The following is a 54853-nucleotide window of genomic DNA, read 5'->3' on the forward strand; positions in this document are numbered from 1 at the left end:
GCGAACTGGGCAACCTGCTCGCGCGCATCACCACCATCGACTGGTTCAACACGCTGGGCGAGTCGGTGACCATGGTCACGGGCCTGATCTTCGTGGTCTGCGTGCTGGCCTTCCGCAAGGGGATCATGGGCGAGGTCATCGCCTTCATCGATCGGCGCAAGGCGCGGTAGAAATCGGGATCGGACAGCCGTACGCAGAGGGCGCGAAGGTTTCGCAGAAATCGCAGAAAAGAACAGCCAAGGAGATGTGTGGGCCGTGCCTCGATGGGCGTTGTGCCCCATGCGAAGCCTTCCGGGCGCGGCGGTGGTGCGAGCGCAGCCCACCTTCAGGTTTTCCTTTTGCGACTTCTGCGAAACCTTCGCGATTTCTGCGTTCGGCAGCCCGCATTCCGCGCAACTCGCGGGGCTTCACTATCATCGCCCCCATGCCCACCTCCCACCTCTACCTCATCACCGGCGCATCGCGCGGCCTCGGCCGCGCCATGGCCGAACAGCTGCTGCAACCCGGTCACGTCCTGCTGTGCATCTCGCGCCGCCAGAGCCCCGAGCTCGCCGAACAGGCGAAGGCGGCCGGCGTCGAACTCGTGCAATGGGAACAGGACCTGTCCGACCCCGTCGCCTCGGCCGCGCGCCTGCGCGAATGGCTGGCCACGCAGGACGCGCAGCGCTTCGACGCCGTCACGCTGATCAACAACGCGGGCACGGTCGGCAATCCGGCGCCGCTCGCGACCGCGGTCGATGCCGAGCTGTCGCAGGCGCTGCGCATCGGGCTCGAAGCGCCGCTGCTGCTGACCGCGGCCTTCCTCGGCGGCACGCGCGGCTGGCGCGGCGCGCGCAAGGTGCTCAACATCTCCTCGGGCCTGGGCCGCAACGCCATGGGCAGCCAGGCACCGTACTGCGCGGCCAAGGCCGGCATGGACCACTACTCGCGCGCGGTCGCGCTCGAGGAAGCGAACCTGCCGAACGGCGCGCGCATCGTGTCGCTGGCGCCCGGCGTGATCGACACCGACATGCAGGTGCAACTGCGTGGCGCCTCGGCCGAGAACTTCCCCGACCGCACGCGCTTCGAGAAGCTCAAGAGCGAGGGCCTGCTCGACAGCCCCGCGAGCGCGGCCGCGAAGGTGCTCAAGTACCTCGCGCGCGCGGACTTCGGCGCCAAGCCGGTGGCCGACGTGCGCGATCCGGACTGAGCACCCGCGCCATGGCCACCGCCCAGGGCATCGACACCGGCGAGTACAAGCTCTTTCCCTCGCCGCGCAACCAGCACCGCATCGTCTTCACGCACCAGGTCTTCGTGCCGTACCCGTACGCGCTGATCGTGATGGACGAGTTCGGCTTCCAGGGCCGCCACAGCCTGTTCGCGGCCTGCCGCCTGAGCGACGGCAAGATGGGCCAGCTCGCGGCCTTCGAGCTCGAGTCGGACGTGGCGGTGTTCAACCGCAAGTTCGAGCCGGACTGAGCCGGGCCTCGGATGACGAGAACGTAACCGGGCGGATAAGTCCGCGTCCGTTTGCGTTTCTAGTGTGTGGGCGTGGAGAGATCGACGCCCCGCGCATGGCAAGCCAGAACGCATCGCCGTATCTCCACCCCCGCGCCTGACATCCAGTCGCGGGGAACACCCCAAGGAGATATGCATGTCGAACAGAACAATCGCCGCGCTCGCGGCCGCCTCCGCCATCGCCGGCTTCATGCCGCTCATGGCCTCCGCCCAGCAGAGCTCGCAGCACGTCGATGCACCCTCGCATTTCGCGGCCAACGAAACGGGCATCAAGACCCATGCGGAACTGGCCGGCGCGGGCAAGTCGACGGGCCAGGTCGACCAGGAGCTGGCGACCGCGCAGAACGATCCGAAATGGAAGGGCTTTCTGGCCTATGGCGCGCCGGTTCCGGTGACCAATGCCAAGCCGAAGACCCGCGCCGAAGTGACGGCCGAGCTGGAGCGCGCACAGCAGCATCCGGGCTGGGAACGGGCCTCGCGCTCGGGCGCATCGCTGGTACTGCCGCCCGCGCCGATGCCCGTGTCCGCGCGTTGAGGCACCGTCCTCCAACGAAAAGAGGGCGCAGCGCGCCCTCCTTCTTCGTCCGCGGTCGCGTGCTTACTCGATGGTCGCGCCCGAGGCCTGCACGATGCCCTTCCACTTCTCGTAGTCGGTCTTCAGCAGCGCGCCGAACTGCTCGGGCGTCATGCTCTGCGGCTCGGCGCCCTGCGCGATGATCGCGGCCTGCATCTCGGGCGTGGCCAGCAGCTTGTTGACCTCGGCGTTCAAGGTGGCGATCACCTCCTTGGGCGTCTTGGCCGGCACGAACAGGCCATACCAGGTGCTCACGTCGAAGCCCTTGTAGCCGAGCTCGGCCACCGTGGGCGTGTCGGGCAGCGAGCTGCTGCGCTTGGCCGAGGTGACGGCCAGCGGGCGCAGCTTGCCGGCCTTGATCTGGGCCATGGCCGAGGGCACCGACGACACCATCAGGTCGACGTTGCCCGCGAGCACGTCCATCATGGCCGCGTTCGAACCCTTGTAGGGCACGTGGCGCATCTTGATCTTGGCCGCGCCGTTGAAGATCTCGCCGGCCAGGTGGATGGTGGTGCCGTTGCCGGGCGAGCCGTAGGTGATGGTGTCGGGCGCGGCGCGCGCGGCCTTCACCACGTCGTCGAGCGTCTTGTACTTGGAGTTGGCCTGCGTGACGATCACCACGGGCGTGAAGGCCACGTGGGCCACCGCGGCCAGGTCCTTGGTCGGCTCGTAGCTGAGGTTCTTGTAGAGCCAGGGCGCGACGACCATGTTGTCCTTCTGGCCCATCACGATGTCGTAGCCCGTGGGCGCGGCGCGCGCGGCCTCGGCGATGCCGATGGTGCCGCCGGCGCCTGCGCGGTTGTCGGGCACCACGGTCCAGTGGTTGGTCTCGGTGAGCTTCTGGGCCACCAGGCGCGCCAGGATGTCGGTGCCGCCGCCGGGCGGGAAGGGCACGATCATGCGCACGGGCTTGGCGGGCCAGGCCTGGGCCTGGGCGGTGGAGGCGGCGCCGAAGGCCAGCGGAAGCGCCAGCGCGAGGGCCAGCGGGCGGATGAGTTGTCGGATCATGGGTTTGTCTCTGTATCTGGACGGATCGGGTTGCAGCCTGGAAGCCATCGCATCGCTGCACCAGGGTGCAGTGTGCCGGAACGACCCCGTGCGGGATTTCGCGGTTCGCGATGGCCGTCTTCTCCAGGCGTGGCGGCTTGCACCGATTTTGCACCCCCTTAGTGCGCCTCGCGCCGTCTCCTGTTCCTTTTTGCGCCGCTGTCGGCACCACGGCCGTGCCGCCGGACCGATTCGGGCTGGCATGGAACTTGTGTGTTCTAAGCAAGTGACTTGCATGAATGCAAGTTGCTTGCTGAATCTGTCCACACCTGCTTCAATCCACACCCGAGGGCCCTGCTCATGCTGTTCCATCGCGCAATCGCCGGCGTTCTTTCCCTGTTCCTGCTCGGTGCCGCGCACGGCGCCGACATGCTGGAGACGGTGAAGAGCAAGAAAGAAATCGTCATCGGTACCGAGGCGCAGTTCGCGCCGTTCGAGTACCTGCAGGACGGCAAGATCGTGGGCTACGGCCCCGACCTGATGCGCCTGATCCTGGCCGACCTGCCCGAGGTCAAGGTCAAGCAGTTCGACGTGCCGTTCCAGGGCATCCTGCCGGGCTTGGCGACCAAGCGCTTCGACTTCGTCGTGACCTCGGTCACGCTCACCAAGGAGCGCACCGACAAGTTCGCGTTCACCGTGCCGATCGCCGACGCCACGACGGCGCTGGTCAAGCGCAAGGACGACGCCGCGCTCACCGACCCCGCGGGCATCGCCGGCAAGACGGTGGGCTCGCAGGCCGGCTCGGCCCAGCTGCGCGCGCTGCAGGACTATGCGAAGAAGCTGCAGGCCGACGGCAAGCCGGCGGTCACGATCCGCGAGTACGTGAGCTTCGACGAAGCCTATGCCGACCTGGCCGCCGGCCGGCTGGTGGCGGTGGCGCAGTCGCTCTCCAACCTGGCGACGCTGGTGAAGACGCGCGGCGACATCTACGCGGTGATGCCCGTGCCCATCGGCCCCAAGACCTACTTCGGCTGGGTCGGCCGCAAGGACGCCGACAGCGCGCCGCTGGTCAAGTTCTTCAGCGACGGCATCGCGCGTGCGCAGAAGAGCGGCCAGCTCAAGGAACTGCAGATGAAGTGGTTCGGCTTCCCGATGGAGGTGCCCACCGACGCGGTGCCGGCGCCGCAGATGTGAGCGGGCCTGCTCCGCACGACGTCTCCTGACCCCGCACCACCGCGCTCCCGATGAACGCAACCACCCTTCTCGAGCGGCTGGCCGCCTACCTGCCCGTGCTGCTGCAGGGTGCCGTCACCACGCTGAGCGTGGCGATCGCGGCCATCGCGCTGGGCTTCGCCTGGGGCGCGGTGCTGCTGGGCCTGTCGCTGCGGCGCGGCGGCCGGGGCGTGCTGCCGGCCGCGGTGCGCACCTACCTGAGCTTCTTTCGCGGCACGCCGCTGCTGGTGCAGCTGCTCATGCTCTTCTACCTGCCCAGCGCCTACGGCCTCGACCTGCCGCCGCTGCTGGTGGCCATCGTCGCGCTGGGCCTGAACTCCGCCGCGTTCCAGTGCGAGATCCTGCGCGCCGGGCTGGTGGCGGTGCCGGCCGGGCAGATCGAGGCCGCGGCCTCCTTCGGCATGCCGCCCGCGCGCATCTTCCGCCACGTGCAGCTGCCGCAGCTCGCGCGGGCCGTGTGGCCGGCCGTGGTGTCGGAGGGCGTCGACGTGGTGAAGAGCTCGGCCATCGTCTCGGTGATCTCGGTGGCCGACCTGGCACGCGGCGGGCGGCAGATCGTGGCCGCCAACTTCAGGCCGCTCGAGGTCTACGTCTCGGTGGGCCTGTGCTACCTGCTGATGACCGGCGCGGTGCTGTGGCTCGGCCATTGGCTGCGCGGCCGGATGGAGCGGCCATGATCGACACGGCGCTGCTGGGCCAGCTGCTGCCCGCGTTCGGCGCGGCCGCGCTGCGCACCGTGCTGCTCACGCTGACGGGACTGGCGGGCGGCCTGGTCGTGGGCTTCGCCTTCCACGCGCTGCGCGAAACCGGCTGGCGCGCGGCGCGCTGGCTCTACACCGCCTACACCGCGGTGTGGCGCGGCGTGCCGTTCCTGATCCACCTGTTCATCGTCTACTTCGGCCTGCCGAGCGCGGGCCTGTCGCTCGATCCCTTCGCCGCCGCGGGCCTCACGCTCGCGGTCTACGGCGGCGCCTACTTCGCCGAGATCTTCCGCGCCTGCTGGCAGAGCATTCCGCGCGGCCAGATCGAGGCGGCCCGCTGCATGGGCCTGTCCTCGCGCCAGATCTTCGCCACCATCGAATGCCCGCAGGCCCTGCGCGCCAGCCTGCCGCTGATCGCGAGCCAGACCATCCTGCTGATGAAGGAGTCCGCCCTGGCCTCGGTCATCACCTATCCCGAACTGACGATGACCGCCGGCAAGGTGGTGTCGGAGCAGTTCGTCTACGTCGAGCCCTACCTGCTGCTGGCGCTGAGCTACTGGGGCCTGTCGCTGCTCGTCAACCGCGCGGCCGGCACGCTGCGCGCCTGGGCCGCCCTTCGAGAAAGCTCCCGTCCATGAATGCTCCCGTGACCGTTCCCATCGTCTCCCTGCGCGGCGTCGGCAAGTCCTTCGGCCCGCAGCGCGTGCTGTCGGATATCGACCTGGACATCCGCAAGGGCGAGGTCCTGTCGCTGATCGGCCCCTCGGGCTCGGGCAAGACCACGCTGCTGCGCTGCATGAACTTTCTCGAGGCCTACGACGAGGGCGAGGTCCGCATCCGCGGCGCGCTGCTCGGCTACCGCCGCAACGCGGCCGGCGCGCTGGCCCGCGAGAGCGAGCGCGTCGTGGCCGAGGTGCGCGCGCCTGTGGCCATGGTGTTCCAGCAGTTCAACCTGTGGCCGCACATGACGGTGCTGGCCAACGTGATGGCGCCGCTCACGCTGGCCAAGGGGCTGCGCGCGGACCAGGCCCGGGCCGTGGCCGGCGAGGCGCTGGCGCGCGTGGGCATGTCGGCCAAGGCCGATGCGCGGCCGCCCCAGCTCAGCGGCGGCCAGCAGCAGCGCGTGGGCATCGCGCGCGCGCTCGCGGTCGGGCCCGAGGTGATGCTGCTCGACGAGCCGACCTCCGCGCTCGATCCCGAACTGGTCGACGAGGTGCTCGAGGTGATCAAGTCGCTGTCGCGCGGCGGCATGACCATGATCATGGTCACGCACGAGATGAGCTTCGCGGCCGAGGTGTCGGACCGGATCGTGTTCATGGAGAAGGGCCGCATCGTGACGATCGGCACGCCGCGCGAAGTGATCCACGCGCCGGCCCATCCGCGCATCCAGGCCTTCCTGCAACCGTGGATCCGCCGCAGCCTCGGCCATCCCGCGGCGGGAGCGGTCGCATGAACGCGCTCGACGCGATGCGGGACGCGGCCCTCGCGGGCGACGTGGCGCGCGCGGTCGGCACCGCGAGCCTCGAGGCCCGGCTGCGCGGCCTGGCGGCGCATGGTGCCGTCGGCGCGGGCACCGGCGGCGGCGTGGCGCGGCAGGCGCTGTGCGCGCACGAGCTGGCCGCGCGGCGCTGGCTGGTGCAGCCGTTCGCGCGCCGGCCCGGCTACCGCGTCGGCATCGACGCCGCCGCCAACGTGTTCGTCCGGCGCGACGGACAGGGATCGATGCTGTCGCCAGCCATGACCGGCAGCCACATCGACACCCAGCCCCTGGGCGGCTGGCTCGACGGCGCCTTCGGCGTCGCGGCGGGCCTGGAGGTGTTCGATGCGCTCGACCGCCTCGGCCTGCGCACCCGCCGGCCGATCGACGTCGCCATGTGGACCAACGAGGAAGGCTCGCGCTTCGCGCCCGGGTTGATGGGCTCGGTCGCCTTCACCGCGCCGCAGCGGCTCGAGGCCTTCCTCGGCGTGCGCGACGGCGACGGCCTGCGCTTCGAGGCCGCGCGCGATGCCGCCGTGGACGACCTGCGCGCGGAAGCACTGCGCCAGGGCTGGGCCTGGATGGACACGCCGCTCGCGCGCCCGGTGCATGGCTACATCGAGGCGCACATCGAGCAGGGCCCGGTGCTGGAGGCCGAGGGCCTGCAGGTCGGCTGCGTGAGCGCGATCCAGGGCGTGCGCTGGTTCCGCATCACCGTGCCGGGGCGCAGCGCGCACGCGGGCACCACGCCGCTGGCCGCGCGCGACGACGCGCAGGCCAAGGCCGTGCGCATGGCCCATGCGCTGCTCGAACATGCGGCGCGGTGCGGCGACGACCGGCTGCGCCTCACCATCGGCCGCTGGGAGTGCAGCCCCGGGTCGATCAACACCATTGCCGACCGCGTCGTCTTCACCGTCGATGCGCGCCATCCCGAGGCCGCCGCGCTCGATGCGGTGCGCGCGCTCGTCGACGCGGCGCTGCCGGCCGGCGGCCAGCTCGAGGTGCTGCAGGACAAGCCCACCGTGCGCTTCGACGCCGCGCTCGCGGGCCTGGCGCGCGAGGCCTGCGCCGCGCTGCGGCTGAGCCACCGCGAGATGCTCTCGGGCGCCTTCCACGACGCCATGCCGCTGGCCGGCTTCTGCCCCAGCGCGATGCTGTTCGCGCCCAGCCGTGGCGGCGTGAGCCACCACCCCGACGAAGACACCCCCATCGACGACCTCGCGGCCTGCACGCGCGCCCTGGCCTGGTGCCTCGCGCGGATGGCCGGGCCGCTCGTTTCCTCCACCCCTCCCGAAGCTTCAAAGGACTAGCCAGACCATGGACGACCAAGCCACTTCCTCTTTCCACACGGACACCCACGCGCACGCCCATGTGGCCGACAACGGCGAACCCGTCGGCGCCAACCGCACGCTGCGCGAGCCCGTGTCGGCCGACGGCACGCCCGAGCTCGGCAGGCGTTACGAAGTGCCCGCGCGCAACGGCCGCGCCGTGCGGCTCGCCAAGGGCCAGGTGATCCGCGTCATCAACACGCACGGCAGCCAGGTGTGCGACTTCTGGGCCTTCAAGGCCGACGACCTCAGCGAGTTCATGTCGATGGAGCATGCGCGCGCCGTGATCGACCGCATCATGCCCAGGGCCGGCGATCCGCTCGCCACCAATCGCCGCCGTCCCATCATGACGCTCGTGGCCGACACCTCGCCCGGCGTGCACGACACGCTCATGGCCGCCTGCGACGCCTACCGCTACCAGAACCTCGGCGTGACCGAGTACCACGACAACTGCGCCGACAACATGCGCATGGCGCTCAAGGCCATCGGCCTGCGCGCGCGCGAGGTGCCGCAGCCGCTCAACCTGTGGATGAACATCCCGGTGGGCCCGGGCGGCGGCGTAGACTGGCTGCCGCCCGTCTCCAAGGCCGGCGACCATGTGGATCTGCGCGCCGAGATGGACTGCGTGGTCGTCATGTCGGCCTGCCCGCAGGACATCGTTCCCATCAACGACAACCGCCCGGTCGAAGTGCACTTCACCGTGCTGGCGGATGCCTGAGCTTCCCGGCGCGCCGCCGGCCCACTGACGACTCGACGCCATGCGCACTGCCAAGAAGACCACCGCCATTCCCGCCGCTGCCGCCGCCTCGCCGGCACCGGTGGACGCAGACCCGGACCTCGCGCTGTCGGCGCTGGGCCCGCGGCTCAAGCATGCGCGCATGGTGCGAAGTCTCACGCTGAAGGCGCTCGCCGATGCCGCCGGCTGTTCCGAAAGCCTGCTGTCGCGCGTGGAGCGCGGCCAGGTCATGCCCTCGCTGGCCAACCTGCACCGCCTCGCGCGTGCGCTCGACACCAACGTCGCCGAGCTCACGGCCTCGTTCGCGCCGCCCATGTCGCCGGTGACGCGCGCGTCCGAACGCCCCGTGATCGAGTTCACCGGCCTGCGCGGCAAGAAGCGCGGCGTGAAGCTCGAGCGCGTGATCGTGCCGATCCGCGGCCAGCTGCTGCAGGCCGACATCCACGTGCTCGAGCCCAAGGCCGAGAGCCTGGAGCAGATCGCGCACGTCGGCGAGGAAATGGGCTACGTGATCGAGGGCGAGTTCGAGCTGCGCCTGGGCGACGAGGTCTACCGGCTGTCGGCCGGCGACTCCTTCTATTTCTCCAGCGACGTGCCGCACAGCTACCGCAATCCCGGCAAGACCCAGACCCGGGTGCTGTGGACCAACACCCCGGCCACGTTCTGAATCCGTTCCCGCCATGCAAACAGACACCGCCATGCAGACGCTGCCGCGCTACAGCGGCATCCCGACCTTCATGCGCGTGCCCTTCGCGCAGCGCCTCGAGGACTTCGACATCGCCCTGGCCGGCGTGCCCTTCGACGGCGGCGTGACGGCGCGTCCCGGCGCGCGCTACGGCCCGCGCGAGATCCGCAACATGTCGTCGATGACGCGCGCCATCCACCACGTCACCGGCTTCAATCCCTTCGAGGCCTGCCGCGTGGCCGACGTGGGCGACGTGCCGTTCACCGACGTGTTCCACCTCGAGCGCTCGCACGAGGACATCCGCCGCTTCTTCGAGCCCTTGTTCGCGGCCGGCAAGACGGTGCTGGCCGCGGGCGGCGACCACTCGATCACCTTCCCGGTGTTCCAGGCGATGAAGCCGCGCCGGCCGCTGGGCATGGTGCACATCGATGCGCACACCGACACCTGGGACGACTTCCTCGGTTCCAAGTTCAGCCATGGCTCGCCGTTCCGCCGCGCGGTCGAGGCCGGGCTGCTCGACCCGAAGCGCACCATCCAGATCGGCATCCGCGGCGCGCAGAACTCCGACCAGGGCTGGCGCTACTCGCTCGACAGCGGCATGCGCGTGGTCTTCATCGAGGAGTTCGAGGCCAGGGGCGTCGAGGCGATCGTGCAGGAGGCGCGGCGCATCGTCGGCGACGGGCCGACCTACCTGTCGCTCGATGTCGATGGCCTGGACCCGGTGTTCGCGCCGGGCACCGGCACGCCCGAGATCGGCGGCATGACCACGCGCGAGACGCTGGGCCTGCTGCGCGGCCTCGACGGGCTGGACTTCGTGGGCGGGGACGTGGTCGAGGTGTCGCCGCCCTACGACCCCTCGGGCAGCACCGCGCTGCTGGGCGCCACGCTGATGTACGAGATCCTGTGCCTGCTGGCGCGCAGCGTGGCATCGAGGCGCTGAGGCAGGGGTTCGGGTGCCCTCGCGGGCAGGCCCCGAACCCGATCGACCACGGGTCGATCAGCCGAAGTTCTTTTCAGCGAAGTCCCAGTTGACCAGCTTGGCCAGGAAGGTCTCGACGAACTTGGGACGCAGGTTGCGGTAGTCGATGTAGTAGGCGTGTTCCCAGACGTCGACCGTCAAGAGCGCCGTGTCGGCGGTCGTCAGCGGCGTGCCGGCGGCGCCGGTGTTCACGATGTCCACGCTGCCGTCGGCCTTCTTCACCAGCCAGGTCCAGCCCGAGCCGAAGTTGCCCACGGCCGACTTCACGAAGGCCTCCTTGAAGGCATCGAAGCTGCCCCACTTGGCGTCGATGGCCTTGGCCAGCGCGCCGCTGGGAGCGCCGCCGCCTTGGGGCTTCATGCAGTTCCAGAAGAAGGTGTGGTTCCAGATCTGGGCCGAGTTGTTGTAGATGCCGCCGCTGGACTTCTTGACGATCTCTTCGAGCGTGAGCGACTCGAACTCGGTGCCCTTCTGCAGGTTGTTGAGGTTCACCACATAGGCGTTGTGGTGCTTGCCGTAGTGGTACTCGAGGGTCTCCTTCGAGTACTCGGGTGCCAGTGCGTCGAGGGCGTAGGGCAGGGGAGGCAGGGTGTGTTCCATCGTGGGGTCCTTCTGGTTGATAAAAAGAAAAAGAGGCGGGGGGCGCTCAGTCGGCACCCTTGCCTGGCTTGATGCGGGTCTTGTCGCCTGGCTTGTCGCCGGCCTTGGGAACGACGCGGTAGGCGCAGCGCCGCGCGCCCGCGAGCACGTGCTCGACGCGGCTCACGCTCACGTCGGGCCCGAGCACCTCGTCGAAGAGCTGCAGCTCGCTGCGGCAGAAGCCCGTGCAGGCGCGCGCCGCGGTGCAGATCGGACAATGGTTCTCGATGAAGAGGAAGCCCTCGCCCTCGTCGTCGGCGCGGTACTCGGCCATGTAGCCCTCGCGGCTGCGCACCTCGGCCAGCCGCTCGAGTCGCGCGCCGATGCCGCGCGCGCCGCGCAGCGCTTCGCGGTAGTTGCTGCGCATGGTCTCCTCGCGCGCGCCGATCAGCTGGTCCATGCCCTTCTCGCCGAACACCTGGATCACGGCGCTGATCATCTGCACCGTCATCTCGGCATGCGTGTCGGGAAAGCGTGCGTGGCCCGAGGCCGTGAGCCGCCAGATCTGCGTCGGCCGGCCGCGCCCGGCGCTGCGGCTCTCGGCGTCGACCAGGCCCTCGGCCTGCAGCTTGGCCATCTGCTGGCGCACCGCCTCCACCGTGACCTGCAGCACCTTGGCGATGTCGGGAATGCCGAGCGCGCCGCGGGTCTTGAGCGTCGAGAGGATGCGGTCGGCCGGCTGGTGCGGGGTCCAGGCGGGCTTGGCGTCGGCGGTGTCGTTGGCGGACATGGCGCGGTCTTCGTGGGGAGCGGAGCGGAAAGGCGGCAACCCTTGCATTGTCAGGTGCTTGGGGCGTCCTTCGCGGAAACGCCCGAAAGCCCCTTGGCATCGGGTGCCTGCCATCCGCCGCCCACGGCCTTGTAGAGCGCGACCAGGCTGGTGTACGAGGCGGTCTCGGCCTCGGCCACCGCATCCTGCGCGCGCAGCAGCGTGCGCTGCGCGTCGAGCACCGACAGGTAGGGCGCGGCGCCTTCGCGGTAGCGCACCTCGGCCAGCTCGGCCGCGCGCGCGCTCTGTTCCGAGGCCACCACCAGGCTGCGCAGCCGCTGCTGGTTCTGGCCGTAGCCGGTGAGGGCGTTCTCCACGTCCTCGATGGCGCGCAGCACGGTCTGCTCGTAGGCCGCGCGCTCGCCCTGCGCGCGCGCCTGCGCGCCGCGCAGTTGCGCGCGCACCGAGCCCAGCCGCAGCGCGGGCCAGCTCAGGCCCGGCGTGAGGCTGAAGGCGCGGCTCGAGCCGCTGCCCAGGTCCGAGCCGCGCAGCGCGACGAAGCCGAGGAAGCCGCCGATGTCGAGCCGCGGATACAGCGCGGCCGTGGCCGCGCCCACGTCGGCCGTGCTCGCGGCCAGGCCGCGCTCGGCGCGCAGCACGTCGGGCCGGCGGCGCAGCAGGTCGCCGAGGTCGCCCACCGGCAGCCGCTTGGCCAGCACCTGCAGCGGCCGCGGCGCGAGCATCGGCTCGAGCTCGGCCGGCTGCAGTGCCGCGAGCACCGCCACGCGGTGCGCGGCCTGGCGGCGCGCGGTCTCGAACAGCGGCAGCTGGGCTTCGGTGCTCGCGAGGTTGGCGCGCGCGCTCGCGAGGTCGCCCGCGAGGCCGCGGCCAATGCCGACCTGGGCCTCGGTCACGCGCAGGCTGTCGCGCAGGCTCTGCAGCGTGCGCTGCGTCACCGCGAGCCGCTGCTCGGCGCCGCGCATCTCGTAGTAGTTGCGCGCGAGCTCGGCCACCACCACGATGCGCGCCTGCTCGAGGTCGGCGGCCTGCGCCTCGGCGCGCGCACTGGCTGCTTCGTCGAGCCGGCGCAGGCGGCCGAACAGGTCGATCTCCCAGCCGGCGTCGAAGCCCAGGCGGCTGCTCTCGGCGAGCGTGCGGGCCTCGGCCGGCACGCCGTTGCCCTGCGCGATGCTCCGGGTCTTGCTCGCGCCCATCGTCACGGTGGGCCAGCGGTCGAGCTCGGCCTCGTCCTGCGCGGCGCGGGCTTCGAGCAGTCGCGCCTGTGCGATGCGGATGTCGTGGTTGGCGGCCAGCGCGCGCTCGATCAGCGCGTCGAGCTGCGCGTCCTCGAGCTGGCGCCACCAGTCGCGCTGCACCGCATCGGGCGCGAACAGGTGGCGTTCGGGCGCGGCGATCGTCACCGGCGAGGTCTCGGGCGCCGCGTAGCGCGGACCGACCGCGCAGCCGGCCAGCAGCAGTGCCATGGCCAGTGTCGACAGGGAAAGGATCAGGGTCTTCATGGTCGTTCTCCCGTGCTTCATGCGTGGCCGCCCGCCGTGGCCGGTGCCGTCGGGCCGTCCTCCAGCGCCGCGAGCTCGGCCGCGCGCTTCGACTGCCCCGCGGCGCGGTGGTCGCGCGCCAGCAGCGTGTACATCGTGGGCAGCACGAACAGCGTGAACAGCGTGCCCACCAGCATGCCGACCACGATCACCAGCCCGATGCTGAAGCGGCTGTTGGCGCCCGCGCCGCTCGCGAACAGCAGCGGCACCAGGCCCACCACCATCGCGGCCGTGGTCATCAGGATCGGTCGCAGGCGGATGCGCGCGGCCTCCTCGATCGAGGCGCGGCGGTCGAAGCCCTTGCGCATCTGGATCTCGTTGGCGAACTCCACCATCAGGATGCCGTGCTTGCTGATCAGCCCGATCAGCGTCACCAGCCCGATCTGGGTGTAGATGTTGATGGTCGCGAAGCCCAGCGCCAGCGGCACCAGCGCGCCGCAGATCGACATCGGCACGCTGACCAGGATGATCAGCGGGTCGCGCAGGCTCTCGTACTGCGCGGCCAGCACCAGGTAGATCACGACGATCGCGAACACGAAGGCCAGCACCAGCGCCGAGCCCTCCTGTGTGAACTGGCGCGCGTCGGACTGCCAGTCGTAGCTGAAGCCGGCCGGCAGCTTCTTCGCCTCGGCGCTCAGAAAGGCCACCGCGTCGCCCATGGTCACGCCGGGCATCGGAATGGCCTGGAAGGTGGCGGCATTGAGCTGGTTGAACTGCGTGAGCTTGTTCGGGCCCACGCTGGTCGACAGCTGCACCAGGTTGGCCAGCGGCACCGGCTGGCCGCTCGCGCTCTTCACGAAGTAGCGCGACAGCGCCTCGGCCGTCAGCCGCTGCTCGCGCGGCGTCTGCGGGATCACGTCGTAGGAGCGGCCGTCCATGCCGAAGCGGTTGACGTAGTTCTCGCCCACCAGCACGGCCAGCGTGTCGCCGATGGACTTCATGGTCACGCCCAGGCTGTTGGCCTTGGCGCGGTCCACGCGCACCTCGACCACCGGGTTGTTGAACTCGAGGTCGCTGTCGACCACGGCGAACTTGCCGCTCTCGCGCGCCGCCTTCTTGAGCGCCTCCATGGCCTCGAACACGCTGCGGTGGTCGCCCGGGCTGCGGATCACCATCTGCACCGGCAGCCCGCCGGTGGAGCCCGGCAGCGAGGGCAGCTGGAAGGCGAAGATGTTGCTGCCTTCCACCGCACCCATGCTGCCCTGCACCTCGTGCTGGATCTGGTCGGCCTTGCGCTGGCGGTCCTTCCAGTCGGACAGCTGCACGCCGCCGATCGAGTTCGACACGCCGTCGGAGCCGTTGATCAGCCAGCGGCCGGTGTTCTCGGGCAGCGCGGCAAACACGTCGTCCCACTTCTTGCCGAACTTCTCGACGTAGTCGATGTTGGCGTGCTGCGGCGACTTGATCGCGGTCAGCACCATGGCCTGGTCCTCGCCGGGCGCGAGCTCGCGCTGCGCGGCGTTGTAGAGGAAGGGCAGGCTCACCAGCACCACCGCGGCCAGCGCGCCCGTCACCCAGCGGTGGCGCAGCGACACGTCGAGCACGCGGCCGTAGCCGGTGGCCAGGCGGTGGAAGAAGCCCTCGGCCAGCCGCGCCATGCGCGTGCCGGTGGCGTCCTGCGGCAGGAGGAAGGAGCTCATCACCGGCGACAGCGTGAGCGCGATCACGCCCGACACCACCACCGCGCCCGCGAGCGTGAAGGCGAACTCCTTGAACAGCGAGCCGGTGAGCCCGCCCATCAGGCCGATCGGCGCGTAGACCGCGGCCAGCGTGAGCGTCATCGCGATCACCGGGCCGGCCACCTCGCGCGCGCCGATCAGCGCCGCCTGCACGCGCGACTTGCCTTCCTCGATGTGGCGGTGCACGTTCTCCACCACCACGATCGCGTCGTCCACCACCAGCCCGATCGCCAGCACCATCGCCAGCAGCGTGAGCAGGTTGATCGAGAAGCCGAACACCAGCATCAGCGCCGCGGCACCCAGCATCGACAGCGGAATGGTCACCACCGGGATCAGCACCGCGCGCACCGAGCCCAGGCACAGGAAGATCACCAGCACCACGATCACCACGGCTTCGAGCAGTGTCTGGCGCACCTCGTCGATCGAGGCCTCGATGAAGCGCGCGAGCTCGAACGGCAGCTGCACCTCCACGCCCGCGGGCAGGTTCTGCTTGATGCCGGGCAGCAGTTCGCGGACGCGCTTGACGATCACCAGCGGGTTGCCGTTGGGCGCCGCCTGCAGGCCGAGGTAGATGGCCTTGTCGCCGTCCATCATCGCGCTGACGTCGGCGCTCGCCGCGCCCAGCTCGACCGTGGCCACGTCGCCCAGGCGCACCAGCGCATCGCCGTCGCGCTTGATCACCATGTCGCGGAACTCGGCCACGTTCACCAGGTCGGTGTTGACGCGGATGTTCGACACCACGTACAGGCCCTTGACCTGCCCGGGCGCCGCCTGCACGTTGTTCTGGCGCAGCGCGTCGGCCAGCTCGCCGGCCGAGATGCCGCGCGCGGCCATGCGGTTGGCGTCGAGCCACACGCGCATCGCCAGCGTCTGGCCGCCCGAGACCTCCACGCCCGACACGCCCTCGATCGACGCGAACTGCGGCTGCACCACGCGCGAGAGGTAGTCGGTGAGCGCGGGCACGCCCATGGTCTTGCTCGAGAAGCCCACGTAGGCCACCGCCGTGGCCTCGCCCGAGGACTTGAGGATCACCGGGTCGAAGGCCTCCTGCGGCAGCCGGTACTTGACCTGGCTCACCTGCGCCATCGCCTGCGTGAGCGCCTGGTTGGCGTCGGCGTTGAGCTTCATGCGCACGGTGATCACGCTGCGGCCCAGCGTGGACGAGGACGACAGGTAGTCGACGTTCTCGATCGTGGCCACCGCCTGCGCGATCGGTTGCGTGACGAAGCCCTGCATCAGCTCGGGCGAGGCGCCCGGGTACTGGGTGGTGATGGTCAGCGTGGTGCTCTCGGTCAGCGGGTACTGGCGCACCGGCAGCGAGCCGAGGGCGCGCGCACCCAGCAGCAAGATCAGCGTGCTCACCACCAGCGCCAGCACCGGCCGGCGCACGAACAGGTCGGTGAATCTCATGACTTGCGCTCCTGCACGGCCAGCGTGTCCTTGTCCATCGGCTGCACCGCGGCGCCGCCGTACAGGCGCAGCTGGCCCGAGGTCACGACGCGCTCGCCGGCCTGGAGGCCCTTCTCGATCACCACCTGGCCGTCCTGCCGGTCGCCGGCCGTCACGAACAGCTGCTGCACCACGAAGCCCTCGCCCTTGTCGGCCGGGCGCACCACGTAGACCGAGTCGCCGTGCGTGCTGTAGGTGATGGCGGTCTCGGGCACGGTGATGGCGTCGGCGCGCGGCGGCAGCGCCACGCGCGCGCTCACGTACATGCCGGGCGCGAGTGCGCCGTCGGCGTTGTCGATCGCGGCCTGCAGCCGCACGGTGCGCGTGTCGCTGCCGATCTGCGGCTCGATCGCGCTGAGCCGGGCCTGGAAGGCGCGGCCGGGCCAGGCGTCAACGTTGAGCAGCACCTGCTGGTTGCGCTGGAGCGCGGGCAGGGCGGCCTCGGGCAGGGTGATGGTCGCGAGCAAGGTGCGGGCGTCGGTCAGCGAGACCAGCGCATCGCCCGAGCGCACGAACTGCCCGAGGTTCACCTTGCGCAGGCCCAGCCGGCCGTCGAAGGGCGCCACGATGCGCTTCTGGGCGATCTGCGCCTGTACGCGCCGCAGCTCGCCGCTGGCCTGGTCGTAGCCGGCCTGCGCCTGGTCGAGCTGCTCCTGCGTGGCGGCCTGCTGCGGCAGCAGCCGGCGCGTGCGCTCGAGCAGCGCCTTGGCATTGGCGCGCTGCGCCTGCAGCCGTTCGAGGTCGCCCTGCTCGGGCGCGTCGTTGAGCTGCACCAGCAGCTGGCCCGCGCGCACCTCGGCACCCGCGGTGAAGAGGATCTTCGCGATCCGCCCCTCCACCTCGGCCGGCACCTCGACCTGTCGGTTCGCCTCCAGCGTGCCGATGCCGCTGAGGAAGCGCGGCAGCTCGGTCTGCCGCGCCGCGGCCACCGCCACCTGCGCCGGCGGCATGCCGCCACCGCCGCCGTCGGCCGCCTTCGATTTCGCCACGAGACCGTAGCCGGCCCCTCCCACCACCACTGCCGCGAGGCCGGCTCCGAGCCAGGCCCTTGATCGTGCGTTCATGATCTTACCGTTATTAATCAAAGAAAGTGCTTGGATTATTGGCGGACTCGCGGGGGCCTGTCGAATAAAGGAAAGCAATGCCCCCGATGAAGGCGGGCTATCCGGGTCGGGTCGTGCATGAGGGAATCTCCGAAAGTCGAGCGGGAAATGCCGCTGCTTCGAAGACGGGCCATGGGGCCGGTTTGTGACGCGCGATTCACCGGCGCGGCGGCCGTGCATTGCGCACGGGGCCGGGGGCCGATGTACATTGCGGCCTGCTCAAGAATCTTTCAGCATGGCCACCAAGTCCCGAAAAAAGCCCGCGGCCGTCACCGAGGACGAGGTCTTCGACATCGCTGCCGAGCTGTTCCGGGCCATGGCCGCGCCCATGCGGCTGAAGATCGTCAGCCTGCTGTGCAACGGCGAGAAGAACGTGAGCGAGCTGCTGGCCGAGATCGACACCACGCAGCCCAACATGTCGCAGCACCTCAACACCCTCTACCAGGCGGGCGTGCTCGCGCGGCGCCGCGAGGGCGTGAGCATCTACTACAGCATCGCGAACGAGACCGTGGTGGCGCTGTGCCGCAGCATCTGCGTGCAGATCGCCATCGAGCAGGCCTGAGGCCCGTGCCGGGCCGCCGCCCTCAGGGCTTCAGGTAGACGTAGCCTTCCTGCGCCTGCAGCCGCGCCACCTCGGCCACGCCCGAGGGCACCACCTTCGCTTCCATCAGCAGCCGGCCCGCGTCGATGTTGCGCGTGCTCAGCGTGTTGTTGCAGACGTCGAACACCACGCCGCGCGCGGCCAGCGCGCTCACCGGGCCGCTGAACTCGCGGCCCTTGCTGTCCTTCGCGTCGCTCAGCAGGAAGTCGATGCCGGGGCCGTGCGTGACCACCACGATCTTCGCCTTCGGGTCGGCGTTGAGGTGGTTCGTGATGTTGGCGAGGATGGCCGCGCTGGTCTCCACGCCGGTGTTGACGTGATAGACCGCCTTGACCACCTGCTGCGCGCCGGCGAACGAAGCCGCGATGGCGAGAAGGAACGCGATGAATGCCTGTCTCATGGGGAAACCCTCGGTTGTTGTTGTGGCCCTCAAAATATCATCTTCTACTTATATTTACAGCCGGGCAAGTCCGGGGTCGCGCGGCGATGCATCGCGCGACGATGGAAAAAGAGAGACGCCACGATGTTCCCGCTCCTTCTTCGCGCGCTTCTTCGCGCGCTGCTGCCGCTGGCCTTCGGCCTCTTCATGGCGAACGCGCTCGCCGCGCCCGACATCGCGCCGCGCGCCGTCGCACCCGATGTCTACTACGTGCAGGGCGTGCCGGCCCTGGGCTCGGCCGAGAACCAGAACTTCATCTCGAACGCGGGCTTCGTCGTCACGCGCGACAGCGTGGTGCTGATCGATGCGCTCGGTTCGCCGGCCGCGGCCGAGCGGCTGGTGCGGGAGATCCGCCGCATCACGCCCAAGCCGATCAGCCACGTGATCCTCACGCACTACCACGCCGACCACATCTACGGCCTGCAGGTGTTCAAGGCGCTGGGCGCGCAGGTGATCGCGCATGCGCTGGCCAAGACCTACCTGTACTCCGACGCGGCGCGGCTGCGCCTCGAGGCCTCGCGCAAGGACCTCGCGCCGTGGATCGACGACAGCACGCGGCTGGTGCCGGCCGATGTCTGGCTCGAGGGCCGCACCGAGATGACGATCGGCGGCACGCGCTTCGTGATCCAGCCCGCGGGCCCGGCCCACACGCCCGAGGACCTCGCGATCTACCTGCCGCAACAGCAGGTGCTGTTCTCGGGCGACGTGGTGTTCCGCAACCGCATTCCCTACGTGGGCACGGCCGACAGCCGCCACTGGATCGCGGCGCTCGATGCGCTGCTCGCGCTCGATGCGCGCACCATCGTGCCGGGCCACGGGCCGGCCTCCTCCGATCCGCGGCAGGACCTGCAGCTCACGCGCGACTACCTCGTGTTCCTGCGCGGCGCGATGCGCAAGGCCGCGGCCGACATGACGCCCTTCGACGAGGCCTATGCGGCCACCGATTGGTCGCGCTACGAGGCCATGCCGCTGTTCAAGGCCGCGAACCGCATGAATGCCTACAACACCTACCTGCTGATGGAGCAGGAGGCGCGATGAATACGCACAGGTCGACGCGGCGCCAGGTCCTCGCGGGCATCGCGCTGTCGTGCGCCTGGCCCCTGGCGTATGCCGCCGAATCGGCGCTGCCCGCGCCGGACTCGCTGGCCGATGCACTCGCCAGTGCGCTCGCGCGTTCGCAGCCGCTGGTCGTGATGGCCAGCCTGCGCGGCTGTCCCTTCTGCCGCATCGTGCGCGAGCACTACCTGATGCCCGAGCTGGCGACGGGTCTGCCCGTGGTGCAGATCGACCTGCGCGACCGTCGCATGGTGCGCGACTTCGACAGCGCGCCGCGCACGCACGAGGCCATGCTCGCGGCCTGGGGCATCGCGGTCGCGCCCACGCTGCTGTTCTTCGGCCGCGGCGCGCGCGAGGTCGCCGAGCGGCTCGCGGGCGGGGCCTCGGATTTCTACGGCGCCTACCTCGAGCAGCGGCTGCACCAGGCCCGCGCGGCCGTGCGCGCGTGATCGCGAGCTAGCGTTATGCATGAGCGTGCCGAGCGGGTTTCCCCCAGGCACGAAGCCCTTCCCATCGACGCACGGACTCCTAAAATCAATACATAACGATTTACTTATTTAACGATGAAACTGGCAGCTTCGATGCGAGTTTCGAGGAGACGAAATTGAAGTTGTTGCCGTCGCTCGCGGTCGCCGCCGCATTGCTGATCTGCGTCCAGGCGCATGCGAGCAAGGAGCTGGCCCAGAAGAACGCCTGCCTCGCCTGCCACGCGACCGACAAGAAGCTCGTGGGCCCGGCCTACCAGGACGTCGCGAAGAAGTACGCGGGCCAGTCCGATGCGCTGGCCGTGCTCACCGCGAGCATCCAGAAGGGCAGCAGCGGCAAGTGGGGCCCGGTGCCGATGCCGGGCCAGCCCGCGCTGAGCGAGGCCGACGCCAAGTCGCTGGCCGCCTGGGTGCTGGGCGGCGCCAAGTAGGCGGTTGCGAAGGCCTGCGATGAGCAACATCCAGCAGCCCGGCCAGGTGCGCAAGGCGCCCGAGAACTTCGTCGACGCGCAGGGCGTGCGCACCGTGTTCTCGGAAGCGCGCAAGGGCCGGCGCGATTTCATCCGCGGTGCCTTCGCGGTCGCCGTCGCGGGTGGTGCGGCAACGTCGGCGCTCGCGCAGTCCGATGGCGATCCCGCGATCCTCCAGCTGCCCGCGCACAGCACCGGCCTCGGCCAGCCCGTGGTCACCGACGGCTACGGCAAGCCCTCGAAGTACGAGGCCAACGTGCAGCGCCGCCAGAGCCCCGGCCTCACGCCGACCGCGCAGGCCTCGGTCTCGTTCGCGCCGCTGCAGTCGCTGTTCGGCATCGTCACGCCCAGCGGCCTGCACTTCGAGCGCCATCACCAGGGCTGGTGGGACATCGATCCTTCGAAGCACCGCCTGATGATCAACGGCCTCGTGAAGGCCGCCAAGGTCTTCACGCTCGACGAGCTGATGCGGCTGCCCTCGGTGTCGCGCTTCCACTTCATCGAATGCGGCGCCAACACCGGCATGGAGTGGGGCAATGTCGCGGTGCCCACCGCGCAGTACACGCACGGCATGCTGTCGTGCAGCGAGTTCACGGGCGTGCCGCTGATCACGCTGCTCGAGATGGCCGGCGCCGACCTCAAGGGCGAGCGCTTCGTGTTGGCCGAGGGCGCGGACGGCTCCTCGATGACGCGCACCATCCCGATGAGCCTGGTGCGCTCGGGCGAGGTGCTGGTGGCCTACGGCCAGAACGGCGAGATGCTGCGGCCCGAGCAGGGCTATCCGCTGCGGCTGGTGGTGCCGGGCGTGCAGGGCGTGAGCTGGGTCAAGTACCTGCGCCGCATCGAGCTCGGCGACATGCCCTACGGCACCAAGGACGAGACCGTGCACTACGTCGACCTGATGCCCGACGGCCAGCATCGCCAGTACACCAGCGTGCAGGAATGCAAGAGCGTGGTGACCACGCCCTCGGGCGGGCAGACGCTGCTGGACAAGGGCTTCTACAACATCACCGGCCTGGCCTGGTCGGGGCGCGGCAAGGTGAAGCGCGTCGACGTCAGCGTGGACGGCGGGCGCAACTGGCGCAGCGCGCGGCTCGAGTCGCCGGTGCTCTCGAAGTGCCTCACGCGCTTCAACATCGACTGGGCGTGGGACGGTTCGCCCGCGCTCATCCAGAGCCGCGCGATGGACGACACCGGCTACGTGCAGCCCAGCTACCGCCAGCTGCGCGCGGTGCGCGGCACGCGCTCGATCTATCACAACAACGCGATCCAGTCCTGGCAGGTGCAGGCGAGCGGGGAGGTGGCGAATGTCCAGCTCGGCTAGCCGCATCGTGCTGCGCGCGCTGCTGGCGCTCGCGGGCTGCGGCGTCTGCATCGCCGCCTGGGCGCAGCCGAAGGCCGCCTACCCGGGCATCGGGCGCGACGCCACGCCGAAGGAAGTGGCGGCCTGGGACATCGACGTGCGCCCCGACTTCAAGGGCCTGCCCAAGGGCTCGGGCTCGGTCGCGCGCGGCCAGGACATCTGGGAGGGCAAGTGCGCCTCCTGCCACGGCGTGTTCGGCGAATCGAACCAGGTGTTCAGCCCCATCGTCGGCGGCACCACGGCCGAGGACATCAAGACCGGCCACGTCGCGCGGCTCAAGGACCCGGCCTTCCCGGGCCGCACCACGCTGATGAAGGTGGCGAGCCTCTCGACCGTCTGGGACTACGTCTACCGCGCCATGCCGTGGAACCAGCCCAAGTCGCTGACGCCCGACGACGTGTTCGCCGTCACCGCCTACATGCTGAACCTCGGCGGCATCGTGCCCGACGACTTCACGCTGTCGGACCGCAACATCCGCGAGGTGCAGGCGCGCATGCCGAACCGCAACGGCACCACCACCGCGCATGCGATGTGGCCCGGCAACGAGTTCGGCCGCGCGGCGAAACCCGACGTGGCGGCGGTCGCCTGCATGCGCGACTGCATGCCTGCCACGCAGACCGTGTCGCAACTGCCGCCGCATGCGCGCGGCAGCCACGGCAACCTCGCCGAGCAGAACCGGCTGGTGGGCCCGCAGCGCGGCATCGACACCGCGCCGGCCTCGAAGACCGGTGCGCCGGCAGCCGCCGCGCCCACCTCGAAGGCCCCGCTCGCCGTGCTCGAGAAGAACAGCTGCGTCGCCTGCCACGGCATGACGCAGAAGCTCGTCGGCCCCGCCTTCTCCGACATCGCGAAGAAATACCCGGGCCAGGTCGACCACCTGCTCGAGAAGATCAAGAGCGGCGGCAGCGGCGTATGGGGTGCGATCCCGATGCCGCCGCAGACCATCGGCGACGACGATGCCAGGGCCGTGGCGCGCTGGCTCGCCGAAAGCGCCGGGCCATGACATTGCAACGGCGCACCCGGCCCACCATCGATTCGACAGGAGACAAGCCATGAAGAACCGCAGACAGATCCTCCAGCAGTCCGCCGCGCTCGCGGGCCTCGCCGCCACCGGCGCCTGGCTGCCGGCCAGCGCGCTGGCCTACACCAAGGAAGCCTTCGAGGCCAAGAGCGTGGCCGATGCGCTCAAGGCCATCGGCGCCGGCACGCCCACCGAGAGCAAGGAGGTCACGATCACCGGCCCCGACATCGCCGAGAACGGCGCCGTGGTGCCGCTGAGCGTCGCGACCTCGCTGGCCGGCGTGAAGCAGCTGATGCTGCTGGTCGAGAAGAACCCGAACGCGGTGGTCGCGATCTTCAACACCTCGGAGTTCGTCGAGGCGAACTTCACCACGCGCGCCAAGCTGGGCCAGTCCTCCGACGTGTACGCGATCGCCGTCATGAACGACGGCAAGGCGCTGTTCGCGAAGAAGGAAGTCAAGGTCACGCTGGGCGGCTGCGGCGGCTGACGCGCGCGCCGACCCCCACGAAGAAACAACGAGAGAAGGAGACCCACCATGGCAGATCCCATGCGCATCCGCGCCCAGGCCGCGGGCGACAAGACGACCGTCCGCATCCTGATGGCGCACGAGATGGAAACCGGCCAGCGCAAGGACGCCGCCGGCAAGACCATCCCGGCCTGGTTCATCCAGGAGGTCACGGCCTCGCTCAACGGCAAGACCGTGCTCACGGCCGACTGGGGCCCCGCGGTCTCGAAGAACCCGTTCATGCAGTTCACGCTCAAGGGCGCGAAGGCGGGCGACAAGATCTCGGTGACCTGGAAGGACAACCGCGGCGACACCCGCACCGACGAAGCCACCGTCAGCTAGGCGGTCGCCATGCGCAAGATCCCACTCCCGTGCCTGCTGCTGCTGGCGGGCAGCCTGTCGCTGCACGCCGCCGCGCAGAAGACCACCGCCGAAGGCATCGCCGAATACCGCGCGCTGCTGCAGGACGGCAACCCAGCCGAGCTGTTCGAGGCCAAGGGCGAAGACCTCTGGAAGCAGAAGCGCGGGCCCAAGGGCGCCTCGCTCGAGAAGTGCGACCTCGGCAAGGGCCCGGGCGTGGTCAAGGGCGCGTTCGCCGAACTGCCGCGCCACTTCGCCGACACCGGCCGCGTGCAGGACATGGAATCGCGCCTGCTGACCTGCATGCAGACCCTGCAGGGCTTCGATGCCGCCGAGATCGCGAAGACGCCGTTCGGCAGCGGCGAGCAGAAGAACCTCGAGGCGCTGGTGGCCTGGATTTCGGCCGAGTCGAAGGGCATGGCGCTGAACCTGCCGCAGTCGCATGCGAGCGAGCGCCGCGCCTACGAGGTGGGCAAGCGCCTGTTCTTCCTGCGCGCCGGCCCGCACGACTTCGCCTGCGCCACCTGCCATGGCGCCGACGACAAGCGCATCCGGCTGCAGGACCTGCCGAACCTCACGAAGAGCCCCGGCGCCGGCGACGGCTTCGGTGCCTGGCCGGCCTACCGCGTGTCCTCGGGCGAGCTCTGGGGCATGCAGCGGCGGCTCAACGACTGCTTCCGCCAGCAGCGCTTTCCCTACCCGGGCTATGCCAGCGACGTGACCATCGCGCTGGCCGTGTACATGGGCGTCAACGGCAAGGGCGTGAAGACCACGGCCCCGGCCATCAAGCGCTGAAGGAACGCGACATGAATGCCGACCACATCCTGGGCGCCGTCGCGGTCGCCTGCGCGCTGGCCCTGTTCGGCTGCGCGAGCGCCGACAGCGCCGCCGACATCGACCGCTACACGGCCGAGGCCCTCAAGAGCTCGTTCCGCGACCAGGGCATCGCCAAGGTCGACCGCCTCGTGCAGGACCCGGCCAACCGCGCCTGCAGCGAGGCCGACGCCAGCGGCAAGCCGCTCGACGAGAAGACCGCCAAGGAGATCGAGGCGGCCAACATGAAGACCATCCGCTGGCCCGCCGACGGCCGGTTCGTCGGCGACTGGCGCGAGGGCGAGAAGATCGCTCAGAACGGGCGCGGCCTGACCTGGACCGACGCGGCCGCCTCCGCCAAGGGCCCGGCCAACGGCGGCAACTGCTACAACTGCCACCAGATGTCGAAGGAGGAGATCTCCTTCGGCACACTCGGTCCCAGCCTCTACCAGTACGGCAAGCTGCGCGGCGTGAGCGACCCCGCGGCCGCGGCCTCGAAGCCGATCGTCGACTACACCTGGGGCAAGCTCTGGAACGCGCGCGCCTACAACGCCTGCTCGAACATGCCGCGCGTCGGCCATTCGGGCATCCTCGACGAAGCGCAGATCCGCGACGTGATGGGGCTGCTGCTCGATCCGCAGTCGCCGGTCAACCGATAGACGCAGAAGGCCCGCCGCTTCCATGAACCTTTCCAAGCGCGAGTTCCTGCAACTGCTGGGCGCCGGCAGCGTGGCCGGCCTGGGCCTGGGGCGCCACGACGGCGCCAGTGCGGCCGGTGCCGTCGATGCGATGTACGCGCTGCCGCGCTTCGGCAACGTGTCGCTGCTGCACATGACCGACTGCCATGCGCAGCTCAAGCCGCTGTACTTCCGCGAACCCAGCGTGAACATCGGCCTGGGCAGCATGCGCGGCAAGGTGCCGCACCTGGTCGGCGAGCAGTTGCTCAAGGCCGCGGGCGTGGCGCCCGGCACGCGCGTGGCGCATGCGCTCACGCACCTCGACTTCGACCGCGCCGCGCAGCGCTACGGCAAGGTCGGCGGCTTCGCGCACCTCGCCACCCTGGTGAAGCAGCTCAAGGCCAGCCGGCCCGGTGCGCTGCTGCTCGACGGCGGCGACACCTGGCAGGGCTCGGCCACCTCGCTGTGGACCCAGGCGCAGGACATGGTCGATGCCTGCAAGCTGCTCGGCGTCGACGTGATGACCGGCCACTGGGAGTTCACCTACGGCATGGAGCGCGTGAAGGAGATCATCGACAAGGACTTCGCGGGCCGTGTCGAGTTCGTCGCGCAGAACGTCAAGACCGCCGACTTCGGCGACCCGGTCTTCAAGCCCTACGTCATGCGCGAGATCAACGGCGTGCCCTGCGCCATCGTGGGCCAGGCCTTTCCCTACACGCCGATCGCCAACCCGCGCTACATGGTGGCCGACTGGACCTTCGGCATCCAGGACGACAACCTGCAGCGCGTGGTGGACGAGGCGCGTGCCAAGGGCGCGCAGGTGGTGGTCGTGCTCTCGCACAACGGCATGGACGTCGATCTCAAGATGGCCAGCCGCGTGCGCGGCGTCGACGCCATCCTCGGCGGCCACACGCACGACGGCACGCCCATGCCCACGCTGGTGAGCAATGCCGGCGGGCAGACCATCGTGGTCAACGGCGGCTCCAACGGCAAGTTCCTCGGCGTGCTCGATTTCGAGGTCAAGGGCAAGAAGGTCAGCGACTTCCGCTATCGCCTGCTGCCGGTGTTCTCCGACCTGATCCCGGCCGACCGCGAGATGGACGCGTTGATCACGCGCATCCGCGTACCCTACGAAGCGAAGCTGTCGGAGACGCTGGCCCACACCGACGGCACGCTGTACCGGCGCGGCAACTTCAACGGCACCGGCGACCAGCTGCTGCTCGACGCGCTGATGGAGGTGCAGGACGCGCCGATCGCCTTCTCGCCGGGCTTCCGCTGGGGCACCTCGCTGCTGCCGGGCCAGCCCATCACGCGCGAATGGCTGATGGACATGACCGCCACCACCTATTCGTACGCCACCGTCACGCCGATGAGCGGCGAGATGCTCAAGACCGTGCTCGAGGACGTCTGCGACAACCTGTTCAACCCCGACCCCTACTACCAGCAGGGTGGCGACATGGTGCGCGTGGGCGGCCTGCAGTACGCCTGCGATCCCACGGCCGCGATGGGCCAGCGCATCCAGGACATGCGCCTGGACGGCAAGCCCATCGAGGCCGGCCGCACCTACAAGGTGGCGGGCTGGGCGCCGGTCAGCGAAGAGGCGCGCAGCGCCGGCAACAAGCCGGTGTGGGAGGTGATCGAGCCCTGGCTGAAGTCGCGCAAGGTGGTGGCCGCGCGCGCGCCCGAGTCACCGGTGCTGAAGAACGTCGCGCCCAATCCGGGGCTGGCCTGACGGCCGTCGGCGGGCGCGTGGCCGCGCGCCGCGCTCCCTAGAATCGCCGCATGTCTGTCGAACAGGTCTCCCTCCTCACCTCGTTCGCGCTCGCGGCCGCCTTCGCGCTCTCGGCCGTGTTCGGCGCCGTGGCGCGCGCGACGCGCTTCTGCACCATGGGCGCCATCAGCGACGTGGTCAACCTCGGCGACTGGACGCGCGTGCGGCAATGGGCCGCGGCCGGCGGCGTCGCGCTGATCGGTTTCTCGGCGCTGGTGTTCGCGGGCTGGGTCGATGCCGACCGCACGCTCTATGCATCGAACCGCATCCTCTGGCTCTCGGCGCTGGTCGGCGGCCTGCTGTTCGGCTTCGGCATGGTGCTGGCCTCGGGCTGCGGCAACAAGACGCTGGTGCGCGTCGGCGGCGGCAGCCTCAAGGCGCTGGTCGTGCTGCTGGTGATGGGCATCGCGGCCTTCGCCACGCTCAAGGGCATCACCGCCGTGCTGCGCGTGGCCACCGTCGACGCGGTGCACCTGGAGCTGGCCGTCAATGCCTCGCTGCCCGAGGTGCTGGCCGGCGCGCTGCGCATGCAGGCCGCGCCGCTGCGGCTCGCGATCGGGCTGGTCGCGGGTGGCGCGCTGATCGCCTGGGCCGCCTGGGGCCGGCGCGATGCGCGCAGCCTCGCGGGCGGGCTCGCCATCGGCGCGCTGGTGGTGGCCGCCTGGTGGCTCAGCGGCCACTGGGCCGTGGTCGAGGAACATCCGCTCACGCTCGAGCACGTGTTCCTCGCCACCAACTCCGGCCGCGCCGAGGCGCTGAGCTTCGTCACGCCCGTGGCCTATGCGCTCGACTGGCTGATGTTCTACAGCGATGCCAACAAGCTGCTGACCCTGGGCATCGCCTCGGTGGCCGGCGTGATCGTGGGTGCCGCCGCGCAGGCGCTGTGGACGCGCGAGTTCCGCTGGGAGGGCTTCGCCGGCAGCGGCGACCTCGCGCACCACCTGGGCGGCGCCGTGCTGATGGGCATCGGCGGCGTCACCGCCATGGGCTGCACCATCGGCCAGGGCCTGAGCGCGCTTTCCACGCTGAGCCTCGCGAGCCTGCCGGCGATCGTCGGCATCGTCGCGGGCGCGGTGGCGAGCCTCAAGTACCAGGCCTGGCAGCTGCAGCGCGATCTTTGATCGCGTTCGAGCACCATGCTTGACCCGGCCCCTGCGGCCACCTCGATAAACACGGCATCGCAGCAAACACCGAGGTGATCCCGTGACCCCTTCTTCCCGTTTCCTGAATCCTTCCGAGGCCGCGCGCCGGCTCGGCGTGTCCGCCAAGGCCCTGCGGCTGTACGAGCAGCGCGGCCTGCTGGTGCCGGCGCGTACGGCCGCGGGCTGGCGCTCCTATGGTCCCGCCGAGATGGCGCGTGCCGCCGAGATCGTCGCGTTGCGCGCGTTGGGCCTCAGCCTCGCGCAGGTGGCGCGCGTGCTCGAGGGCGATGCGCAAGGGCTGGCGCCGGCCCTGGCGGCGCACCAGGCGGCGCTCGAAGGGAAGGCGCGAGAGCTCGACGCCACGCTGGAGAAAGTGCGCGGCCTGCGCGACGAACTCGCGCGCGGACTGATGCCCGCGCCCGGCGAACTCGCGCGCCTGCTGCAGCCCGACACCCGGCCCGCGCTCGAGTTCGAACTGCCCTGGCCCTGGGGCGGCGAACGCTTCGCACTGAACGACATCCGCCCGATCAACCACATCGTCGGCCCGCTGGGCAGCGGCAAGACGCGGCTCGCGCTGCGCATCGCCGAGCGTTTTCCGGGCGCGGTCTTCCTGCCGCTGGACCGCGCCGAGGGCGATGCCACCGCCACGCGGTTGCGTGAAGATGCCGCCCTGCGATCGCGCGTCGATGCCACCCTGGCCTGGCTCGTGGAGGACGGCGCCACCGGATCCGAGGCCCTGACCGCGCTGCTGGCCGGCCTCGAGGCCGAAGGCCCCGCCGCCATCGTCGTCGACATGGTGGAGCAGGGCCTCGACCATGCGACCCAGGAAGCACTGATCGCCCACCTGCGCCGCCGCGGCGCCGAGGCGCGGCCGCTGTTCCTGCTCACGCGCTCCAATGCCTTCCTCGATCTCGCGGCGGTCGGCGCGCACGAGTCGATCCTGCTGTGCCCGGCCAACCACAGCCCGCCGACCTATGTCGCGCCGTTCGAAGGCGCACCGGGCTACGAGGCCGTTGCCACCTGCCTCGCGACACCCGAGGTGCGCGCGCGCACGCAGGGCATGATCGCGTGGCGGCCGAAGGTGGCCTGAGAACGACCCGCTCCCGATCCTGCCGGCGCGCATGTCGGATCCCGCTGGCTGACGCCGGGCCGTCAGCGTGTTCCACTGCCGGGAGTTCCCCTGGATGCTTTCATGAGCCCCACGCAGATCGATCATTTCAGGACCCACGGCTACCTCCACCTCGAAGGCTTCCACCCGAAGCCCCGCGTGGCCCCGCTGCGCCAGAAGCTGCGCGACGAACTCAAGCGCCTGGCCGGCGCCAAGGGCGGCCTGAGCGCGGTGCAGCGCCTGCCGTTGTTCCAGCAGATCGGCAAGCTCTCGGCGCTCGTGAACCTGCCCGGCGTGCACGAGGCGCTGGTCACGCCGGCGCTGCTCGACGTTATTGCGAAGCTCGGCCACCGCGCCCCGCCGTCCGCCGCCGCGGGCCACCCGGGCACGCAGTTGCTACTGTCGCCGCCACAGCAAGGCGACTGGACCCTGCAGGGCCTGAACTGGCATGTAGACCTCGCGGCGCGGCCGCAGGATCCGCTGCCCGGCGTGCAGGCCTTCTTCCTGATCGACGACGTGGCGCCGCACGGCGGCGCCACGCTCGCGCTCGCGGGCTCGCACCGCATCGACACGCGGCGGCCGGCCTCGGATTCGCAACCCGCGCTGCGCGAGCTGCTCAAGGACCCGCTGGACCTGGAGCGCCGCCTGGGCGAGCAGGGCCTGGCCATCGTCGAGATGTGCGGCCGCGCCGGCGACGTGTTCCTGATGGACATGCGCGTGCTGCACACGCCCTCGGTCAACGCGACGAAGCAGCCGCGGATGATGGCGACCACGCGCTGCATCTTCGGCACCTGACGCGCCGCGACAAGACGCCGAGGCGTCAAGGCCGCGCGCATCGGTCACGCGAAAATCCCCGCATGGACATCGAAAAATTCCCGAGCGCGCTGATGCACACCATCGGCTTTTCGCAGCTGCTGCGCAGCGATGCCGAGGCCGGCCTCGCGCGCGTGCGTTTCGTGGCGCGGCCCGAGTTCGCGCACAGCAACGGCACGGTGGTGCAGGGCGGGCTGGTCACCGCATGGCTCGATTGCGCGATGGCCTTCGCGGTGAACGCGAAGGACGCTGCGGCCGGCCTCGCGAGCCTCGAGCTCAAGATCTCGTTCCTCGACCGGGCCGACGTCGCCAGCTTCGAGGCCGAGGCGCGCATCCTGCGCTGGGGCCGCAGCGTGGTGTTCCTCGAGGCCGACCTGTGGTCGCTCGATGGCCGGCTGATCGCGCGCGCCTCGTCCACGGGCAAGCTGCTGCGCCGCGCCGGCTGAGCCGAGCGCCCCACCCGCGGGTCCCGCGGCGTTCCCGGGCGGCGTTTTTACGCTTTCTTTACGGCCCCCCACCGACTCTTTCCCCCGTTTTGACGCGCATCTGCCGAGACTGCAATTCATCTTTTTGATAGCAGGAGTGATGCATGGACATCGTCTGGATGAGCGCCTTGCTGGCGCTATGGGTCGTGGTGGCGGCCATGGTCGTCGGGCTGAACCGGCTCGAGGGACCGAACCCGCCGGCAGCCAAAGAGGGAGACGCATCGTGATCGGCCTCGACGTCCTCTACGGCTTCGGCGCGCTGATCGCCGTGGTGCTTTTCGCCTACCTGGTTTTCGCGCTGATCTGCGCCGAGGAGTTCTGAGATGAGCGCCTCGGCCTGGGGCCTGCTGGCCCTCTTCTTCGCGCTGCTGCTGCTGCTGGCCTGGCCGGTCGGCAGGTTCCTCGCGGCGCTGTGCAACGAACGCGTGCCGCGCTGGATGGCACGCGTCGAATCCCCGTTCTACAAGCTGGCCGGCGTGGCGCCGGCGCAGTCGATGAACTGGCGCGTCTACGCGATGGCGCTGCTGGCCTTCAACACGGTCGGCGCGATCGTGGTCTACGGCCTGCAGCGGCTGCAGGGACTGCTGCCGCTCAACCCGGCAGGCATGGGCGCGGTGTCGCCCGACTCGGCCTTCAACACCGCCGTGAGCTTCGTCGCCAACACCAACTGGCAGGGCTACGCGGGCGAGTCGACGATGAGCTACCTCACGCAGATGCTCGGCCTCACGGTGCAGAACTTCGTGTCGGCCGCGACCGGCATCGCGGTGGCGTTCGCGCTGGTGCGCGGCTTCGCGCGCCGCGGCGAAGGCCAGGGCAAGGGCCTGGTCGGCAACTTCTGGGCCGACATCGTGCGCGTCACGTTGTGGGTGCTGGTGCCGATCTCCTTCGTGCTGGCGGTGGTGCTGGTGGGCCAGGGCGTGATCCAGAACTTCGACGAGTACAAGGCGGTGACCACGCTCGAGACGACCGCGTTCCAGCAGCCCAAGGCCGGCCCCGACGGCCAGCCGCTGAAGGACGACAAGGGCGCGCCGGTGATGGAGGACGCCACCACCACGACGCAGACGCTGGCCATGGGCCCGGTCGCCTCGCAGGAGGCGATCAAGATGATCGGCACCAACGGCGGCGGCTTCTTCAACGCCAACTCGGCGCACCCCTACGAGAACCCGACCGCGCTGTCGAACCTGCTGCAGATGCTGGCGATCTTCCTGATCCCCGCGGCGCTGTGCTTCACCTTCGGCCGCGTGGTGGGCGACATGCGCCAGGGCTGGGCGGTGTTCGCGGCGATGGCGATCATGTTCGTGGTCGCGGTGGTGGTGCTCACGCCCGCCGAGCAGGCCGGCAACCCGCTGCTCGGCCCGCTGGGTGTCGACCAGGTGGCGAGCACGCTGCAGTCGGGCGGCTACATGGAAGGCAAGGAAGTGCGCTTCGGCATCGACGCCTCGGCGCTGTTCGCCGCCGTGACCACGGCCGCCTCGTGCGGCGCGGTCAACCTCATGCACGACTCGCTGACGCCGATCGGCGGCATGGTGCCGCTGGTGCTGATGCAGCTCGGCGAGGTGGTGTTCGGCGGCGTCGGCTCGGGCCTGTACGGCATGCTGATCTTCGCGATGCTCGCGGTGTTCATCGCCGGGCTGATGATCGGCCGCACGCCCGAGTACCTCGGCAAGAAGATCGAGGTGCGCGAGATGAAGCTGCTGTCGATCGCGATCCTGGTGACGCCGATCCTGGTGCTCGTGGGCACCGCCATCGCGGTGGTCTCGGGCGCGGGCAAGGCCGGCATCGCCAACCCCGGCGCGCACGGCTTCTCCGAGATCCTCTATGCGCTGACCTCGGCCGCCAACAACAACGGCAGCGCCTTCGCGGGCCTGTCGGCCAACACGCCCTTCTACAACGCGCTGCTGGGCCTGGCGATGTGGTTCGGCCGCTTCGCGATGATCGTGCCGGTGCTCGCCATCGCGGGTTCGCTGGCCGCCAAGAAGCGTCTTCCGGTCACGGCCGGCACGCTGCCCACGCACGGGCCGCTGTTCGTTTCCCTGCTGATCGGCACCGTGCTGCTGGTCGGTCTGCTCAATTACGTGCCGGCATTGGCCCTCGGGCCGATCGTCGAGCACCTGGTGCTCTGGAAGTAAGGAGGAGCACGTCATGACCACAACCAAGACTTCCCTGTCGCTGTTCGACGCGGCACTGGTGCGCCCCGCGCTGCGCGGCGCCTTCGCCAAACTGAACCCGCGCACCCAGTGGCGCAACCCGGTGATGTTCATCGTCTACATCGGGAGCATCCTCACCACGCTGCTGTGGATCCACACGCTGAGCTTCCCGGGCGACACCGGCATGTCGCCGACCTTCGTGCTCGCGGTCACCGTGTGGCTCTGGTTCACGGTGCTGTTCGCCAACTTCGCCGAGGCGCTGGCCGAGGGCCGCAGCAAGGCCCAGGCCGCCTCGCTGCGCGGCCTGCGCAAGGACACCTGGGCCAAGAAGCTGGCCGAGCCGCAGCGCGATGCGAAGTGGCTCCCGGAGCAGGCGCCCAACCTGCGCAAGGGCGACGTGGTGCTGGTCGAGGCCGGCGACGTGGTCCCGCTCGACGGCGAGGTGATCGAAGGCGTGGCCTCGGTCGACGAGAGCGCCATCACCGGCGAATCGGCACCGGTGGTGCGCGAGTCGGGCGGCGACTTCTCGGCCGTGACCGGCGGCACCCGCGTGCTGTCCGACTGGCTGGTGGTGCGCATCGCGGTGAACCCGGGCGAGTCCTTCCTCGACCGCATGATCGGCATGGTCGAGGCCGCGCGCCGCCAGAAGACGCCCAACGAGATCGCGCTGACCATCCTGCTGGTGGCGCTCACGCTGGTGTTCCTGATGGTCACGGTCACGCTGCTGCCGTTCTCGGTGTTCAGCGTGGAAGCCGCGGGCGCCGGCACGGTGGTCTCGCTGACCGCGCTGGTCGCGCTGCTGGTGTGCCTGATCCCCACCACCATCGGCGGCCTGCTGTCGGCCGTGGGCGTGGCGGGCATGAGCCGCATGATGCAGGCCAACGTGATCGCGACCTCGGGCCGCGCGGTGGAAGCCGCCGGCGACGTCGACGTGCTGCTGCTCGACAAGACCGGCACCATCACGCACGGCAACCGCCAGGCCAGCGCCTTCCTGCCGGCGCCCGGCGTCACCAAGGCGCGCCTCGCGCGCGCCGCCATGCTGGCCTCGATGGCCGACGAGACGCCCGAGGGCCGCAGCATCGTGGAGCTCGCGCGCCGCGACGGGCTGGAGCCCGCGCCGGTCGAGGACGCGCGCTTCGTGGCCTTCACCGCGCAGACCCGCATGAGCGGCGTCGACCTGCCGGCCGCGCCGAACAGCCTGGACACCGATCCCATCGTGCTGCGCAAGGGCGCGGTCGAGGCGGTGCGCCGGCACGTCGAGGCGCTCGGCGGCACGATGGCGCCCGAGCTGCTGCGCGCCTCCGAGGAAGCCTCGCGCCGCGGCAGCACGCCGCTGGCGGTGGCCGAGGGCGACCGCGTGCTCGGCATCGTCGAGCTCAAGGACATCGTCAAGACCGGCATCAAGGAGCGTTTCGCCGAGCTGCGCCGCATGGGCATCAAGACGGTGATGATCACCGGCGACAACCGGCTCACCGCCGCCGCGATCGCGGCCGAGGCCGGCGTGGACGACTTCCTGGCCGAGGCCACGCCCGAGGACAAGCTGGCGCTGATCCGCAAGTACCAGGCCGAGGGCCGGCTGGTCGCGATGACCGGCGACGGCACCAACGACGCGCCCGCGCTCGCGCAGGCCGACGTGGCGGTGGCCATGGGCAGCGGCACGCAGGCCGCGAAGGAGGCCGGCAACATGGTCGACCTGGACTCGAACCCGACCAAGCTGCTCGAGGTGGTGGAGACCGGCAAGGCGCTGCTGATGACGCGCGGCTCGCTGACCACCTTCTCGATCGCCAACGACGTGGCGAAGTACTTCGCGATCATTCCCGCGATCTTCGTCTCGACCTATCCGCAGCTCGCGGCGCTCAACGTGATGCGCCTCGCGAGCCCGTCGTCGGCGATCCTGTCGGCGGTGATCTTCAACGCGCTGGTGATCGTGTTCCTGATCCCGCTGGCGCTCAAGGGCGTGCGCTACCGGCCGGTGGGCGCCGCCGCGCTGCTGCGCCGCAACCTCGCCATCTACGGCCTGGGCGGCCTGCTCGTTCCCTTCATCGGCATCAAGCTGATCGACTGGCTGCTGGTCGCCATTCACCTGGTCTGAGGAGTCCCCATCATGAGCAACACCACCGGCGGCATCGTCCGCCCCGCCATCGTCGTCTTCGCGCTGCTGAGCGCGCTCACCGGCCTGATCTACCCGATGGCCGTCACCGGCGCCGCCAAGGCGGCCTTCCCCGCGCAGGCGGCCGGCAGCCTGATCGTGCTCGACGGCACCACCGTCGGCTCGAAGCTGATCGGCCAGAACTTCAGCGACCCCAAGCACTTCTGGGGCCGCCCCTCGGCCACCGCGCCGCAGCCCTACAACGCGAGCGCCTCGGGCGGCGCGAACCAGGGTCCGCTGAACCCCGCGCTGACCGACGCCGTGAAGGCGCGCGTGGAAGCGCTGCGCGCGGCCGACCCGGGCAACACCGCGCCGGTGCCGGTCGACCTGGTGACGGCCTCGGGCAGCGGCCTCGACCCCGACATCAGCCCGGCCGCGGCGCGCTACCAGGCGCCGCGCGTCGCGCGCGAGCGCGGCCTGCCGCTGGGGGAAGTCAACGCGCTGATCGATCGCCAGACCCAGCAGCCGCTGTGGGGGCTGCTCGGCGAGCCGCGCGTGAACGTGCTGGCGCTGAACCTCGCGCTCGACAAGCGCTGAACCCCGCATCGCAATCCGCAACCCGCAAAGCAGATCCAGGCAAAGGAGACCTGTATGGCCTACGCCGCATACCGTGAACATCCCGTGTATTTCCGAAGTCCCGCCGCGGCCGGTGCCGCGATCGCCGCCACGGCGGCGCCGGTGCCGGCCGCTGCCCGCAAGGCCGGCGGCGACAGCTTCCACGTGCTCGACGTCACCGTCAGCTGTGCCGACGCGCTGCGCGTGCGCCGCAGCCTGGCCGGCTGCGCCGACGCCGGCGTGGTGCGCTGCGAACCGCTGCTGCACGGCTGCAGCTCGCAGGAGAGCGACGCGCCCTGCGTGCGGCTGATGATCCGCCTGCCGATGCGCAGCTACGCCGACGTGCTGCACCGCCTGATCGAATGCGTGCCCTCGGGCGAGATCGGCCGGCTGGTGAGCTGGCGCGAGCACCTCGCGCGCTGCGGACTGCGCCATGGCCACTGACTGGTTCCATGCGCTGCTCGCGCTGGCGGCGCTGTTCGTGCCGCTGGGCTTCGCCTGGCTGGTGCTGTCGCGCACCGCGCGGCGCCACGAGCACCGCGCCCGGCGCAAGGACGGTCCCGCGCGATGAGCCGATGCGCTAACCTGCGCTCCCGATGAGCGAGCTGTCCCGCCCCGACCCCGACGCGTTGATCGCCCAGCTGCGCAGCGACGAGGCGCGCGCGCGGCGCGGCAAGCTGCGCATCTACTTCGGCGCCAGCGCCGGCGTGGGCAAGACCTGGGCCATGCTGAGCGCCGCGCAGCGCGAGCGCAAGGCCGGGCGCGACGTGCTGATCGGCGTGGTCGAGACCCACGGCCGCGGCGAGACCGCCGCGCTGCTGGCGGGGCTCGATGCCCTGCCGCTGCGCGAGATCGCCTACCGCGGCCGCACGCTGGCCGAGTTCGACCTCGATGCCGCGCTGGCGCGCCAGCCCGCGGTGCTGCTGGTCGACGAGCTGGCCCACACCAACGCGCCCGGCTCGCGCCATGCCAAGCGCTGGCAGGACGTGCAGGAGCTGCTGGCCGCCGGCATCGAGGTCTGGTCGGCGCTCAACGTGCAGCACCTCGAGAGCCTCAACGGCACGGTCGGCGCCATCACCGGCGTGCGGGTGCACGAGACCGTGCCAGACTCGGTGCTCGACGAGGCCGACGAGGTGGTGCTGGTCGACGTCACGCCCGACGAGCTCACGGCGCGGCTCGCGGCCGGCAAGGTCTACCTGCCGCAGCAGGCCGAGCGCGCGGCGCAGAACTTCTTCCGCAAGGGCAACCTGATCGCGCTGCGCGAGATCGCGTTGCGCCGCACCGCCGAGCACGTGGAGGACGACGTGCGCGGCTGGCGCATCGAGCAGTCGGGCCCGGGCGCCGGCGGCCACGGCAAGGGCACCGGCCTGCAGGCCTGGCACACCTCGGGCGCGATCCTCGCGTGCGTCGGCCCGCACGAGGGCGCGGCGCAGACGGTGCGCACCGCGGCGCGGCTCGCGGGCCAGCTCAACGTGCGCTGGCATGCCGTGTATGTCGAGACCCCGCGGCTGCAGCGGCTGGCCGCGGCCGAGCGCGACCGCATCCTCGCGGTGCTCCAGCTGGCCGAGGAGCTGGGCGCGGCCACCGCGGTACTCACCGGTTCCGACGTGGCCGAGCAGCTCGCCGAGCAGGCGCGCCGGCTCAACTGCGCGACGCTGGTGCTCGGGCGCGCCGAGCCGGCCACCGGCTGGCGCCGCCTGTGGATGGCGGCGCAGGTGCCGCTGGCGCGCGCGCTCGCGCAGCTGGCGCCGGCGCTCGACATCCTCGAGGTGGGCCGCGCCGACAGCGCGCGCCGGCTGTCGCGCTCGCCGCTGGGCGTGGCCGGTGCGCGCATCGACAGCGACGACCACGAGAAGGCGCCGATCCACTGGCCCGGCTATGCCTGGGCCGCGGCCACCAGCGTGGCGCTCACGCTGCTGTGCACGCCGCTGACCGGCGTGCTCGAGCTGTCGAACATCGTGATGCTGTTCCTGCTCGGCGTGGTGGGCGTGGCGATGCGCTTCGGGCGCGGGCCCTCGGCGCTGGCGGCGCTGCTCAACGTCGCGGCCTTCGACTATTTCTTCGTGCCGCCCCGGCTGTCGTTCGCGGTCAGCGACGTGCAGTACGTGCTGACCTTCGCGATCATGCTGGGCGTGGGCCTGCTGGTGGGCCAGCTCACGGCCGGGCTGCGCTTCGCGGCCGGCGTGTCGACCAGCCGCGAGCGTCGCGCGCGCTCGCTGTTCGAGCTCACGCGCGAGCTCTCGGCCGCGCTCGAGAGCACGCAGGTGGTCGCGCTCGGCGCGGCCGCGGTGCAGGGCCACTTCGGCGGCCATGCGCTGGTGCTGGTGACCGATGCCGCCGACCAGCTGGTGGCGCCGGCCGATCCGCCGCCGGGCTTCGACGCGCAGGTGGCCGACTGGGCCTTCCGCCACGGCCAGAGCGCGGGCCTCGCCACCGCCACCCTGGCCGCGCAGCCCTGGCACTACGTGCCGCTGCAGGCGCCGATGCGCGTGCGCGGCGTGCTCGCGCTCGAACCGGCGCAGCCGCGCTGGCTGCTGATCCCCGAGCAGGCGCAGCAGCTCGACACGCTGGCGCGGCAGATCGCGATCGCGCTCGAGCGCGTGCACTACGTGGAGGTGGCGCAGCAGGCGGTGGTCGAGATCGAATCGGAGCGGCTGCGCAACGCGCTGCTGGGCGCGATCTCGCACGACGTGCGCACGCCGCTGACCGCGCTGATCGCGCTGGCCGAATCGCTGCAGACCTTGCCGGCGGAAGAACACGCCGAGGCGGCGCGCGCGATCGTCGCGCAGGCGCACGAGCTGCATGCGCTGGTCAACAACCTGCTCGACATGGCGCGGCTCGAGAGCGGCATCGCGGGCGGCGCGGTCAACCTGCGGCGCGACTGGCAGTCGGTCGAGGAGGTGGTGGGCTCGGCCATCCGCGCGGCGCGCACCGCGCTCGGCGCCACCGTGGTCCAGACCGCGCTCGATGCCGGGCTGCCGCTGGTCGAGTTCGATGCGGTGCTGATCGAGCGCGTGCTGGTGAACCTGCTCGAGAACGCCACCAAGTACGGCGCACCGCCGATCGTGGTGGGCGCGCGCGCCGAGCCTGGCACGCTGGTGCTGAGCGTGCGCGACCACGGCCCGGGCCTGCCCGCGGCGCTGCTGGGCCATGAGCAGAAGCTGTTCGACAAGTTCACGCGCGGCGAGGTCGAATCGGCCACGCCGGGCGTGGGGCTGGGGCTGGCGATCTGCAAGGCGGTGGTGAGCGCCCATGGCGGCGAGATCGTGGCCGCCAACGCGCGCGGCGGCGGTGCAGAATTCACTGTCACGCTCCCGCGCCGGGAGCCGCCCGAACCGGCCGAAGCCCCGCTCTGACCCCCATGCCAGCCCCCACCGCCATCGTGATCGAGGACGAGCCGCAGATCCGCCGCTTCGTGCGCGGCGCGCTCGAGGCCGAGGGCTGGCTGGTGCACGAGGCCGGCACGCTGCGCGACGGCCTCGCCGCGGCCGGCACGCGCCAGCCCGACCTGCTGGTGCTCGACCTGGGCCTGCCCGACGGCGACGGCGTCTCGCTGATCCGCGACGTGCGCGGCTGGTCGGCGGTGCCGATCATCGTGCTGTCGGCGCGCAGCGACGAGGCCGACAAGATCGCGGCGCTCGACGCCGGCGCCGACGACTACCTGACCAAGCCCTTCGGCACCGGCGAACTGCTCGCGCGCGTGCGCGCCAACCTGCGGCGCCCGCGCGCGGCCAGCAGCGAGGAGGTGCCCGAGGCGCTGTTCCGCTTCGGCGAGATCGAGCTCGACCGCGCCGCGCGTATCGTGCGCCGCGCCGGTGCCGAGGTGCACCTCACGCCGACCGAGTACCGGCTGCTGTCGGTGCTGGCCGCGAACGCGGGGCGCGTGCTGACGCAGCGCCAGCTGCTGCGCGAGGTCTGGGGACCGTCGCACACGGACCAGAGCCACTACCTGCGGATCTACATGGGGCATCTGCGGCAGAAGCTCGAGGACGATCCGGCGCAGCCGCGGCATCTGCTGACGGAGACTGCGGTGGGGTATCGGCTGGTCGTGTAGCTCTTCGTCGATGATGGTTCGGGGCGCGTGCACAGGACAGCGGGTACTTCCCTCCGCGAATGTCCCCCGGCCTTCGGCCTCCTCCTTGATTTCGCTGCGGGAAGCACCCGCTGCCCTGTGCACGGAGGCGCTGCGGTGGTGCCGGCCGCACAACAACGATTGCGTCCAGGCTCACGTCGATGGGGTACTCCCCGCAGCGAAATAAAGGAGGAGCCCGAAGGGCGGGGGACATTCGCGGAGGGGAGTACCCCGTCGGCGTGAGCTCGTCCCGATGCGTCGTGGTGTCCTCCCAACACGCGCATTCAACAAGGCTTGTCTTGATTGAAGAGCACACCCACAATCCGCCCCACCATGAAATTCACCCAAGCCATCGAAGCCGGCCTCACCGCCACCTGACATCGCCTTCGATCGCGTTCGGAAGGCGTTGCGCCTTCCGGTACTGAAAACCCCGGCAGGCCCGTCCTCCGGGGTTTTGTCTTTTCCGTCTCTCACTTCTTCTTCATCGCCATGCGTACCTACGACAAGCTGATCGCCACGATTCGCCTCCGCCGGAGCGTGGCTTCCGTGCGCCCGGGCTCCGGCCGCCGCATCAGCAGATTGCACGACACCGTTCGTCGCTAGCCCTCAGGCGAATCCTTTCCGCCTGGGGGCCGGCACATGCCCACCAGGCTCTCGAAGCCGTGCTTCGAGCCAGAGAAAGAAAGATTCGCCATGACCCACACACCCAGGAACCTGCGCAACATCGGCATCATTGCCCACGTCGACGCCGGCAAGACCACCACCACCGAACGCATCCTGTTCTACGCCGGCGAGAGCCATCGCATCGGCGACGTGAGCCGCGGCACCGCGCGCATGGACTTCGATGCGCAGGAGCGCAAGCGCGGCATCACCATCAGCAGCGCCGCCATCACGTTGCAGTGGAACGCGACCCAGATCAATTTGATCGACACGCCGGGCCACATCGATTTCAACATCGAGGTGAACCGCTCGCTGCGCGTGCTCGACGGGGCCGTGGTCGTGTTCGACGGCGTGGCCGGCGTGGAGCCGCAGACCGAGACCAACTGGCGCCTCGCGGACCGCTATCGCGTGCCGCGCATCGCCTTCGTCAACAAGCTCGACCGCCTGGGCGCGGACTTCCCGCGCGTGGTCGCGATGATGGAAGAACGCCTGGGCGTGAAGGCCGTGGCGGTGCAGTGGCCGATCGGCGCGGAAGGCGACTTCCGCGGCGTGGTCGATCTGCTGGGCTTGCGCGCGCTGGTCTGGGACCTCGACGATGCGAGCCGACCGTACCGCGTGACCGAGGTGCCCGGCGAGCTGATGGCCACCGTGTTGCAACAACGCGCGCGGCTGGTGGAGCTTGCCGTCGAGCAGGACGAGGCCGCGATGGGGGCCTACCTGAACGGCGAGGAGCTCCCGGCCGAGGTGCTGCGCGACTGCATCCGCAAGGGCGTGCTGGCCGGTGCCTTCGTGCCCGTGCTCGCGGGCTCGGCCTTCCGCAACCGCGGCGTGGAACCGCTGCTCGACGCCATCGTCGACTGGCTGCCGAAGCCCGGCGAGGTGGCGCTGCCCTGCGATCCGCAGGCGCCGTTCGCGGCGCTGGCGTTCAAGGTGGCCAGCGACGACCACGGCGCGATGGTGTTCGTGCGTGTCTACAGCGGCCGGTTGCGGCGCGGCGACAGCATGCTCGACGCCACCACCGGCCGCATCGAGCGCGCGGCACGGCTGTACGAGGTGCAGGCGGGCGACCGCATCGAACGCGACGAACTGGTGGCCGGCGACATCGCCGGCATCGTCGGGCTGAAGGACACGCTGACCGGCCACACGCTGTGCGACCGGCAGCATCCGGTGCAGCTCGAACAGATCGGCGTGCCCGAGCCCGTGCTCCACGTCGCGATCGAGCCGAAGGCGCAGGCCGACCAGCAGGCGCTGGCGAAGGCGCTGCAGGTGCTGCTGCGCGAGGACCCGAGCCTGCGGCTGCGGCATGACGCCGAGTCGGGTCAGACCATCGTGTCGGGCATGGGCGAGCTGCAGCTCGAGGTCTCGATCGAGAAGCTGCGCGAGCGCTTCGGCGTCGAAGTGTCGGTGGGACGGCCCCAGGTCGCCTGCCGCGAAACGGTAACGAGAGAAACGGAGGTGCACCATGTGCACAGGAAACAGAACGGCGGCCTCGGCCAGTTCGCGGAGCTGACGCTGCGCATCGCCCCGCGCGGGCGCGGCGAAGGCATCGCGTTCGAGAACCGGGTGGTGGGCGCCGCGATCCCGCGCGAGTTCATCCCCGCGATCGAGGCCGGCATCCGCCGTGCCGCGCAGTCGGGCGTGCTGGCCGGCTATCCCTGCGTGGACTTCGTGGCCACGCTGCTGGACGGCAGCCACCATGAGCGCGACTCGACGGCGATGGTGTTCGAACTCGCGGCGGCCGCGGCCTTCCGCGAGGCGGCGGCGCAGGCCGGACCGCAGTTGCTCGAGCCGGTGATGGCCGTGGAAGTGACCACGCCCGCCGAACACGTGGGCGACTGCATCGGCGACCTGCACCGGCGGCGCGGCATGGTGCGCGGCCAGGCGATGCGCGGCAACGCGATCGTGGTCGAGGCCCATGTGCCGCTGGCGCGGATGTTCGGCTACATCGGCAACCTGCGTGCGCTGTCCTCGGGCCGCGCGCAGTACGCGATGCAGTTCGACCACTACGCCGTGGTGCCCGCGGGCGAAATGGCCGGCCTCGTGAAACGTTGACGGCCCCAGAGGGCGACCCGCGAGGGTCGCCCTTTTTTTCGTCTATCTCAGGCCGCGATGCCCTTGTTGGGATTGAGCAGGAACTTCTCGCCCGTCGCCTGCTTGCCGTAGACGCCGATCGCATCGAGCTGCAGCGCCTCGGTCAGCGAGACCTCGCGCGTGTAGCGGCTCGCGAAGGTGGTCTTGAGCTCGGCCACCACGCGTGCGCGCAGTCGCTGCGTGCCTTCGGCACCGAGCTTCTGCAGGAACGGGAACAGCAGCCAGCCGCCCATGCCCCAGGCCATGCCGAAGTTGCGCACGAACTCGGTCGGGCCGCGGTCGAGGCCGCCGTAGATGTAGACCTGCTTGTGCGTGGTCGAGCCGTAGCGGCTGTATTCCTTGGCGGTGCGGTTGAGCGCCGCTTCCATGCAGCCGAGGATCTGGCCCGCGAGCTTGCCGCCGCCGGTGGCGTCGAAGGCCAGCGTGGCGCCGGTCTCGACCAGGGCCTGCGTGAGATCGTCGAGGAAGGTGGGCGAGGCGGCGTTGCAGACGTACTTGGCGCCGAGGCCGCGCAGCAGCGCTTCCTGCTCGGGCTTGCGCACGATGTTGACGAGCGCGATGCCGTCCTTCTGGCAGATCTTGTTGAGCATCTGGCCGAGGTTGGAGGCGGCCGCCGTGTGGACCAGCGCGGTGTGGCCTTCGCGCTTCATGGTCTCGACCATGCCGAGCGAGGTCAGCGGATTGACGAAGCACGATGCGCCATCGGCCGGCGCGGTGCCTTCGGGCAGTTCGAGGCATTGCGCGACGGCCACCGCGCGGTACTGCGAGTACATGGCGCCGCCGATCGCGGCCACGGTCTTGCCGAGCAGGGCCTGGGCCTCGGGCGAAGACCCGGCCTTCACGACCGTGCCCGCGCCCTCGTTGCCCACGGGCATCGACTGGTCGAGCCGGCCCGCCATCGCGGGGCGCGCGCGCTCGGGCACGGTGGCGGTGACGACCGGGCGCTCGGCGCTGCCCGAGGCCTTGGCGGTCGCCATGTCGGCGGCGCCGAACAGCAGGCCGAGGTCCGAGGGATTCATCGGCGAAGCCTCGACGCGGATCACGACCTCGTGGGCCTGCGGTTCGGGGATGGGTTCGTCGTGCAGCGAGAGCTCGAGCTCGCCGTTCGAACGGACGAGGGAACGCAGTTGGAGTGCCATGGCGGATGCCCCTTGTGAAGCGGATGAAGCGTGTGCGGAAGGTGGGTGCGACCGGCCGCCGGGGGCCGGCGCGGGCCAGTATAGGAGCGGGCCGCGAAGCCTGCTGGCGCCTTCAGGACAGCCCCGGAACCGCCGGTGTCGCGGGTGCCTGGGCCAGCGCGTGGCGCATCTTCTCGGGGTCCACGCGCTCGATGTAGCGCGGGATGTTGCGCCACAGCGTGTGGTAGCCGTAGCCGCCGCGCAGCATCTCCTGGCGCGCGGCCTCCTTGTCCCAGCCCTGCAGCGCCATGCGGTAGACGGCGGAGACGACGCCGGTGCGGTCGGCGCCGTGCATGCAGTGGATCAGCACCGGCCCGTGCCGTTCGGCGTCGAGGATCGCGTGCAGCGCGCGTTGCACCTTCGCATCGTCGATGTCCCAGGTGTTGATCGGCACGCGCACCAGCCGCATGCCATGGCCCGCGAACACCTTGCGGTCGTCGTTGAAGGAGCGCAGGCTGACCACGGTGCGGATGCCGAGCGATTGCAGCGCCGCCACGTCCTTCGCGCGCGGCTGGGCGCTGCGGTAGAGCGTGGGCGTGAGGCGGTGCAGGTTCTCCACGCCCAGCGCATCGAGCGGATCGGCCCAGTGGTCGGGCCGTTCCGCGGGCGCGGCCTGCGCCTCGCGCTGCGCCCGGCGGGCCTCGCGCATGCGGCGCACGATGTTCGCGCGGCTCATCGGCGCGGCCAGTGCCGGCGCACCAGGATCAGCGCGGCGACCGCGAGGCCGCCCCAGTAATCGACCGGCGCGCCCCACATCCAGTGCTTGTGCCAGAAGGCCTTGGTGGGGTTGAAGTTGTCCCAGCCGAAGGCCGGGTTGATGAGGAACCAGAGGAAGTCCTCGCAGACCCAGAACACGATCAGGCCCGCGAGCGCGAGGCCCCAGTCGCGCAGCTTCCAGCGGCCCGAGAAGGCCAGCGGCGAGAAGAACACCAGTGCCATGAAGGTGAAGACCCAGGCGTGGTAGCCGGTCATCGCGCGGCCGCCCCAGAAGATGTCGAGCCAGATGCTGTTCTCGATGCGCCAGGTCGGCAGCGACGTGGCCCAGCCGGCGCCGCCCTCGATCTGGATCTCGGCATTGGCGAAGAAGAAGGCCATGGTGACGACCCAGAGCAGGTACACCAGCGTGCGGCCCACGGTGGGCCGGTCTTCGTTGCGCCAGCTCATGCCGAGGGCCCCAGCACGCGATCGAGCACCGCGCGCGCGGCCCGTGGCTTGCCCAGCGCCTTGCTGCGCTGGGCCATGTGGGCGAGCTTGGCCGGATCGGCCATCAGCCGCGCGACCTTGTACTCGAGGCCGATGGCGTCGTAGGCGAGCCAGCCCGCGCCTTCCTCCATCAGGAAGCCGGCGTTGTGCTCCTCCTGGCCGGGGATCGGCGAGATCAGCAGCATGGGCTTGCCGAGCGCGAGGCATTCGGAGACCGTGAGGCCGCCGGGCTTGGTGACGACGAGGTCGGACGCGGCCATGAGCTTGTGCATCTCGTTGGTGAAACCGACGGCCACCACGCGGCCCGGATGGCGCGCCGCGAGGGCCTGCAGCCGGCCGTGCATCTCGGCATTGCGGCCGGCCACGGCGATCACCTGGAAGCGGCCGCCGGGTTCGTCGCCGGCGCCGAGCGCGAGCACGCGCTCGACCATGCTCGAGAGATCGCCCACGCCGGCGCCGCCCGAGACCATCAGCAGCACGGGCCGCGCGGGATCGAGGCCGAGCGCGGCGGCGCAGGCGTCGCGCTCCAGCGCATCGGGTTCGGAGAAGGCGGGCATGACGGGAATGCCGGTGACGTGGATGCGCTCGGGCGGAATGCCGCGCGCGCGCAGCCGGAACGCGACCTCCTCGGTGGCCGCGAGGTAGCCGGTCATGCCCGGCACCAGCCACATGTTGTGCAGGTCATAGTCGGTGACCTGCAGCCACACCGGATACTCGATGCGCCCGCGGTTACGCTCGCGCATCAGCAGCTCGGCCGGCAGGAAGTGGGTGCAGATCACCGCATCGGGCTTCTCGCGCCGGATCTCGCGCACCAGCGCGACGGTGCTCAGCCGCTCGATGCCGCGGCGCATGCGCTGCGAGGGCGCGTGGTGCGGCGTGACGTCGGTGCGCTGGTGCAAGTACGACCAGAGCTCGGGTGCGCGGTTCACGAGCTGGATGTACCAGTCGGTGTAGACCTTGCGAAAGCCCGCGGGCACGTGCGCCATGGCGTCGATGTGGACCGCCGGGCAGGGCGGGCTGAGGGATTGGGCGGTGGCGGCGAGGGCCTGGGCGGCCCGCACGTGGCCGTTGCCCGCGCTCACGCTGAGGATCAGGAGTTTGGTCATGTGTTCGGCGGTCTGCGCGGATTATGGCTAGGGCTTGTGGCAGTGCGGGAACCGGGGTCCGGGGCACCGGGGTGGGCTCACGCCGACGGCGTGCTCCCCTCCGCGAATGTCCCCCGCCCTTCGGGCTCCTCCTTTATTTCGCTGCGGGGAGCACACCATCGACGTGAGCCTGGACACGGCGGTAGAACCGGCCGCACAACCCGAGCGCGTCTCGGGCACAGGGCAGTGGGTGCTTCCCGCAGCGAAATAAAGGAGGAGCCGAAGGCGGGGGACATTCGCGGAGGGAAGTACCCGCTGTCCTGTGCACGCGCCCCCGGCCGCAACAAAGAGTCAGAGCGGCGCCCGAGAGGTAACCAACCGCCCAACGCCAGAAGCGGCAAGTCCACGGATCCCTTCGAAGCCAGACTCCCGAACGATCCGCCCGTTCTCATACACAGTCTCGAGCAGATCCACCTGCCCAGGCTCCAGAACTTGCTCGGCACGTTGCGTACGCACTTCGCCATCGGCGGACGCAGCCAGCACCAGCCGCCCCTTCTTCGAGGTCTTGCTCGTGTCGCCCACGGGCGCCTTGTAGACGTCGCGCCATTCGCCGTCGACCTGCATCGCCGAGCACTTCATCGCCCATTGCATGGTGTCGCGGTTCACCTGCTGCAGCAGCCCGCCACCCATGCCGAAGGCGATGTTCTCGGCCGAGAAGCCGTTGTGGAAGAAATTGGACAGGCACAGCCGCAACGAGTCGAGCGTCACCCCGTCGCCCTGGATGATGCGCACGTTGTTCAGCACCCGGAAACCCTTGGCATTGGTGGTCGTGCCGAAGCGCTCGGCCAGGATCTGCGCCACCTTCAGCGTCGTCTCGGCCGGGTCGCCCGAGTCGGGGCGCACCACCAGCGTCGCGCCCGAGCGAATCACCTCCTCGCGCAGCGCATCGCCCCACAGGCGGGCGCAGGCGTTGAAGATGTCGTAGCTGTCGCTCACCACCGCGAAGATTGCGCCCGGCTTGCCGAACTGCGCCACCATGTTGCGGTAGGCATCGGCCTCGTGCTCGCGGCCCCAGCCCGTGATGGTGCTGTGCTCGGCCGCGGGGATCGAGAAGCCCGCCACGTCGCAGTCGTAGTAGCGGCGCGCGGCCAGCAACGCGCTCAGCGTGTCGGTGCCCATGAAGTTGACCAGGTGCGCCATCCCGCCGAGCGCGGCCGACTCGAGGCTCGAGACCCCGCGCGCGCCGAAGTCGTGCAGCTTGAACGCGATCTGGCCCTGCGGATCGTCGCAGGTGGCCTCGAGGTAGCGCAGCAAGGTCGTCTTGGCCGCGGCCGAGACCGTGGCCACCGTGGTCGGATACCAGATCGCGCGCAGCAGCTCGGTCTCGAGGAAGCTCGTGACCCAGAAGAACTCGGGGTCGGTGTTCTCGATCGTCGCGAGCACGTTGTGCACCGGCAGCACGCTGCCCTCGGGCACCGCGCGGATGCGCACCGGCATCAGCCCGCCGTGCTTCTCGATCAGCCGCAGCCAGCCTTCGCGGTTGAAGGGCTCGCCGTGCACCGCCATCAGCGCGGCGGCCTCGTCCACGTCGTCGCGCGTCACCGGCGTCTGCAGGTATTCGCGCAGATAGGCCTGCAGCCCGAAGAACAGCGAATGGCTGAAGAGCCCGCCGCGCGACTCGATGTAGCTGAACACCGTCTGCGTGCCCGGCGGGTATTGCATCCAGTGCGACACCTTGTAGGAGTCGGTGCGCAGCAGCAGGTTGCTGCCGAGGGAGGGAGAGAGCGTGCGGTTCATGTGAAAGCTCCTTTCACGGTGGCACCCGTCAACCGGGGCCGTACTTGCTGACAAGGCCCGGGGCGAGTTCTCTCAGGACTTGCCCAGGCCACCCAGGAAATGATTGGCGATGAAGAAGTGGTCTTCGTAGACCCGCTCCTGCATGCCGAGGAATTCGGCGATCGGCACCCAGCGCACTGCGGCCGCGTCGTCGTCTGCGCGCACGTCCGACAGGCCCGCCCACTGGTTGTGCGCGAGCTCGAAGAAGAAGCCGTGCGTGATGGTGCGGCCGCGCTGCGAGCGCTCGGGCGCGTCGAACACGTGGCTGCCCTTCATGCTGCCGTGGAGCACGGGCACCGGCACCTTGAGACGGGTCTCCTCCTTGAGTTCGCGCACCGCGGCATCGAGCAGCCGCTCCTGCTGGCCCACGAAGCCGCCGGGCAGCGCCCAGGTGCCGCGCCCCGGATGGAACTTGCGCTGCACCATCAGGATGTGGCCGGCCTCGACCACCACCGCGTCGACCGTGGTGTAGATCGGCGGGAAGTCGCTGCCCGCGTAGCGGTACTTGTCGCGGTAGTCGGCGAGGAAGGCGCGCTCCTCGCAGAGCTCGGCATAGTCGGCCGTCGATGTGAAGCGTTCGAGAAAGGCCGCGCTGCCCTCGGGCAGGTCGGCGCGCGCGAGCTGGCCGCGATTCTCGGGATCGAAGTAGAGGTTTCGCACGTCGGTGGCGTTGAGGCTCTCGACGTTGTGCTGGCCCACGAACTCCCAGTGCGGGAACAGCTTGAGGTAGTAGCTGGAGGCGTCCTTGAGGTGCCCCACCAGCGCGACCCGGGCCTGCGCGGGCGCGAGGCCGTCCTGCAGGATCAGTCGCTCGACCGCCGACTGGATCGACGCGATCCACAGCTGGTCGTTGTAGGGCGAATCGCCGACGCCGACCACGCTCACGCGCATCTGGTCGCCGCCGCGCAGGCAGGCGCGCACCATGCGTTCGCGTTCGTCGAAGGTGAAGGGGTTCTTGACGCTGCGCGGCGTGCGGTCGGAGCCGACCACCACGATCACGCGATCGGCCGCGCGGGCGGCTTCCTCGATGAGTCTCTGGTGACCGAAGTGGACGGGCTGGAAGCGCCCGATGACGATGGCGTAGTGGTACTTGCGTGTGGTGCTCATTTGGGAATCCCCCAAAAAGGGCGCGATCAACTCGCGCTTGCCGCCACGATAGCACCGGCCTCGCATGCGGCGCAAGCCGGACAAAAGGCTTACGCCCTGCGCGCTGGCGATAATCGGCCATGCCCGCGCCTCCTCCTTCCAACGGTTCGTCCTCCTTTCGCCGCGCACCCGCGCCGCAGTCCGCGCAGGCCTCGGCCGACGGCCCCATGCGGCTCAACAAGCGCATGGCCGAACTCAAGATCTGCTCGCGCCGTGAGGCCGACGAATGGATCGCCAACGGCTGGGTCAAGGTCAACGGCAAGCCGGCCGAGATGGGCGTCAAGGTCACGCCCGCCGACCGCATCGAGATCGACAAGGCGGCCAAGGGCCAGCAGGCCAACCAGGTCACCATCCTCATCAACAAGCCCATCGGCTACGTCAGCAGCCAGGCCGAGGACGGCCACGAGCCCGCGGTCACGCTGTTCACGCCCGCCAACCGCTGGGCCGAGGACAACGCGCGCTTCTTCTTCAACCCGCAGCAGCTGCGCGGCCTCGCGCCCTGCGGCCGGCTCGACATCGATTCCATCGGCCTGCTGGTGATGACGCAGGACGGCCGCGTCGCGCGCCAGCTGATCGGCGAGGACTCGACGATGGAGAAGGAGTACCTGGTGCGCGTGGCCTACCACGGCCTGGGCCAGCCCGCGCCCACCGGCCAGCTGGTGCGCATGGACGACGACGACCCGGTCACGACCAACGTGCAGGCCGTGTTCCCACCCGCGATGCTCGCCAAGCTGCGCCATGGCCTGAGCCTCGACGGCCAGGCGCTCAAGCCCGCGCGCGTCGAATGGCAGAACCCCGAGCAACTGCGCTTCGTGCTGACCGAAGGCAAGAAGCGCCAGATCCGCCGCATGTGCGAGCTGGTCGGCCTCAAGGTGGTGGGGCTCAAGCGCGTGCGCATCGGCAAGGTCATGCTCGGCAACCTGCCGCTGGGTCAATGGCGCTATCTGGCACCGCACGAGAAGTTCTGAGCCTGCGCGCGCTGAACCGCGCCACGCTGGCGCGGCAGATGCTGCTGGCGCGCCAGCGCCTGCCGGTCGCGCAGGCCATCGAGCGCCTCGCGGGACTGCAGGCGCAGGCACCCAATCCGCCCTACGTCGGCCTCTGGAGCCGGCTCGAGGATTTCCCGCGCGAAGCCTTGACCGAGGCGCTGCGCCGGCGCCGCGTGGTGCGCCTGTCGATGATGCGCGCGACCCTGCACCTGGTGAGCGCGCGCGATGCGCTGGCCTGGCGGCCGCTGCTCGATGCGGCGCACCAGCGCGGCCTGCTGGGCAACCACAAGCGCGCGCTCGAAGGCGTCGACCGTGCGCAGGCGCTGGCCATGGGGCGCGCACTGCTCGACGAGCGTGCGCGCACCAGCACCGAGCTCGGCCAGGCCTTGCTCGAACGCTGGCCGCGCAGCGAACCGGCCTCGCTCGCCGGGCTGATCCGCAACAACCTGCCGCTGGTGCACCTGCCGCCCGCGGGCAGCTGGAATTCGCACCAGAACGCGCTGCTGCAGCGGCTCGGCACCTGGCTCGGCAAGGAAGAAGAAGAGCAGGGCGCTGCCACGCAGGACGACCTGCTGCTGCGCTACCTCGCCGCCTTCGGCCCCGCGACCCTGGCCGATGCCGGCGCGTGGTCGGGCCTCACGGGCTGGAAGGCCGTGGCCGAGCGGCTCGGCACGCGATTGCGCCGCTTCGAGGGCCCGCAGGGCGAAATGCTGTTCGACCTGCCGCGCGCGCCACGTCCCGACGAAGCGACGCCCGCGCCGCCGCGCCTGCTCGCCGAGTGGGACAACCTGCTGCTCGCGCACGACGACCGCACCCGCGTGCTCGACGAGGCGCATCGCCCGCGCGTGTTCACCCTCAACGGCATCGTGCGCGGCACGGTGCTGATCGACGGCTTCGTCGCCGGCACCTGGAAGATCGAGCGCGCGAAGGGCGCCGCCGCCGCCGTGCTCGAACCCTTCGCGCGCTGGCCCTCGGCCGGGCGCGAGGGGGCCGAGCAGGAGGCGCTGCGCCTCTTGGCCTTCGCCGCCGACGCGCCCGGCGAACGCCATGCGGTGCGCGTCGCGCGGTCCGCTGCCTGAGCGGCGCCTGACCCCTGGGCGCGCCCGGCGCCTAAGCACCGTCTAAGTATTCGCCCTTAGTCTGCGCCGCGGCGCAGGCACTACCGATCATCCCGTTCGCGTGCTACCTTGCGGCCCGGACCCGACGCCCCCTGGCGCACGGCCGTGCCGCAAGGCGGTGCGGCGCTTTCTGCGTGATATGAGGAGTCGCTGCGATGCGCGTTCTGCTGGTGGAAGACGATGAAATGATCGGGCGCAGCCTGAAACAGGCGCTCGAGGGCGCGGGCTGGTCGGCCGACTGGGTGCGCGACGGCGAGCTCGCGCAGAGCGCGCTCGGCGACGGCGGCTACACCTGCGTGCTGCTCGACCTGGGCCTGCCGCGCCAGGACGGCACCGAGGTGCTGCGCCGCGCGCGCGAACGCGGCGATGCCACGCCGGTGCTGGTGCTCACGGCGCGCGACGGCCTCGACGACCGCATCCACAGCCTCGACCTCGGCGCCGACGACTACCTGCTCAAGCCCTTCGAATTCCGCGAACTGCTCGCGCGCATGCGTGCCATCGTGCGCCGCCGCGACGGCGCCGCGCATTCGCTGGTGGGCAGCGGCGCGCTGCAGCTCGACCTCACCACGCGCGAGGTGGTGGTCAACGGCAACCGCGAGGCCCTGACCGCGCGCGAGTTCGCGCTGCTGCATGCGCTGCTCGAACGCCCGGGCGCGATCCTCTCGCGCGAGCAGCTCGAGAACCGCATCTACGGCTGGGGCGAGGAGGTCACGAGCAACGCGATCGACGTGCTGATCCACGGCATGCGCCGCAAGCTCGGCGCCGAGTCGATCCGCAACGTGCGCGGTCTCGGCTGGCGCGTCGCCGCGTGACGGGGGACAAGGGCGGCTGGCGCCGGCCGCGTTCGCTGCGCACCCAGCTGCTGCTGTGGCTCATCACGCTGCATCTCGCGGCGGCGGTGCTCACGGCCTGGTTCTCGTTCCTGGCCTACGGCAACCTGGTGCACAACGCGCTCGACGACCAGATGCGGCTGGTGGCCGAGTCGTACGCGGGCGGCGACCAGTCGCGCACGCCGCGCCTGCTGAACAGCGATGCCGTGCTCGAGCACGGCGCCTTCGTGGTGCAGATCTGGAGCCCCGATGGCAGCCGGCTGCTCAGCAGCTCCTGGCCCGACCTGCCGATGCCGCTGCAGCCGCGCCCGGGCTTCGGCGACCTGCGCACCGGGCCGCAGCCCTGGGCCCACTGGCGCGCCTTCACGGCCGAGCCCGGCACGCATGCCGACCAGCGGCGCGTGCAGGTGCTGCAGAACGAGGACTACCGGCGCCAGCGCGCCCTGCGCCGCGCGCTGCTCGAGGGCCTGCCGATCACGCTGTTGCTGCCGGTGGCGCTGCTCGCGCTGTGGCTGATCGTCTCGGCCGCCTCGCGCTCGCTGCGCGCGGTGGCGCGCGACGTGGCCTCGCAGGACGAGCGCAGTCCCACCGACCTGCCGCTGGCGCGCGTGCCCGACGAGATCGCGCCGCTGGTCGCCTCCTTCAACCACCTGCTGGGCCGCGTGCGCAGCGCCTTCGCCACGCAGCGCCGCTTCGTGCAGGACGCCGCGCACGAGCTGCGCACGCCGATGGCCGCGATCGGCCTGCAGATCGAGAACCTGCGCTCGCACATCCCGGCCGGCGAGGCCACCGAGCGCTTCAACCAGCTCGAGGCCGGCGTGACGCGCGCCAAGCACCTGATCGAGCAACTGCTGAGCCTCTCGCGCCAGGACGCGCCGCGCCGCGCGACGGCGCGCGAAGCGGTCGACATCGAGGTGCTGCTGCGCGAGAGCGTGAGCCAGCTCATGGTGCTGGCCGATGCGCGCCAGGTCGACGTGGGCTTCGAGGGCAGCATCGCGCCCGTGGTGTTCGCGCCCGCGGCCGAGCTGCGCAGCGTGTTCGACAACCTGATCGACAACGCGCTGCGCTATGCGCCCGAGGGCGGCGTGGTCGACGTCAAGCTGCATGCGGTGAGCGGCCACGGCGTGGTGGACGTGCTCGACAACGGGCCGGGCATTCCTGCCGATGCGATGACGCGCGTGTTCGACCGCTTCTTCCGCGTGCCGGGCGCGGCCGCCGGCGGCAGCGGGCTCGGGCTCGCGATCGCGCGCACCGCGGCCGAGCGCAACGGGCTGCGCATCGAGCTCAGCAACCGCGAGGACGGGCGCGGCCTGCGCGCGCGCGTGCACCTGCCGGCAGAGCCCGAGCCGGAAAAGTCGTAGCGAGCCCTCACGCGGTGCGAAGTTTTTGCTCAGCCCCTGCTGAGAGTCGCGGCCTAGAGTGAATCTCCAGGGCCGAGGGGCCGCATGTCGCGGCCATCGCGAGCCCGCTCTCAAGGAGTTCGCCATGCAGATCGCATTCTTGTCTTCGCGCCGGCTCGCCCTCATCGCGGCCGCGGGCGCCGTGGTGGCGCTGGCCCCGATGGTGGCCGCGCAGGCCGACGAGGCCGACGGTTCGGAGCACGTGCTGCAGTTCCAGTCGCAGCGCTCGCGCGCCGACCTCGCGCGCGATGCGGCCGAGGCCACGCAGACCGCGACCGCCTCGCCGATGGTGTCGCAGGAGACCGCGCCGCCGATGGAGCGCGCGCAGCCCGGGCTCACGCGCGACAGCGTCAGCGCGCTCGCGGCGCAGGCCGAGCGCGAGGGGCGCATTCCGTACGGCGAGGTGGGCGCGGCCGGCGAATGAATGCCTTCGTGCCACCTTCAGCGGTTGATTTAGGAAGTTCGTTGAACGTCGGCGAAGAAGCGCGCAACGCCCGCTAAGGCTCGCGTAACTCTTTACTCACGCTGCCCTCAGTCGGCCTGCCTAGAGTGCGTTCAGGCCTGCCGCGCGCCCGTCGGCGCCGGCACGAGGCCGGGGACAACCTGTGACCAGGAGAACACGCATGCGCACTTCTTTCAAGCTTCTCGCCGTCGCCTCCTTCGCCGCGTTCGCGGCGACGGGCGCCATCACCGCATCGGCCCAGGAAAAGATGGACGGTTCGGACTACCACCCGCTGCAGATGAATTCGCCCGCCAGCGCCGAGATCCAGGCCGCGGCCATGGCCGCGGCGCGCCCGAGCGGCACCGAGTCCATCGGCCAGTCGACCAGCGCGCCCGCGATGAATTCGGTGACGCCGGTGTCGGACATCCAGGCCGGCGCCTATTCGGCTTCGCACCCGAGCGGCACCGAGTCGATCGGCCAGTCGACCTCGGCACCGCTGGTGAAGTCGGCCACCGGCAGCTGAGCGATCCGCGCTTCGGCGCCATGAAAAAAAGGGAGGCAGCGATGCCTCCCCTTTTGTCGTTGGCGCGGTGCGCGTCGTTCAGAGCGCGCTGTCGCTGCCGCTTCCGCTGCCACCGTTGCCGCGCAGCCGCAGCCCGCGGTAGATCAGCGCGCCGATCACGGCGCCCACGATCGGCGCGACCCAGAACAGCCACAGCTGTTCGATCGCATAGCTCGGGCCGAACAGCGCCACGCCGGTGCTGCGCGCCGGGTTCACCGAGGTGTTGGTGACGGGGATCGAGATCAGGTGGATCAGCGTGAGGCACAGGCCGATGGTCAGGCCCGCGAAGTTCTGCGCCGCGCGGCGGCCGGTGGCGCCGAGGATCACGACCAGGAACACGGCCGTGAGCACCACCTCGATCAGCAGCGCCGACATCAGGTTGTAGCCGCCGGGCGAATGCTCGCCGTAGCCGTTGGTGGCGAAGCCGCCGAGCTGCGCGCCGGCCTTGCCGGTGGCGATCAGGTAGAGCAGGCCGCCGGCGACGATCGCGCCCAGCAGCTGCGCCACGATGTAGGCCGCGAGCTGCGTCGGGTTGAAGCGCCCGGCCGCGGCGAGGCCGATCGAGACCGCGGGGTTGAAGTGGCCGCCCGAGATCGGGCCGAGCGCATAGGCACCGGTCAGCACCGTGAGGCCGAAGGCCAGCGCGACGCCCGCGAAGCCGATGCCCAGTTCCGGGAAGCCTGCCGCGAGCACCGCGCTGCCGCAGCCGCCGAAGGTGAGCCAGAAGGTGCCGATGAATTCGGCAGCCCATTTCTGCGGTGCACTGAAGTCCCTGCGTTCCATGTTCGATTTCCTCTCTCTGATGTTCTCGATGTCAACGAAAACGCCGGGGCGAAACCCGGCGCGCGCGGATTCTGGAACGGGAAAGGGAGAGCAAGCCTTCGGGCATCCGCACGGGATCGGGCAAGGCGGGCAACTGTTCACGAAAACGTCACGGTTTTCTGCC

Annotated in this window: 56 protein-coding genes and 1 pseudogene; 43 read left to right on the plus strand and 14 right to left on the minus strand. The window is 70.4% G+C overall.

All coding sequences use genetic code 11. The features are described 5' to 3' along the window. The 4 genes and pseudogenes from BM109_RS41730 to BM109_RS38225 all read left to right on the plus strand — a co-directional run. A pseudogene (locus tag BM109_RS41730) lies at nt 1–170 on the plus strand (branched-chain amino acid ABC transporter permease); the annotation flags it as partial. A 254-nt stretch (nt 171–424) separates the two neighbouring features. Next, nucleotides 425–1189 (plus strand): SDR family NAD(P)-dependent oxidoreductase, encoded by a 765-nt coding sequence (locus BM109_RS38215; RefSeq protein WP_093355108.1) that lies wholly within the window; start codon nt 425–427, stop codon nt 1187–1189. An 11-nt stretch (nt 1190–1200) separates the two neighbouring features. Then, entirely contained in the window at nt 1201–1458 is a 258-nt protein-coding gene (locus tag BM109_RS38220; protein WP_093355110.1) for a hypothetical protein, read from the plus strand. A gap of 175 nt (nt 1459–1633) precedes the next feature. Next, nucleotides 1634–2032 (plus strand): hypothetical protein, encoded by a 399-nt coding sequence (locus BM109_RS38225; RefSeq protein ID WP_093355113.1) that lies wholly within the window; start codon nt 1634–1636, stop codon nt 2030–2032. A 63-nt stretch (nt 2033–2095) separates the two neighbouring features. Here BM109_RS38225 and BM109_RS38230 read toward each other — a convergent pair whose 3' ends face one another. Continuing rightward, on the minus strand, nt 2096–3079 hold the full coding sequence (locus BM109_RS38230) for a Bug family tripartite tricarboxylate transporter substrate binding protein (protein WP_093355115.1): 984 nt from the start codon (nt 3077–3079) through the stop codon (nt 2096–2098). Between the two features lie 339 nt (nt 3080–3418). Here BM109_RS38230 and BM109_RS38235 point away from each other — a divergent pair, with 339 nt between their 5' ends. Genes BM109_RS38235 through speB form a run of 8 tightly spaced genes read left to right on the plus strand, consistent with a single transcriptional unit; the run spans nt 3419 to nt 10158 of the window. Continuing rightward, nucleotides 3419–4252 carry a transporter substrate-binding domain-containing protein gene (locus tag BM109_RS38235; protein ID WP_093355117.1) on the plus strand — a complete coding sequence of 278 codons (834 nt, stop codon included), beginning with the start codon at nt 3419–3421 and terminating at the stop codon, nt 4250–4252. A 50-nt stretch (nt 4253–4302) separates the two neighbouring features. Beyond that, nucleotides 4303–4968: an amino acid ABC transporter permease gene (locus BM109_RS38240; RefSeq protein ID WP_093355119.1), complete on the plus strand. Its 666-nt coding sequence runs from the start codon at nt 4303–4305 to the stop codon at nt 4966–4968. After that, nucleotides 4965–5630, plus strand: coding sequence for an amino acid ABC transporter permease (locus BM109_RS38245; RefSeq protein ID WP_093355121.1), 666 nt, complete (start codon nt 4965–4967; stop codon nt 5628–5630). The genes BM109_RS38240 and BM109_RS38245 overlap by 4 nt, the downstream gene beginning before the upstream one ends. 8 nt (nt 5631–5638) lie before the next feature. Then, a complete protein-coding gene (locus tag BM109_RS38250) occupies nt 5639–6445 on the plus strand; it encodes an amino acid ABC transporter ATP-binding protein (RefSeq protein ID WP_305728108.1) in 807 nt (268 codons plus the stop codon). Next, a complete protein-coding gene (locus BM109_RS38255; RefSeq protein WP_093355126.1) occupies nt 6442–7779 on the plus strand; it encodes a M20 family metallo-hydrolase in 1338 nt (445 codons plus the stop codon). Before BM109_RS38250 ends, BM109_RS38255 begins: the two co-directional genes overlap by 4 nt. A 7-nt stretch (nt 7780–7786) precedes the next feature. Further along, on the plus strand, nt 7787–8515 hold the full coding sequence (locus tag BM109_RS38260) for a DUF1989 domain-containing protein (protein ID WP_093355129.1): 729 nt from the start codon (nt 7787–7789) through the stop codon (nt 8513–8515). 40 nt (nt 8516–8555) lie between these two features. After that, complete coding sequence (locus BM109_RS38265) at nt 8556–9200, plus strand: cupin domain-containing protein (RefSeq protein ID WP_093355130.1); 645 nt, start codon at nt 8556–8558, stop codon at nt 9198–9200. 13 nt (nt 9201–9213) lie between these two features. Continuing rightward, a complete protein-coding gene (gene speB, locus BM109_RS38270; protein ID WP_093355133.1) occupies nt 9214–10158 on the plus strand; it encodes an agmatinase in 945 nt (314 codons plus the stop codon). 57 nt (nt 10159–10215) lie between these two features. Here the strand turns inward: speB and BM109_RS38275 are convergent, their stop codons facing one another. Genes BM109_RS38275 through BM109_RS38295 form a run of 5 tightly spaced genes read right to left on the minus strand, consistent with a single transcriptional unit; the run spans nt 10216 to nt 17296 of the window. Next, nucleotides 10216–10797, minus strand: a complete 582-nt coding sequence (locus BM109_RS38275) for a superoxide dismutase (protein WP_093355134.1) — start codon at nt 10795–10797, stop codon at nt 10216–10218. A 46-nt stretch (nt 10798–10843) separates the two neighbouring features. Further along, the gene (locus BM109_RS38280) at nt 10844–11566 is read right to left on the minus strand and encodes a helix-turn-helix transcriptional regulator (RefSeq protein WP_093355137.1); all 723 of its coding nucleotides are present in this window, start codon (nt 11564–11566) and stop codon (nt 10844–10846) included. Between the two features lie 50 nt (nt 11567–11616). Further along, nucleotides 11617–13086: an efflux transporter outer membrane subunit gene (locus tag BM109_RS38285; RefSeq protein ID WP_177239577.1), complete on the minus strand. Its 1470-nt coding sequence runs from the start codon at nt 13084–13086 to the stop codon at nt 11617–11619. Continuing rightward, entirely contained in the window at nt 13083–16193 is a 3111-nt protein-coding gene (locus BM109_RS38290) for a MexW/MexI family multidrug efflux RND transporter permease subunit (RefSeq protein ID WP_093355142.1), read from the minus strand. Before BM109_RS38290 ends, BM109_RS38285 begins: the two co-directional genes overlap by 4 nt. Next, nucleotides 16190–17296 carry an efflux RND transporter periplasmic adaptor subunit gene (locus BM109_RS38295; protein ID WP_093355144.1) on the minus strand — a complete coding sequence of 369 codons (1107 nt, stop codon included), beginning with the start codon at nt 17294–17296 and terminating at the stop codon, nt 16190–16192. Before BM109_RS38295 ends, BM109_RS38290 begins: the two co-directional genes overlap by 4 nt. A 274-nt stretch (nt 17297–17570) precedes the next feature. Here BM109_RS38295 and BM109_RS38300 point away from each other — a divergent pair, with 274 nt between their 5' ends. Further along, nucleotides 17571–17897: an ArsR/SmtB family transcription factor gene (locus BM109_RS38300; RefSeq protein WP_093355146.1), complete on the plus strand. Its 327-nt coding sequence runs from the start codon at nt 17571–17573 to the stop codon at nt 17895–17897. A 22-nt stretch (nt 17898–17919) separates the two neighbouring features. Here the strand turns inward: BM109_RS38300 and BM109_RS38305 are convergent, their stop codons facing one another. Continuing rightward, nucleotides 17920–18336, minus strand: coding sequence for a DsrE family protein (locus BM109_RS38305; RefSeq protein WP_057593584.1), 417 nt, complete (start codon nt 18334–18336; stop codon nt 17920–17922). 186 nt (nt 18337–18522) lie between these two features. Here BM109_RS38305 and BM109_RS38310 point away from each other — a divergent pair, with 186 nt between their 5' ends. From BM109_RS38310 to fusA, 24 genes are all read left to right on the plus strand, one after another. Beyond that, nucleotides 18523–19413 carry an MBL fold metallo-hydrolase gene (locus tag BM109_RS38310; RefSeq protein ID WP_256223072.1) on the plus strand — a complete coding sequence of 297 codons (891 nt, stop codon included), beginning with the start codon at nt 18523–18525 and terminating at the stop codon, nt 19411–19413. Then, nucleotides 19410–19880 (plus strand): thioredoxin domain-containing protein, encoded by a 471-nt coding sequence (locus BM109_RS38315; protein WP_093355151.1) that lies wholly within the window; start codon nt 19410–19412, stop codon nt 19878–19880. The genes BM109_RS38310 and BM109_RS38315 overlap by 4 nt, the downstream gene beginning before the upstream one ends. A gap of 155 nt (nt 19881–20035) precedes the next feature. Beyond that, the gene (locus BM109_RS38320; RefSeq protein ID WP_093355153.1) at nt 20036–20347 is read left to right on the plus strand and encodes a c-type cytochrome; all 312 of its coding nucleotides are present in this window, start codon (nt 20036–20038) and stop codon (nt 20345–20347) included. A gap of 19 nt (nt 20348–20366) precedes the next feature. Beyond that, nucleotides 20367–21710 (plus strand): sulfite dehydrogenase, encoded by a 1344-nt coding sequence (soxC, locus tag BM109_RS38325; RefSeq protein WP_093355156.1) that lies wholly within the window; start codon nt 20367–20369, stop codon nt 21708–21710. Next, on the plus strand, nt 21694–22752 hold the full coding sequence (locus tag BM109_RS38330) for a c-type cytochrome (protein ID WP_093355158.1): 1059 nt from the start codon (nt 21694–21696) through the stop codon (nt 22750–22752). Before soxC ends, BM109_RS38330 begins: the two co-directional genes overlap by 17 nt. Before the next feature lie 49 nt (nt 22753–22801). Then, nucleotides 22802–23257 carry a thiosulfate oxidation carrier protein SoxY gene (gene soxY, locus BM109_RS38335; protein ID WP_093355161.1) on the plus strand — a complete coding sequence of 152 codons (456 nt, stop codon included), beginning with the start codon at nt 22802–22804 and terminating at the stop codon, nt 23255–23257. Nucleotides 23258–23305: 48 nt separating this feature from the next. Continuing rightward, complete coding sequence (gene soxZ, locus BM109_RS38340) at nt 23306–23617, plus strand: thiosulfate oxidation carrier complex protein SoxZ (protein ID WP_172705585.1); 312 nt, start codon at nt 23306–23308, stop codon at nt 23615–23617. 9 nt (nt 23618–23626) lie between these two features. Then, nucleotides 23627–24430, plus strand: coding sequence for a sulfur oxidation c-type cytochrome SoxA (gene soxA, locus BM109_RS38345; RefSeq protein ID WP_093355164.1), 804 nt, complete (start codon nt 23627–23629; stop codon nt 24428–24430). Between the two features lie 11 nt (nt 24431–24441). Then, nucleotides 24442–25107 (plus strand): sulfur oxidation c-type cytochrome SoxX, encoded by a 666-nt coding sequence (gene soxX, locus BM109_RS38350; protein WP_093355166.1) that lies wholly within the window; start codon nt 24442–24444, stop codon nt 25105–25107. 22 nt (nt 25108–25129) lie between these two features. Beyond that, nucleotides 25130–26857: a thiosulfohydrolase SoxB gene (soxB, locus tag BM109_RS38355; RefSeq protein ID WP_093355169.1), complete on the plus strand. Its 1728-nt coding sequence runs from the start codon at nt 25130–25132 to the stop codon at nt 26855–26857. 50 nt (nt 26858–26907) lie between these two features. Continuing rightward, nucleotides 26908–28017 carry a YeeE/YedE family protein gene (locus tag BM109_RS38360; RefSeq protein ID WP_093355170.1) on the plus strand — a complete coding sequence of 370 codons (1110 nt, stop codon included), beginning with the start codon at nt 26908–26910 and terminating at the stop codon, nt 28015–28017. Nucleotides 28018–28099: 82 nt separating this feature from the next. Continuing rightward, nucleotides 28100–29128: a MerR family transcriptional regulator gene (locus BM109_RS38365; protein WP_093355173.1), complete on the plus strand. Its 1029-nt coding sequence runs from the start codon at nt 28100–28102 to the stop codon at nt 29126–29128. Nucleotides 29129–29230: 102 nt separating this feature from the next. Further along, nucleotides 29231–29941, plus strand: coding sequence for a phytanoyl-CoA dioxygenase family protein (locus BM109_RS38370; RefSeq protein ID WP_093355175.1), 711 nt, complete (start codon nt 29231–29233; stop codon nt 29939–29941). 62 nt (nt 29942–30003) lie between these two features. Next, entirely contained in the window at nt 30004–30405 is a 402-nt protein-coding gene (locus tag BM109_RS38375) for a PaaI family thioesterase (RefSeq protein WP_093355178.1), read from the plus strand. A 143-nt stretch (nt 30406–30548) separates the two neighbouring features. Further along, the gene (locus BM109_RS41735) at nt 30549–30671 is read left to right on the plus strand and encodes a hypothetical protein (protein ID WP_256223059.1); all 123 of its coding nucleotides are present in this window, start codon (nt 30549–30551) and stop codon (nt 30669–30671) included. After that, nucleotides 30668–30766: a K(+)-transporting ATPase subunit F gene (kdpF, locus tag BM109_RS38380; protein WP_057593567.1), complete on the plus strand. Its 99-nt coding sequence runs from the start codon at nt 30668–30670 to the stop codon at nt 30764–30766. The genes BM109_RS41735 and kdpF overlap by 4 nt, the downstream gene beginning before the upstream one ends. Before the next feature lies 1 nt (nt 30767). Then, nucleotides 30768–32573, plus strand: a complete 1806-nt coding sequence (kdpA, locus tag BM109_RS38385; RefSeq protein ID WP_093355179.1) for a potassium-transporting ATPase subunit KdpA — start codon at nt 30768–30770, stop codon at nt 32571–32573. Nucleotides 32574–32586: 13 nt separating this feature from the next. Beyond that, on the plus strand, nt 32587–34683 hold the full coding sequence (gene kdpB, locus BM109_RS38390; protein ID WP_093355182.1) for a potassium-transporting ATPase subunit KdpB: 2097 nt from the start codon (nt 32587–32589) through the stop codon (nt 34681–34683). A gap of 12 nt (nt 34684–34695) precedes the next feature. After that, the gene (gene kdpC, locus BM109_RS38395; protein WP_093355185.1) at nt 34696–35277 is read left to right on the plus strand and encodes a potassium-transporting ATPase subunit KdpC; all 582 of its coding nucleotides are present in this window, start codon (nt 34696–34698) and stop codon (nt 35275–35277) included. A 54-nt stretch (nt 35278–35331) separates the two neighbouring features. After that, nucleotides 35332–35739, plus strand: coding sequence for a hypothetical protein (locus BM109_RS38400; protein WP_093355188.1), 408 nt, complete (start codon nt 35332–35334; stop codon nt 35737–35739). Further along, nucleotides 35729–35866, plus strand: coding sequence for a hypothetical protein (locus BM109_RS41435; protein WP_177239578.1), 138 nt, complete (start codon nt 35729–35731; stop codon nt 35864–35866). Before BM109_RS38400 ends, BM109_RS41435 begins: the two co-directional genes overlap by 11 nt. Before the next feature lie 25 nt (nt 35867–35891). Further along, nucleotides 35892–38651: a DUF4118 domain-containing protein gene (locus BM109_RS38405; protein ID WP_093355191.1), complete on the plus strand. Its 2760-nt coding sequence runs from the start codon at nt 35892–35894 to the stop codon at nt 38649–38651. A 5-nt stretch (nt 38652–38656) separates the two neighbouring features. Next, nucleotides 38657–39349, plus strand: coding sequence for a two-component system response regulator KdpE (gene kdpE, locus BM109_RS38410; RefSeq protein WP_093355193.1), 693 nt, complete (start codon nt 38657–38659; stop codon nt 39347–39349). A gap of 711 nt (nt 39350–40060) precedes the next feature. Continuing rightward, the gene (fusA, locus tag BM109_RS38415) at nt 40061–42079 is read left to right on the plus strand and encodes an elongation factor G (protein WP_093355196.1); all 2019 of its coding nucleotides are present in this window, start codon (nt 40061–40063) and stop codon (nt 42077–42079) included. A 47-nt stretch (nt 42080–42126) separates the two neighbouring features. Here fusA and BM109_RS38420 read toward each other — a convergent pair whose 3' ends face one another. The 6 genes from BM109_RS38420 to BM109_RS38445 all read right to left on the minus strand — a co-directional run bounded on the left by BM109_RS38420 (nt 42127) and on the right by BM109_RS38445 (nt 48527). Then, on the minus strand, nt 42127–43257 hold the full coding sequence (locus BM109_RS38420; protein ID WP_057593558.1) for a zinc-binding dehydrogenase: 1131 nt from the start codon (nt 43255–43257) through the stop codon (nt 42127–42129). Nucleotides 43258–43369: 112 nt separating this feature from the next. Beyond that, on the minus strand, nt 43370–43972 hold the full coding sequence (locus BM109_RS38425) for a dual specificity protein phosphatase family protein (protein WP_256223061.1): 603 nt from the start codon (nt 43970–43972) through the stop codon (nt 43370–43372). Next, on the minus strand, nt 43969–44460 hold the full coding sequence (locus BM109_RS38430; protein ID WP_093355197.1) for a hypothetical protein: 492 nt from the start codon (nt 44458–44460) through the stop codon (nt 43969–43971). Before BM109_RS38430 ends, BM109_RS38425 begins: the two co-directional genes overlap by 4 nt. Beyond that, the gene (locus BM109_RS38435) at nt 44457–45605 is read right to left on the minus strand and encodes an MGDG synthase family glycosyltransferase (RefSeq protein ID WP_093355200.1); all 1149 of its coding nucleotides are present in this window, start codon (nt 45603–45605) and stop codon (nt 44457–44459) included. Before BM109_RS38435 ends, BM109_RS38430 begins: the two co-directional genes overlap by 4 nt. Nucleotides 45606–45935: 330 nt before the next feature. Continuing rightward, the gene (locus tag BM109_RS38440; RefSeq protein ID WP_093355202.1) at nt 45936–47381 is read right to left on the minus strand and encodes a nicotinate phosphoribosyltransferase; all 1446 of its coding nucleotides are present in this window, start codon (nt 47379–47381) and stop codon (nt 45936–45938) included. A 72-nt stretch (nt 47382–47453) separates the two neighbouring features. Continuing rightward, entirely contained in the window at nt 47454–48527 is a 1074-nt protein-coding gene (locus BM109_RS38445; protein ID WP_093355204.1) for a bifunctional nicotinamide-nucleotide adenylyltransferase/Nudix hydroxylase, read from the minus strand. A 119-nt stretch (nt 48528–48646) separates the two neighbouring features. On the opposite strand from BM109_RS38445, the gene BM109_RS38450 reads away from it, so the two are divergent. The 6 genes from BM109_RS38450 to BM109_RS38475 all read left to right on the plus strand — a co-directional run bounded on the left by BM109_RS38450 (nt 48647) and on the right by BM109_RS38475 (nt 53868). Beyond that, a complete protein-coding gene (locus BM109_RS38450) occupies nt 48647–49534 on the plus strand; it encodes a pseudouridine synthase (protein ID WP_371269490.1) in 888 nt (295 codons plus the stop codon). Next, the gene (locus tag BM109_RS38455) at nt 49501–50634 is read left to right on the plus strand and encodes a winged helix DNA-binding domain-containing protein (protein WP_256223062.1); all 1134 of its coding nucleotides are present in this window, start codon (nt 49501–49503) and stop codon (nt 50632–50634) included. The genes BM109_RS38450 and BM109_RS38455 overlap by 34 nt, the downstream gene beginning before the upstream one ends. 194 nt (nt 50635–50828) lie before the next feature. Further along, nucleotides 50829–51485 carry a response regulator gene (locus BM109_RS38460; RefSeq protein WP_057593551.1) on the plus strand — a complete coding sequence of 219 codons (657 nt, stop codon included), beginning with the start codon at nt 50829–50831 and terminating at the stop codon, nt 51483–51485. Then, entirely contained in the window at nt 51482–52864 is a 1383-nt protein-coding gene (locus BM109_RS38465; RefSeq protein ID WP_093355208.1) for a sensor histidine kinase, read from the plus strand. The genes BM109_RS38460 and BM109_RS38465 overlap by 4 nt, the downstream gene beginning before the upstream one ends. 124 nt (nt 52865–52988) lie before the next feature. After that, a complete protein-coding gene (locus BM109_RS38470) occupies nt 52989–53327 on the plus strand; it encodes a hypothetical protein (RefSeq protein ID WP_093355211.1) in 339 nt (112 codons plus the stop codon). Between the two features lie 199 nt (nt 53328–53526). Then, nucleotides 53527–53868 carry a hypothetical protein gene (locus BM109_RS38475; RefSeq protein WP_093355213.1) on the plus strand — a complete coding sequence of 114 codons (342 nt, stop codon included), beginning with the start codon at nt 53527–53529 and terminating at the stop codon, nt 53866–53868. A gap of 78 nt (nt 53869–53946) precedes the next feature. On the opposite strand, the gene aqpZ is transcribed toward BM109_RS38475, so the two are convergent. After that, nucleotides 53947–54690, minus strand: coding sequence for an aquaporin Z (aqpZ, locus tag BM109_RS38480; protein ID WP_093355215.1), 744 nt, complete (start codon nt 54688–54690; stop codon nt 53947–53949). Nucleotides 54691–54853: the final 163 nt, after the last annotated feature.

Origin of the sequence: Variovorax sp. PDC80 (genome assembly GCF_900115375.1) — a bacterium.
Lineage (GTDB): Bacteria > Pseudomonadota > Gammaproteobacteria > Burkholderiales > Burkholderiaceae_C > Variovorax.

What these genes read in the sequence shown, in the direction of transcription:
- BM109_RS38215 (WP_093355108.1), top strand. Translation starts at nt 425, where the DNA reads ATGCCCACCTCCCACCTCTACCTCATCACCGGCGCATCGCGCGGCCTC.
- BM109_RS38220 (WP_093355110.1), top strand. Translation starts at nt 1,201, where the DNA reads ATGGCCACCGCCCAGGGCATCGACACCGGCGAGTACAAGCTCTTTCCC.
- BM109_RS38225 (WP_093355113.1), top strand. Translation starts at nt 1,634, where the DNA reads ATGTCGAACAGAACAATCGCCGCGCTCGCGGCCGCCTCCGCCATCGCC.
- BM109_RS38230 (WP_093355115.1), bottom strand. Translation starts at nt 3,079, where the DNA reads ATGATCCGACAACTCATCCGCCCGCTGGCCCTCGCGCTGGCGCTTCCG.
- BM109_RS38235 (WP_093355117.1), top strand. Translation starts at nt 3,419, where the DNA reads ATGCTGTTCCATCGCGCAATCGCCGGCGTTCTTTCCCTGTTCCTGCTC.
- BM109_RS38240 (WP_093355119.1), top strand. Translation starts at nt 4,303, where the DNA reads ATGAACGCAACCACCCTTCTCGAGCGGCTGGCCGCCTACCTGCCCGTG.
- BM109_RS38245 (WP_093355121.1), top strand. Translation starts at nt 4,965, where the DNA reads ATGATCGACACGGCGCTGCTGGGCCAGCTGCTGCCCGCGTTCGGCGCG.
- BM109_RS38255 (WP_093355126.1), top strand. Translation starts at nt 6,442, where the DNA reads ATGAACGCGCTCGACGCGATGCGGGACGCGGCCCTCGCGGGCGACGTG.
- BM109_RS38260 (WP_093355129.1), top strand. Translation starts at nt 7,787, where the DNA reads ATGGACGACCAAGCCACTTCCTCTTTCCACACGGACACCCACGCGCAC.
- BM109_RS38265 (WP_093355130.1), top strand. Translation starts at nt 8,556, where the DNA reads ATGCGCACTGCCAAGAAGACCACCGCCATTCCCGCCGCTGCCGCCGCC.
- speB (WP_093355133.1), top strand. Translation starts at nt 9,214, where the DNA reads ATGCAAACAGACACCGCCATGCAGACGCTGCCGCGCTACAGCGGCATC.
- BM109_RS38275 (WP_093355134.1), bottom strand. Translation starts at nt 10,797, where the DNA reads ATGGAACACACCCTGCCTCCCCTGCCCTACGCCCTCGACGCACTGGCA.
- BM109_RS38280 (WP_093355137.1), bottom strand. Translation starts at nt 11,566, where the DNA reads ATGTCCGCCAACGACACCGCCGACGCCAAGCCCGCCTGGACCCCGCAC.
- BM109_RS38285 (WP_177239577.1), bottom strand. Translation starts at nt 13,086, where the DNA reads ATGAAGCACGGGAGAACGACCATGAAGACCCTGATCCTTTCCCTGTCG.
- BM109_RS38290 (WP_093355142.1), bottom strand. Translation starts at nt 16,193, where the DNA reads ATGAGATTCACCGACCTGTTCGTGCGCCGGCCGGTGCTGGCGCTGGTG.
- BM109_RS38295 (WP_093355144.1), bottom strand. Translation starts at nt 17,296, where the DNA reads ATGAACGCACGATCAAGGGCCTGGCTCGGAGCCGGCCTCGCGGCAGTG.
- BM109_RS38300 (WP_093355146.1), top strand. Translation starts at nt 17,571, where the DNA reads ATGGCCACCAAGTCCCGAAAAAAGCCCGCGGCCGTCACCGAGGACGAG.
- BM109_RS38305 (WP_057593584.1), bottom strand. Translation starts at nt 18,336, where the DNA reads ATGAGACAGGCATTCATCGCGTTCCTTCTCGCCATCGCGGCTTCGTTC.
- BM109_RS38310 (WP_256223072.1), top strand. Translation starts at nt 18,523, where the DNA reads ATGGCGAACGCGCTCGCCGCGCCCGACATCGCGCCGCGCGCCGTCGCA.
- BM109_RS38315 (WP_093355151.1), top strand. Translation starts at nt 19,410, where the DNA reads ATGAATACGCACAGGTCGACGCGGCGCCAGGTCCTCGCGGGCATCGCG.
- soxC (WP_093355156.1), top strand. Translation starts at nt 20,367, where the DNA reads ATGAGCAACATCCAGCAGCCCGGCCAGGTGCGCAAGGCGCCCGAGAAC.
- BM109_RS38330 (WP_093355158.1), top strand. Translation starts at nt 21,694, where the DNA reads ATGTCCAGCTCGGCTAGCCGCATCGTGCTGCGCGCGCTGCTGGCGCTC.
- soxY (WP_093355161.1), top strand. Translation starts at nt 22,802, where the DNA reads ATGAAGAACCGCAGACAGATCCTCCAGCAGTCCGCCGCGCTCGCGGGC.
- soxZ (WP_172705585.1), top strand. Translation starts at nt 23,306, where the DNA reads ATGGCAGATCCCATGCGCATCCGCGCCCAGGCCGCGGGCGACAAGACG.
- soxA (WP_093355164.1), top strand. Translation starts at nt 23,627, where the DNA reads ATGCGCAAGATCCCACTCCCGTGCCTGCTGCTGCTGGCGGGCAGCCTG.
- soxX (WP_093355166.1), top strand. Translation starts at nt 24,442, where the DNA reads ATGAATGCCGACCACATCCTGGGCGCCGTCGCGGTCGCCTGCGCGCTG.
- soxB (WP_093355169.1), top strand. Translation starts at nt 25,130, where the DNA reads ATGAACCTTTCCAAGCGCGAGTTCCTGCAACTGCTGGGCGCCGGCAGC.
- BM109_RS38360 (WP_093355170.1), top strand. Translation starts at nt 26,908, where the DNA reads ATGTCTGTCGAACAGGTCTCCCTCCTCACCTCGTTCGCGCTCGCGGCC.
- BM109_RS38370 (WP_093355175.1), top strand. Translation starts at nt 29,231, where the DNA reads ATGAGCCCCACGCAGATCGATCATTTCAGGACCCACGGCTACCTCCAC.
- BM109_RS38375 (WP_093355178.1), top strand. Translation starts at nt 30,004, where the DNA reads ATGGACATCGAAAAATTCCCGAGCGCGCTGATGCACACCATCGGCTTT.
- BM109_RS41735 (WP_256223059.1), top strand. Translation starts at nt 30,549, where the DNA reads ATGGACATCGTCTGGATGAGCGCCTTGCTGGCGCTATGGGTCGTGGTG.
- kdpA (WP_093355179.1), top strand. Translation starts at nt 30,768, where the DNA reads ATGAGCGCCTCGGCCTGGGGCCTGCTGGCCCTCTTCTTCGCGCTGCTG.
- kdpB (WP_093355182.1), top strand. Translation starts at nt 32,587, where the DNA reads ATGACCACAACCAAGACTTCCCTGTCGCTGTTCGACGCGGCACTGGTG.
- kdpC (WP_093355185.1), top strand. Translation starts at nt 34,696, where the DNA reads ATGAGCAACACCACCGGCGGCATCGTCCGCCCCGCCATCGTCGTCTTC.
- BM109_RS38400 (WP_093355188.1), top strand. Translation starts at nt 35,332, where the DNA reads ATGGCCTACGCCGCATACCGTGAACATCCCGTGTATTTCCGAAGTCCC.
- BM109_RS41435 (WP_177239578.1), top strand. Translation starts at nt 35,729, where the DNA reads ATGGCCACTGACTGGTTCCATGCGCTGCTCGCGCTGGCGGCGCTGTTC.
- BM109_RS38405 (WP_093355191.1), top strand. Translation starts at nt 35,892, where the DNA reads ATGAGCGAGCTGTCCCGCCCCGACCCCGACGCGTTGATCGCCCAGCTG.
- kdpE (WP_093355193.1), top strand. Translation starts at nt 38,657, where the DNA reads ATGCCAGCCCCCACCGCCATCGTGATCGAGGACGAGCCGCAGATCCGC.
- fusA (WP_093355196.1), top strand. Translation starts at nt 40,061, where the DNA reads ATGACCCACACACCCAGGAACCTGCGCAACATCGGCATCATTGCCCAC.
- BM109_RS38420 (WP_057593558.1), bottom strand. Translation starts at nt 43,257, where the DNA reads ATGGCACTCCAACTGCGTTCCCTCGTCCGTTCGAACGGCGAGCTCGAG.
- BM109_RS38425 (WP_256223061.1), bottom strand. Translation starts at nt 43,972, where the DNA reads ATGAGCCGCGCGAACATCGTGCGCCGCATGCGCGAGGCCCGCCGGGCG.
- BM109_RS38430 (WP_093355197.1), bottom strand. Translation starts at nt 44,460, where the DNA reads ATGAGCTGGCGCAACGAAGACCGGCCCACCGTGGGCCGCACGCTGGTG.
- BM109_RS38435 (WP_093355200.1), bottom strand. Translation starts at nt 45,605, where the DNA reads ATGACCAAACTCCTGATCCTCAGCGTGAGCGCGGGCAACGGCCACGTG.
- BM109_RS38440 (WP_093355202.1), bottom strand. Translation starts at nt 47,381, where the DNA reads ATGAACCGCACGCTCTCTCCCTCCCTCGGCAGCAACCTGCTGCTGCGC.
- BM109_RS38445 (WP_093355204.1), bottom strand. Translation starts at nt 48,527, where the DNA reads ATGAGCACCACACGCAAGTACCACTACGCCATCGTCATCGGGCGCTTC.
- BM109_RS38450 (WP_371269490.1), top strand. Translation starts at nt 48,647, where the DNA reads ATGCCCGCGCCTCCTCCTTCCAACGGTTCGTCCTCCTTTCGCCGCGCA.
- BM109_RS38455 (WP_256223062.1), top strand. Translation starts at nt 49,501, where the DNA reads ATGGCGCTATCTGGCACCGCACGAGAAGTTCTGAGCCTGCGCGCGCTG.
- BM109_RS38460 (WP_057593551.1), top strand. Translation starts at nt 50,829, where the DNA reads ATGCGCGTTCTGCTGGTGGAAGACGATGAAATGATCGGGCGCAGCCTG.
- BM109_RS38470 (WP_093355211.1), top strand. Translation starts at nt 52,989, where the DNA reads ATGCAGATCGCATTCTTGTCTTCGCGCCGGCTCGCCCTCATCGCGGCC.
- BM109_RS38475 (WP_093355213.1), top strand. Translation starts at nt 53,527, where the DNA reads ATGCGCACTTCTTTCAAGCTTCTCGCCGTCGCCTCCTTCGCCGCGTTC.
- aqpZ (WP_093355215.1), bottom strand. Translation starts at nt 54,690, where the DNA reads ATGGAACGCAGGGACTTCAGTGCACCGCAGAAATGGGCTGCCGAATTC.